47 protein-coding genes and 1 pseudogene (1 of these 48 cut by a window edge) are annotated in these 56,680 nt (G+C 71.3%); 21 read left to right on the forward strand and 27 right to left on the reverse strand.

What is annotated here, in order from left to right; all coding sequences use genetic code 11:
- From ACGFWE_RS32220 to ACGFWE_RS32240, 5 genes and pseudogenes are all read left to right on the forward strand, one after another.
- A pseudogene (locus tag ACGFWE_RS32220) lies at window positions 1–234 on the forward strand (hypothetical protein); the annotation flags it as partial.
- Between the two features lie 221 nt (window positions 235–455).
- Window positions 456–1,559, forward strand: coding sequence for an aliphatic sulfonate ABC transporter substrate-binding protein (locus ACGFWE_RS32225; protein ID WP_393603499.1), 1,104 nt, complete (start codon window positions 456–458; stop codon window positions 1,557–1,559).
- A gap of 36 nt (window positions 1,560–1,595) precedes the next feature.
- Window positions 1,596–2,381: an ABC transporter ATP-binding protein gene (locus ACGFWE_RS32230; protein WP_393603501.1), complete on the forward strand. Its 786-nt coding sequence runs from the start codon at window positions 1,596–1,598 to the stop codon at window positions 2,379–2,381.
- Window positions 2,368–3,246 (forward strand): ABC transporter permease, encoded by an 879-nt coding sequence (locus ACGFWE_RS32235; RefSeq protein ID WP_393603503.1) that lies wholly within the window; start codon window positions 2,368–2,370, stop codon window positions 3,244–3,246. The genes ACGFWE_RS32230 and ACGFWE_RS32235 overlap by 14 nt, the downstream gene beginning before the upstream one ends.
- A 4-nt stretch (window positions 3,247–3,250) precedes the next feature.
- The gene (locus ACGFWE_RS32240) at window positions 3,251–3,991 is read left to right on the forward strand and encodes a sirohydrochlorin chelatase (protein WP_393603505.1); all 741 of its coding nucleotides are present in this window, start codon (window positions 3,251–3,253) and stop codon (window positions 3,989–3,991) included.
- Window positions 3,992–3,994: 3 nt separating this feature from the next.
- Here the strand turns inward: ACGFWE_RS32240 and ACGFWE_RS32245 are convergent, their stop codons facing one another.
- From ACGFWE_RS32245 to ACGFWE_RS32255, 3 genes are read right to left on the reverse strand one after another with little or no spacing between them, the layout of a single operon-like run.
- A complete protein-coding gene (locus ACGFWE_RS32245; protein ID WP_393603507.1) occupies window positions 3,995–5,014 on the reverse strand; it encodes a ketopantoate reductase family protein in 1,020 nt (339 codons plus the stop codon).
- A gap of 46 nt (window positions 5,015–5,060) precedes the next feature.
- Window positions 5,061–5,426 carry a nuclear transport factor 2 family protein gene (locus ACGFWE_RS32250; RefSeq protein ID WP_352381858.1) on the reverse strand — a complete coding sequence of 122 codons (366 nt, stop codon included), beginning with the start codon at window positions 5,424–5,426 and terminating at the stop codon, window positions 5,061–5,063.
- The gene (locus tag ACGFWE_RS32255) at window positions 5,419–5,967 is read right to left on the reverse strand and encodes a DUF1697 domain-containing protein (protein ID WP_393603509.1); all 549 of its coding nucleotides are present in this window, start codon (window positions 5,965–5,967) and stop codon (window positions 5,419–5,421) included. The genes ACGFWE_RS32250 and ACGFWE_RS32255 overlap by 8 nt, the downstream gene beginning before the upstream one ends.
- Before the next feature lie 234 nt (window positions 5,968–6,201).
- On the opposite strand from ACGFWE_RS32255, the gene ACGFWE_RS32260 reads away from it, so the two are divergent.
- Entirely contained in the window at window positions 6,202–8,466 is a 2,265-nt protein-coding gene (locus ACGFWE_RS32260) for an MMPL family transporter (protein WP_393603511.1), read from the forward strand.
- Window positions 8,467–8,538: 72 nt separating this feature from the next.
- Here the strand turns inward: ACGFWE_RS32260 and mgt are convergent, their stop codons facing one another.
- The 4 genes from mgt to ACGFWE_RS32280 all read right to left on the reverse strand — a co-directional run bounded on the left by mgt (window position 8,539) and on the right by ACGFWE_RS32280 (window position 12,864).
- Window positions 8,539–9,732, reverse strand: a complete 1,194-nt coding sequence (gene mgt / locus ACGFWE_RS32265; RefSeq protein WP_393603513.1) for a macrolide-inactivating glycosyltransferase — start codon at window positions 9,730–9,732, stop codon at window positions 8,539–8,541.
- Between the two features lie 86 nt (window positions 9,733–9,818).
- Window positions 9,819–11,099 carry an ABC transporter substrate-binding protein gene (locus ACGFWE_RS32270; protein WP_393603515.1) on the reverse strand — a complete coding sequence of 427 codons (1,281 nt, stop codon included), beginning with the start codon at window positions 11,097–11,099 and terminating at the stop codon, window positions 9,819–9,821.
- Entirely contained in the window at window positions 11,099–11,932 is an 834-nt protein-coding gene (locus ACGFWE_RS32275; RefSeq protein WP_352381866.1) for a carbohydrate ABC transporter permease, read from the reverse strand. Before ACGFWE_RS32275 ends, ACGFWE_RS32270 begins: the two co-directional genes overlap by 1 nt.
- Entirely contained in the window at window positions 11,929–12,864 is a 936-nt protein-coding gene (locus tag ACGFWE_RS32280; protein ID WP_352381868.1) for a sugar ABC transporter permease, read from the reverse strand. The genes ACGFWE_RS32275 and ACGFWE_RS32280 overlap by 4 nt, the downstream gene beginning before the upstream one ends.
- Before the next feature lie 213 nt (window positions 12,865–13,077).
- Here ACGFWE_RS32280 and ACGFWE_RS32285 point away from each other — a divergent pair, with 213 nt between their 5' ends.
- Entirely contained in the window at window positions 13,078–13,932 is an 855-nt protein-coding gene (locus ACGFWE_RS32285) for a phosphotransferase enzyme family protein (RefSeq protein WP_393603518.1), read from the forward strand.
- Here ACGFWE_RS32285 and ACGFWE_RS32290 read toward each other — a convergent pair whose 3' ends face one another.
- Window positions 13,933–14,895, reverse strand: coding sequence for a LysR family transcriptional regulator (locus ACGFWE_RS32290; protein WP_393603520.1), 963 nt, complete (start codon window positions 14,893–14,895; stop codon window positions 13,933–13,935).
- 80 nt (window positions 14,896–14,975) lie between these two features.
- On the opposite strand from ACGFWE_RS32290, the gene ACGFWE_RS32295 reads away from it, so the two are divergent.
- Together ACGFWE_RS32295 and ACGFWE_RS32300 are read left to right on the forward strand one after the other, a co-directional pair.
- A complete protein-coding gene (locus ACGFWE_RS32295; protein WP_393603522.1) occupies window positions 14,976–15,956 on the forward strand; it encodes a DMT family transporter in 981 nt (326 codons plus the stop codon).
- Entirely contained in the window at window positions 15,908–16,423 is a 516-nt protein-coding gene (locus ACGFWE_RS32300; RefSeq protein WP_393603524.1) for a YbaK/EbsC family protein, read from the forward strand. The genes ACGFWE_RS32295 and ACGFWE_RS32300 overlap by 49 nt, the downstream gene beginning before the upstream one ends.
- A gap of 38 nt (window positions 16,424–16,461) precedes the next feature.
- Here the strand turns inward: ACGFWE_RS32300 and ACGFWE_RS32305 are convergent, their stop codons facing one another.
- The 4 genes from ACGFWE_RS32305 to ACGFWE_RS32320 all read right to left on the reverse strand — a co-directional run bounded on the left by ACGFWE_RS32305 (window position 16,462) and on the right by ACGFWE_RS32320 (window position 20,836).
- Window positions 16,462–17,184 carry a 3'-5' exonuclease gene (locus ACGFWE_RS32305; protein WP_352381877.1) on the reverse strand — a complete coding sequence of 241 codons (723 nt, stop codon included), beginning with the start codon at window positions 17,182–17,184 and terminating at the stop codon, window positions 16,462–16,464.
- Between the two features lie 109 nt (window positions 17,185–17,293).
- On the reverse strand, window positions 17,294–18,538 hold the full coding sequence (locus ACGFWE_RS32310; RefSeq protein ID WP_352382540.1) for an SAV2148 family HEPN domain-containing protein: 1,245 nt from the start codon (window positions 18,536–18,538) through the stop codon (window positions 17,294–17,296).
- Between the two features lie 102 nt (window positions 18,539–18,640).
- Window positions 18,641–19,960 carry a copper amine oxidase gene (locus tag ACGFWE_RS32315; RefSeq protein ID WP_352381878.1) on the reverse strand — a complete coding sequence of 440 codons (1,320 nt, stop codon included), beginning with the start codon at window positions 19,958–19,960 and terminating at the stop codon, window positions 18,641–18,643.
- A 57-nt stretch (window positions 19,961–20,017) separates the two neighbouring features.
- Entirely contained in the window at window positions 20,018–20,836 is an 819-nt protein-coding gene (locus tag ACGFWE_RS32320) for a Tat pathway signal sequence domain protein (protein WP_352381880.1), read from the reverse strand.
- Between the two features lie 196 nt (window positions 20,837–21,032).
- Between ACGFWE_RS32320 and glgX the strand changes: the two genes are divergently transcribed.
- The 3 genes from glgX (at window position 21,033) to ACGFWE_RS32335 (ending at window position 27,086) form a co-directional block, all read left to right on the forward strand.
- Window positions 21,033–23,165, forward strand: a complete 2,133-nt coding sequence (gene glgX / locus ACGFWE_RS32325; RefSeq protein ID WP_352381882.1) for a glycogen debranching protein GlgX — start codon at window positions 21,033–21,035, stop codon at window positions 23,163–23,165.
- A 117-nt stretch (window positions 23,166–23,282) separates the two neighbouring features.
- A complete protein-coding gene (treY, locus tag ACGFWE_RS32330; RefSeq protein ID WP_393603527.1) occupies window positions 23,283–25,637 on the forward strand; it encodes a malto-oligosyltrehalose synthase in 2,355 nt (784 codons plus the stop codon).
- Between the two features lie 198 nt (window positions 25,638–25,835).
- Entirely contained in the window at window positions 25,836–27,086 is a 1,251-nt protein-coding gene (locus tag ACGFWE_RS32335) for a M14 family zinc carboxypeptidase (protein ID WP_393603529.1), read from the forward strand.
- 27 nt (window positions 27,087–27,113) lie between these two features.
- Here ACGFWE_RS32335 and ACGFWE_RS32340 read toward each other — a convergent pair whose 3' ends face one another.
- The 3 genes from ACGFWE_RS32340 to ACGFWE_RS32350 all read right to left on the reverse strand — a co-directional run bounded on the left by ACGFWE_RS32340 (window position 27,114) and on the right by ACGFWE_RS32350 (window position 29,587).
- A complete protein-coding gene (locus ACGFWE_RS32340; protein WP_393603531.1) occupies window positions 27,114–27,536 on the reverse strand; it encodes an SSI family serine proteinase inhibitor in 423 nt (140 codons plus the stop codon).
- Entirely contained in the window at window positions 27,533–28,897 is a 1,365-nt protein-coding gene (locus ACGFWE_RS32345; RefSeq protein WP_352381890.1) for a M14 family zinc carboxypeptidase, read from the reverse strand. Before ACGFWE_RS32345 ends, ACGFWE_RS32340 begins: the two co-directional genes overlap by 4 nt.
- 138 nt (window positions 28,898–29,035) lie before the next feature.
- On the reverse strand, window positions 29,036–29,587 hold the full coding sequence (locus ACGFWE_RS32350; protein WP_352381892.1) for a DUF1707 and FHA domain-containing protein: 552 nt from the start codon (window positions 29,585–29,587) through the stop codon (window positions 29,036–29,038).
- 172 nt (window positions 29,588–29,759) lie between these two features.
- Here ACGFWE_RS32350 and treZ point away from each other — a divergent pair, with 172 nt between their 5' ends.
- Complete coding sequence (gene treZ / locus ACGFWE_RS32355) at window positions 29,760–31,505, forward strand: malto-oligosyltrehalose trehalohydrolase (RefSeq protein WP_393603532.1); 1,746 nt, start codon at window positions 29,760–29,762, stop codon at window positions 31,503–31,505.
- 345 nt (window positions 31,506–31,850) lie between these two features.
- On the opposite strand, the gene ACGFWE_RS32360 is transcribed toward treZ, so the two are convergent.
- The 3 genes from ACGFWE_RS32360 to ACGFWE_RS32370 all read right to left on the reverse strand — a co-directional run bounded on the left by ACGFWE_RS32360 (window position 31,851) and on the right by ACGFWE_RS32370 (window position 34,724).
- Window positions 31,851–32,795 (reverse strand): aminoglycoside phosphotransferase family protein, encoded by a 945-nt coding sequence (locus ACGFWE_RS32360; protein ID WP_393603533.1) that lies wholly within the window; start codon window positions 32,793–32,795, stop codon window positions 31,851–31,853.
- A gap of 51 nt (window positions 32,796–32,846) precedes the next feature.
- Complete coding sequence (locus ACGFWE_RS32365; protein ID WP_352381897.1) at window positions 32,847–33,971, reverse strand: aminopeptidase P family protein; 1,125 nt, start codon at window positions 33,969–33,971, stop codon at window positions 32,847–32,849.
- Between the two features lie 129 nt (window positions 33,972–34,100).
- A complete protein-coding gene (locus ACGFWE_RS32370; RefSeq protein ID WP_393603534.1) occupies window positions 34,101–34,724 on the reverse strand; it encodes a LysE family translocator in 624 nt (207 codons plus the stop codon).
- Between the two features lie 134 nt (window positions 34,725–34,858).
- On the opposite strand from ACGFWE_RS32370, the gene ACGFWE_RS32375 reads away from it, so the two are divergent.
- Window positions 34,859–35,614 carry a metallophosphoesterase gene (locus tag ACGFWE_RS32375; protein ID WP_352381901.1) on the forward strand — a complete coding sequence of 252 codons (756 nt, stop codon included), beginning with the start codon at window positions 34,859–34,861 and terminating at the stop codon, window positions 35,612–35,614.
- A gap of 70 nt (window positions 35,615–35,684) precedes the next feature.
- Here ACGFWE_RS32375 and ACGFWE_RS32380 read toward each other — a convergent pair whose 3' ends face one another.
- The 3 genes from ACGFWE_RS32380 to ACGFWE_RS32390 all read right to left on the reverse strand — a co-directional run bounded on the left by ACGFWE_RS32380 (window position 35,685) and on the right by ACGFWE_RS32390 (window position 40,086).
- Window positions 35,685–36,275: a PDZ domain-containing protein gene (locus ACGFWE_RS32380; protein ID WP_393603535.1), complete on the reverse strand. Its 591-nt coding sequence runs from the start codon at window positions 36,273–36,275 to the stop codon at window positions 35,685–35,687.
- A 591-nt stretch (window positions 36,276–36,866) separates the two neighbouring features.
- Entirely contained in the window at window positions 36,867–39,026 is a 2,160-nt protein-coding gene (gene cyc2 / locus ACGFWE_RS32385) for a germacradienol/geosmin synthase Cyc2 (protein ID WP_393603536.1), read from the reverse strand.
- 193 nt (window positions 39,027–39,219) lie between these two features.
- Window positions 39,220–40,086: a TIGR03619 family F420-dependent LLM class oxidoreductase gene (locus tag ACGFWE_RS32390; RefSeq protein WP_393603537.1), complete on the reverse strand. Its 867-nt coding sequence runs from the start codon at window positions 40,084–40,086 to the stop codon at window positions 39,220–39,222.
- Window positions 40,087–40,337: 251 nt separating this feature from the next.
- Between ACGFWE_RS32390 and ACGFWE_RS32395 the strand changes: the two genes are divergently transcribed.
- Complete coding sequence (locus tag ACGFWE_RS32395; RefSeq protein WP_393603538.1) at window positions 40,338–43,604, forward strand: tetratricopeptide repeat protein; 3,267 nt, start codon at window positions 40,338–40,340, stop codon at window positions 43,602–43,604.
- Here the strand turns inward: ACGFWE_RS32395 and ACGFWE_RS32400 are convergent.
- The 4 genes from ACGFWE_RS32400 to ACGFWE_RS32415 all read right to left on the reverse strand — a co-directional run bounded on the left by ACGFWE_RS32400 (window position 43,562) and on the right by ACGFWE_RS32415 (window position 46,466).
- Complete coding sequence (locus tag ACGFWE_RS32400; protein ID WP_393603539.1) at window positions 43,562–44,314, reverse strand: class I SAM-dependent methyltransferase; 753 nt, start codon at window positions 44,312–44,314, stop codon at window positions 43,562–43,564. The genes ACGFWE_RS32395 and ACGFWE_RS32400 overlap by 43 nt on opposite strands.
- A 73-nt stretch (window positions 44,315–44,387) precedes the next feature.
- Window positions 44,388–45,539 (reverse strand): damage-control phosphatase ARMT1 family protein, encoded by a 1,152-nt coding sequence (locus tag ACGFWE_RS32405; RefSeq protein WP_393603541.1) that lies wholly within the window; start codon window positions 45,537–45,539, stop codon window positions 44,388–44,390.
- 50 nt (window positions 45,540–45,589) lie between these two features.
- Window positions 45,590–46,237: a ScbR family autoregulator-binding transcription factor gene (locus tag ACGFWE_RS32410; protein ID WP_352381913.1), complete on the reverse strand. Its 648-nt coding sequence runs from the start codon at window positions 46,235–46,237 to the stop codon at window positions 45,590–45,592.
- Window positions 46,238–46,307: 70 nt separating this feature from the next.
- Entirely contained in the window at window positions 46,308–46,466 is a 159-nt protein-coding gene (locus tag ACGFWE_RS32415) for a hypothetical protein (protein ID WP_393603544.1), read from the reverse strand.
- A gap of 501 nt (window positions 46,467–46,967) precedes the next feature.
- Between ACGFWE_RS32415 and ACGFWE_RS32420 the strand changes: the two genes are divergently transcribed.
- A complete protein-coding gene (locus ACGFWE_RS32420) occupies window positions 46,968–47,630 on the forward strand; it encodes a ScbR family autoregulator-binding transcription factor (RefSeq protein WP_393603546.1) in 663 nt (220 codons plus the stop codon).
- 79 nt (window positions 47,631–47,709) lie between these two features.
- On the opposite strand, the gene ACGFWE_RS32425 is transcribed toward ACGFWE_RS32420, so the two are convergent.
- A complete protein-coding gene (locus tag ACGFWE_RS32425; RefSeq protein ID WP_393603548.1) occupies window positions 47,710–49,494 on the reverse strand; it encodes a S8 family serine peptidase in 1,785 nt (594 codons plus the stop codon).
- A 390-nt stretch (window positions 49,495–49,884) separates the two neighbouring features.
- Here ACGFWE_RS32425 and ACGFWE_RS32430 point away from each other — a divergent pair, with 390 nt between their 5' ends.
- Entirely contained in the window at window positions 49,885–50,835 is a 951-nt protein-coding gene (locus ACGFWE_RS32430; protein ID WP_393603550.1) for a lytic polysaccharide monooxygenase, read from the forward strand.
- Between the two features lie 18 nt (window positions 50,836–50,853).
- Here ACGFWE_RS32430 and ACGFWE_RS32435 read toward each other — a convergent pair whose 3' ends face one another.
- Complete coding sequence (locus ACGFWE_RS32435; RefSeq protein WP_352381923.1) at window positions 50,854–51,516, reverse strand: Tat pathway signal sequence domain protein; 663 nt, start codon at window positions 51,514–51,516, stop codon at window positions 50,854–50,856.
- A gap of 662 nt (window positions 51,517–52,178) precedes the next feature.
- Between ACGFWE_RS32435 and ACGFWE_RS32440 the strand changes: the two genes are divergently transcribed.
- The 4 genes from ACGFWE_RS32440 to ACGFWE_RS32455 form a co-directional block, all read left to right on the forward strand.
- Window positions 52,179–52,844 (forward strand): DUF6230 family protein, encoded by a 666-nt coding sequence (locus ACGFWE_RS32440; protein ID WP_352381925.1) that lies wholly within the window; start codon window positions 52,179–52,181, stop codon window positions 52,842–52,844.
- Window positions 52,844–53,371 (forward strand): DUF6114 domain-containing protein, encoded by a 528-nt coding sequence (locus tag ACGFWE_RS32445; RefSeq protein ID WP_393603553.1) that lies wholly within the window; start codon window positions 52,844–52,846, stop codon window positions 53,369–53,371. Before ACGFWE_RS32440 ends, ACGFWE_RS32445 begins: the two co-directional genes overlap by 1 nt.
- 286 nt (window positions 53,372–53,657) lie before the next feature.
- A complete protein-coding gene (locus tag ACGFWE_RS32450; RefSeq protein ID WP_393603558.1) occupies window positions 53,658–54,668 on the forward strand; it encodes a substrate-binding domain-containing protein in 1,011 nt (336 codons plus the stop codon).
- Between the two features lie 68 nt (window positions 54,669–54,736).
- On the forward strand, window positions 54,737–56,680 hold the 5' portion of the coding sequence (locus tag ACGFWE_RS32455; RefSeq protein ID WP_393603560.1) for a nitrate- and nitrite sensing domain-containing protein. 474 nt of this gene lie beyond the right edge of the window; the window shows 1,944 of its 2,418 coding nt (coding positions 1–1,944); it begins with the start codon at window positions 54,737–54,739; the stop codon falls past the right edge of the window.

Genomic DNA, 56,680 nt, shown 5'->3' on the forward strand with positions numbered 1-56,680 from the left:
CTGTCCCTGCACCCGCACCCGGGACAGCTCGTCGCCAACGACATCGGCCGGGTGAAGATCCGTACCGCCGAGCCGCTGCCCGTCGACTCCTACTCGGACTCGCGGCGCACCGGTTCGTTCATCCTCATCGACCCGAACGACGGCACCACCCTCACCGCGGGCATGGTCGGCGAGTCGTTCGCGTCCCCCGAGCCCGTCAAGGACGAGTCCGAGGACGACGGGTGGGACTTCTGACATGAACTCCACCGACTACTACTCCACGTTCGCGAAGGAGGGCGGCCGCGTAGGCAGCGGCGCGCTCGGCAGCGGGCAGGGCGGAGTGGCGCGATGTGTGCGCTGACGTACGCGCACCGCTTGCGCGCCCCGTCCCCCCACAGCCGTAGACGCAACCTGCCAACCTCCCGGCCACGACCTGAGAGACCGTGACCGCCGGGCCTCCGAGAGGAACACCTCCCGTGCCTGCTACAACCGCTCTTCGCCGCTCCCTCGCGGTCATCGCCGCGCTCCCGCTGCTCACCCTCGCCGCTTGCGGCTACGGCTCGGACTCCAAGGACACCGACACCGCCAAGGTCGCCGCCGGGGCGAAGAAGATCGACGGCCTCGGCTCCGTCAAGATCGGCTACTTCGGCAACCTGACCCACGGCACCGCGCTCGTCGGGGTGAACAAGGGCTTCTTCCAGAAGGAGCTCGGGGCCACCAAGGCCTCGTACGCGACCTTCAACGCCGGCCCGTCCGAGATCGAGGCGCTCAACTCCAAGTCGATCGACATCGGCTGGATCGGCCCCTCCCCGTCGATCAACGGTTACGTCAAGTCGGGCGGCAAGAGCCTGAAGATCATCGGCGGTTCGGCCTCCGGCGGTGTGAAGCTGGTCGTCAACCCGGACAAGATCAAGTCCCTCAAGGACGTCAAGGGCAAGAAGATCGCCACCCCGCAGCTCGGCAACACGCAGGACGTGGCGTTCCTCAACTGGATCGCCGACCAGGGCTGGAAGGTCGACGCTCAGAGCGGCAAGGGTGACGTCACCGTCGTCCGCACCGACAACAAGATCACGCCGGACGCCTACAAGTCCGGTTCCATCGACGGCGCCTGGGTGCCGGAGCCGACCGCGTCGAAGCTGGTCGCCGAGGGCGGCAAGGTCCTGCTCGACGAGGCGTCGCTGTGGCCGGACAAGAAGTTCGTGATCACGAACATCATCGTGCGCCAGGACTTCCTCAAGGAGCACCCGAAGGCGGTCGAGGCCGTCCTGAAGGCGTCGGTGGAAGCCAACAAGTGGATCAACGCCAATCCTGACGCGGCGAAGGCGGCGGCGAACGAGCAGCTGAAGGCGGACTCCGGCAAGGCGCTCAAGCCCGCGGTCCTGGACCCGGCCTGGAAGTCGATCCAGTTCACCAACGACCCGCTGGCCGCCACGCTCAACACCGAGGCGGAGCACGCGGTCAAGGCCGGTCTGCTCAAGAAGCCCGACCTGAACGGGATCTACGACCTCACCATCCTCAACAAGGTCCTCAAGGCCGACGGCGAGTCCACGGTCGACGCCGCCGGTCTCGGCACCAGCTGAGTCCGGTCCCCGAAGAGTTCCCAGGAGGTGACGACCATGGCCACGACCACGACGCTCGCCAAGGCCGACGAGTCCGTCGAGTACGCCGCACGCCTTGAGCACGTCTCGAAGTCCTTCGCGGGACCGGGTGGACAGCAGCTCGTCCTGGACGACGTCAGCATCGATGTCGCGCCGGGCGAGTTCGTCACCCTCCTGGGGGCCTCGGGCTGCGGCAAGTCCACGCTGCTGAACCTGGTGGCCGGGCTCGACGGCCCGACCGCCGGGTCCATCACGACCGACGGCCGCCCCGCCCTGATGTTCCAGGAGCACGCCCTCTTCCCGTGGCTGACCGCGGGCAAGAACATCGAACTCGCTCTGAAACTCAGGGGAGTTCCCAAGCCCGAACGGCGCGACAAGGCCGAGGAGCTGCTCGAACTGGTCCGGCTGAAGGGCGCGTACGGCAAGCGCGTCCACGAACTGTCGGGCGGTATGCGCCAGCGCGTGGCACTGGCCCGCGCGCTGGGGCAGGAGAGCAATCTGCTGCTGATGGACGAGCCGTTCGCGGCCCTCGACGCCATCACGCGGGACGTGCTGCACGACGAGATCACCCGGATCTGGACGGAGACCGGGATCTCCGTCCTGTTCGTCACGCACAACGTGCGCGAGGCGGTGCGGCTCGCGCAGCGCGTGATCCTGCTGTCCTCCCGCCCGGGCCGGATCGCGCGTGAGTGGACGGTCGACATCCCGCAGCCGCGCCGCATCGAGGACGCGCCCGTGGCCGAACTGGCCCGTGAGATCACCGAAGAACTGCGTGGGGAGATCCGCCGTCATGGCCAGCACTGACACGACACCGGCCCAGGACGCCGGGAGCGTAGAGGCGGGCCTCGACGCGCTGGAGACCCAGGCCACCGGCCGCCCGACCCTGCGCCAGACCCTCGTCAACAAGATCCTGCCGCCGGTCATCGCGCTCGCGGTGGTCCTCGTGATCTGGACGCTCCTCTACCCGGTCGTCGACGACCCGTCCAAGCTGCCGTCGCCGGCGGCCGTGGGCGCCACGTTCAAGGAGGCCTGGCTCCAGGGCGATCTGCTCGGCTACATCTGGACCAGCGTCTCGCGCGGTCTGCTGGGCTTCTTCTTCGCCCTGCTCATCGGCACCCCGCTGGGCCTGATCGTGGCCCGGGTGAAGTTCATCCGCGCGGCCATCGGCCCGATCCTGTCGGGTCTGCAGTCGCTGCCCTCGGTGGCGTGGGTGCCGCCGGCCGTGATCTGGCTGGGCCTGAACAACTCCATGATGTACGCCGTGATCCTGCTCGGCGCGGTCCCCTCCATCGCCAACGGCCTGGTGTCCGGCGTCGACCAGGTGCCGCCGCTGTTCCTGCGGGCCGGCCGCACGATGGGGGCGACGGGCGTCAAGGGCATCTGGCACGTCACGCTGCCGGCCGCACTGCCCGGCTATGTGGCGGGTCTCAAGCAGGGCTGGGCGTTCTCCTGGCGCTCGCTGATGGCCGCGGAGATCATCGCCCAGTTCCCCGATCTGGGCGTGGGCCTGGGCCAGTTGCTCGAGAACGGCCGCACCAACAGCGACATGGCCATGGTGTTCGAGGCGATCCTGCTCATCCTGTTCGTCGGCATCGCGATCGACCTGCTGATCTTCAGCCCGCTGGAGCGGTGGGTGCTGCGCAGCCGCGGTCTGCTGGTGAAGAGCTGAGTCCATGAAGCCCGTTCTCCTGGTCATCGCCCACGGCAGCCGCGACCCGCGGCATGCCGCGACGGTGCACGCTCTCGTACGCCGGGTGCGCTCGCTGCGCCCGGACGTACGGGTGGAGACGGGCTTCCTCGACTTCAACATCCCTTCCGTGCAGGGGGTGTTGGAGTCCCTGGCGGCGGAGGGCGTCCGTGATGTCGTAGCGCTGCCGCTGCTGTTGACGCGGGCGTTCCACGCGAAGGCGGACATCCCCGCGGTCCTCAGGGACGCGCCGCCGCAGCTCCGCATCCGGCAGGCGGAGGTGCTGGGTCCGTCCCCGCTGCTCCTGTCGGCGCTCGAACGGCGGCTCTACGAGGCGGGGTTGACGCCCGCCGACAAGTCCTCGACCGGGGTCGTACTGGCCTCGGCGGGGTCCACCGACCCGGAGGCGATCGCAGTGATCGCTGACATCGCGCGGGAGTGGCGGCACACCGGTTGGTGCGCCGTGCGGCCTGCGTTCGCCTCCGCGGCCCTGCCCCGCACCGAGGACGCGGTACGCGAACTGCGGGCTCTCGGCTGCGCGACGGTGGCCGTGGCGCCGTACGTCCTCGCCCCCGGGTTCCTGCCCGACCGCATCGCGCGCGGCGCGGCACAGGCGGACATCCTGGCCGGGGTGCTGGGGCCCGCGCCGGAGGTGGCGCGGGTGCTGTTGCGGCGGTACGACGCGGCGGCGGCGCAGGGGCTGCTGCGGCTGACGGTGAGCGCGTAGGCGTTACTCCTCGGCAGCCGCCACCGCCTCGTCGGCCAGCCGTGCCAACTCCCCCACCGGCAGCGACCCGGCTGCCCTGCGCTCGCGGGCGAAGGTGTTGGCCAGGCCCTGGAGAAGTTCGTTCAGCGGCGTCGGGACGCCGTGCAGGCGGCCCAGGAGGACGATCTCACCGTTGAGGTAGTCGGCCTCGATGGTGCCGGTGGCGCGGGCGAGGGACTGCCAGGAGGAGCCGCCGACCGGGACGCCGTCGAGCGGGACGGCGGTGACCTTGTCGCCGCGGGTCGTCCGCTGTTCCTCGACGCTCGCGTACGGGATCCCGGCCGCGTCGAGCACCGCCTCGCCCTCGGCACGGACCCGATGGCGCAGGGACCTGCTGTCCGCTCCGCCGTCGTCCGGGCCGCTCAGGGCCATCAGGGCGTTGCCGAGGTTGGTCAGCAGCTTGGCGTACTGCCAACGCGTCACGTCCGCCACGACCGGCGCCTCGAACCTGGACTTCTCCAGGTCGGCGGCGATCCGGTGCAGGATCTCGTCGGTGCCGTGCGGGTAACGGCCGAGGTGCAGCATCCCGGTGAGCGGGGCGCAGGCGGCGCTGACGACACCGGGTTCCACGAAGGTAGCCGGCAGCCAGACACAGACGCCGTAGACGTGCCGGAAGCGGCGCAGGGCCATGCGCTGCCCTTCCACGCCGTTCTGCGCGCACAGCAGCGGCAGCCGCTCGGCCGCCGTGCCACCGCCCTCGACCGGGGCCGGGCCCCACACGTCCAGGGCGCTTTGCGTGTCCTGGGTCTTCACGGCGAGGACGAGTACGTCGTCGGCGCGCAGGACACCCAGCGGGGCCGGTCCGTCCACGACCGGGAGCCGGTGGGTGAACTCGCCGTCCGGCACTCTCAGCCGCAGTCCGCCGTCCCTGAGTGCCGCGAGGTGCGCGCCCCGCGCGACCAGCACGACCTCGTGCCCGGCCCCTGCGAGCCGCCCACCGACGGCCCCGCCGACCGCCCCTGCCCCGATGATGATGTAGCGCATGGGAGGAGCCTCGCACAGGGGTGTCGGCCGCTGTGCGTCCAGCCGGTCATTCTGCGAACGGCGTGGCCTGGTGGAAGTACAGCAGCCACCCGCTCGGCGTGCGCCGCCACAGTGAACTGCGGTGCGCCCGGCTGCCGTTGTGCTCCGTTTCGAAGGTGAGGTGAACGATGTCGGGCGCGAGCCGGACCCCCTTCATCCCGAACGCCGCGATCGGTCCGGCCTCCTGATCCGAGGCCCCGGCCAGGGCGGCGATGATCGACGCTCGGTCCCAGTGCCGCCCTGAGGCGCCGAACTCGTGGAACTCGGGGTGCAGCAGCGCGCCCACGAGCTCGGGCGAGGCACGCACCTCGGGGTCGAGGAGCCGCAACTCGCCCTGGACCGCGGCCTCCACGGCGGGATCGCGGTCAGGCACCCGTCATCTCCACCAGCTTGACGACCGTGTTCCAGTTGCGGCTGGTGGCGATCACGCCCTTGTTCAGCCTCGGCCTGGACAGCTGCTCGGCGAGCTTGGAGCGGCCGAGGCCGTTCGGGGCGTAGAGGTACAGGGCGCGGTCGCCGAGGCGGAATTCCTCGGGGAGGTGGGCGGCCTGGTCGATCTCCGCGAAGCGGGCCGCGTCGACGGGGGCGGAGAAGTAGGTGACGTGGAGCTGTCTGCCCTCCAGTTCGGCGGCCGGGAAAGGGCAGTTGTCGGCGATCGCCTTCAGGTAGGTGTGGTCGCGGACGATCACGTCGACCGTGAAGCCGAACCGTTTCTCGATCGCGTCCGTGAGTTCGGCGGCCAGGGTGTCCTCGTCGCCGTGGTCGGCGGTGAACACGGCCTGCCCGCTCTGGAGGTAGCTGCGTACCCCGCCGTGTCCGAGGTCTTCCATCAGCGTGCGCAGGTCGGCCATGGGGACCTTCCTGCTGCCGCCGACGTTGATTCCGCGCAGCAGCGCCGCGTACGTGGTCGTCATGCGCCCACCCTAGGACGGCCCTCGCGCGGACCCTGATCACCGCCCCGCACACGGTTCTTTAGATGTAAGGGTCACGGTCCTCCCCAGTACCGAGGGCGCGCGGTCCCTTGGGAGGAGCCTGCGGCCCCCGCACTTCACCGGACAGCACGACGAGACGGGTTTATCCGGCTCATACCTTCTAAGTGAAAGGTGGCGGCAGGGGGCTGCCACCGCTCACAAGGGGGCAAGCCCGTCATGGGGAACGGAGACACAAGGGTGCGTGGCCTGGCCGCCCGGGCCGGCGGCTGGAGTGCACGGCACCGATGGGCTGCCGTCGGGATCTGGGTGCTGTTCGTCGTTCTGGCGATGGGGCTCGGCTCGGCAGCGGGCCGGGTCGACGTCAAGGAGAGCGATCAGCTCAAGGGGGAGACCCACACCGCCGCGAAGATCATCGAGGACGCCGGGATCGACGAGCCGGCCAGTGAGACGGTGCTGATCCAGGCCAAGAGCGCCGGTGGCAAGGCGACCGACGCCGACTTCAGGGCCGCCGTCGACGCGGTCATGAAGACGGTCGAGGGCACCGGCGAGGCCACGGACGTGACCTCGCCGTACGACACGAAAACGATCTCGAAGGACGGCCGCAGCGCGCTCGTGCAGTTCGACATGCGCGGCGAGGCGGACACCGCGGGCGACCGGGTCGAGCCGGTGCTGAAGGCCGTCGAGGGGGTGCAGAAGGAGCACGGGTCGCTGCGGATCGAGGAGATCGGCGGCGCCAGCATGATGAAGACGTTCTCCGACGCGTTCGGCGACGACTTCGAGAAGGCCGAGCTCTCCGCGGTGCCGGTGGCCCTCGGCATCCTGCTCATCGCCTTCGGCGCCCTGGTCGCGGCCCTGCTGCCGGTGCTTCTGGCCGTCAGCGCCATCATGGCGACCATGGGTCTGATGGGCATCGTCAGCCATGTGATGCCCATGAGCGACACCGCCAACTCCGTGATGCTGCTGGTCGGTCTGGCCGTCGGCGTCGACTACTGCCTGTTCTATCTGCGCCGTGAGCGCGAGGAGCGGCAGGCCGGGCGGGACGCGCAGACGGCGCTGCGGATCGCCGCCGCCACCAGTGGCCGCGCGATCATCGTCTCGGGTGTCACGGTGTGCGTGGCGATGGCGGGCATGCTGTTCACCGGGCTCGCCGAGTTCGAGGCGATGGGGCTGGCCTCGCTGATGGTCGTGGCGGTCGCCATGGTCGGTTCCGTGACCGTGCTGCCCGCGCTGCTCTCGCTGCTGGGCGGGCGGGTCGAGAAGGGCAAGATCCCCTTCCTGCACCCGGAGAGCCGGCTGCGCCGCAAGCGGGGCGTGAACCCGGAGAGCCGGTTCTGGACCGCCGTACTGAAGGGCGTGCTCGCGAAGCCCGGCATCTCGGTCGTGGTCGCTGCCGGCGCGCTGCTCGCGATCGCGGCACCCGCGCTCGGCATGAAGACCCAGAACCTCACCCTGGACCAGGAGTTCGGCGACTCGCTGCCGATCGTGCAGACGTACAACCGGGTCAACGACGCCTTCCCCGGTGGTTCCGACCCGGCCGAGGTGGTCGTGAAGGCCGCCGACATCAACTCCCCCGAAGTCACCGGCGCGCTGGCCGACTTCAAGGAGCGGGCGATCTCCTCGGGCGCCTCGCGCGGCCCGGTCGAGATCAAGCTGCACGACGCGCAGAACCTCGCCTTCGTGTACGTCCCGCTGGTGGGCGGCTCCGACTTCGACAAGGCCGGTCGGAGCCTGGACAAGCTGCGCGACGAGGTACGTCCGGCCACGCTCGGCAAGGTCGACGGTGTCCAGGCACCGATCACCGGACAGGTGGCGGGATCCAAGGACTTCAACGACCAGCTGACCGGAGCGGTCGTCCCGGTCTTCGCGTTCGTGGTGGTCTTCGCCTTCGTGCTGATGCTGCTGTCGTTCCGCTCGCTGACGGTCGCGATCACCTCCATCGTGCTCAACCTGCTGTCGGTGGGCGCCGCCTACGGCATTCTCGTCGCGGTCTTCCAGCACGGCTGGGGCGCCTCGCTGGTGGGCGCGGAGGGCGTCGGCGCCATCATCACCTGGCTGCCGCTGTTCCTCTTCGTGATCCTGTTCGGCCTGTCGATGGACTACCACGTGTTCGTGGTCTCGCGGATCCGCGAGGCGCGCCTGCGGGGCCGCAGCACGAAGGACGCGATCCAGCACGGCGTGGTCACCACGGCCGGCGTCGTCACCAGCGCCGCCGTCATCATGGTCGCCGTCTTCGCGATCTTCGGGACGCTGTCCATGCAGTCCATGAAGCAGATGGGCGTGGGTCTCGCGGCCGCGGTGCTCATCGACGCGACGATCATCCGGGGCGTGCTGCTCCCGGCGGTCATGGCACTGCTCGGCGAGCGCAACTGGTACCTGCCGAAGTGGCTGCACCGGCTGCCCGACCTCACCCACGACGAGGCCGCGGACGCCGTGGCGGTGCCCGCGGCGCGGGACGACGAGGGTGAGCCGCTGAGGGTCTGACCCCTGCGGGACGGGGCTGAATCCCCCTGTACCGAGGGTCCGTTGGCAACCGGGGTGCCAACGGACCCTCACTCATGCGCGCAGTTCCGCCTCGATGAGATCGGCGGCCCTGCGCGTGCCGCCCTCCTGGGCCATCTCCGCCTGGATCTCCTTGAGCCTGCGGGCCACCTCCGGGTCGTCGACGAGCGCGAGGGCGGCCTCCCGCAGAGCCTCGGCGGTCGCCTCCTGCGTGTCGATCCGGCGGGCGACCCCGAGGCCCTGGAGCATGTCGGCGTTGCCGAACTGGTCCACGGCCTGCGGTACGGCGATCATCGGCGTGCCGGTCGCCAGTCCCTCCTGGCTGCCGCCCGCGCCGGCGTGCGTGACGAACAGGTCGGCCTGCCTGAGGACCGCCAACTGCGGTACCCACGAACGCACTTCGACGTTGTCCGGTACGGCGCCCAGCTCGGCCGGGTCCACGTGCCTGCCGATCTGGAGCACGAGGTGCCAGCCGGGGAGGTCGCCGAAGGCGCGGACGCATTCCTTGTAGAAGTCGGGCCGCTTGGTGAAGGAGGAGCCGAGGGAGACCAGTGCGACCTTCTCGGCCCCGGCCGGCCGCTGCCACTCCCCCTGGGAGCCGCGGTCCCCCTGACAGGCGCCGACGAAGGTGTACACGCTCTCGTCGACCCGGTCGGCGTTCGGCTGGAGCGCCCTGGGGATCAGGACGAGGGAGCGGTCGGGGCGGCCTGCGAAGGGGTCGGGGTGCAGGTCGATCCCGTTGTCCCGCAGCCAGTTCTGGAACCGGGCGTAGTAGGCCTGCCCTCGTTCGGTGCTCTTCGGCCCGGCCCACATCGGCTCGGCGACCTCCTCCTCGTAGCCCTCCCAGGCGACGAGGTTCGGCGAGAGGGAGATCGCGGGCACGCCCCAGCGGTGGGCGAGGACGCGGGCCGGGTAGGCGGTGATGTCGTGCAGGACGAGGTCCGGTGCGTCGCCGTCGTACGCCTGGGCGAGCTGCGGCAGGGCCTGCATCGCGTCGGCGAGGAAGAGTTCCACGTGGTCGAGGAGTTCGGTGCCCCAGGCCGACGGGTCGTCGTCCGGACCGGGCAGGGTCGAGTTCCACGGCTTCACCTCGGCCCCGGTCTCGGCGGCCTTCTCGGCGAAGAGGGGCGGAATGGCGTACGTGACCCGGTGCCCGCGGGCCACGAGCTCGCGGATCACTTCCAGGCTGGGGTTCACGTGGCCGTGGACGGCGATGGAGAACATGGCGATGTGCGAGCGAGGGGTCATGGGAGCGAGGCTAAGCGAGACGATACGTATCGTGCAAAGTGATTACCGAGCTGCACGGTGTCCGCCTGGTCGGCGAGCGCGATGCCTCAGCGCTGGTAGCGGGCCAACACCAGGTTGCCGTCGTCCTCCAAACGTTTTCGCAGCTCATCGAGGCCGATGGCACCGCTGTAGTACTCCTGGAAGGCCGGTGTGGCGACCTTGTCCTTCCACTCCGGGTAGCCGCGGACGGACTGCGCGGGAGCCGTGGTGAGGTGGGAGGCGAGGGCCGTGCCGGTGGCCCAGCCGTCCTTCGTGGCGTGCAGGGCCGGATCGGCGAGCGCCCGCGTCCCCGTGGGCAGCATCCAGTCCCCCAGCGCCAGCCGGACCATGTTCTTCGGCCGGAGCAGGAAGGCGATGAATTCGGCGGCCTCCTTCTTGTGCGGGCTGTCCTCGGCGACGGACAGGGTCTGCGGGCTGACGCCCTGGGTGAGCCCGTCGGCGCCGGCCGGGGCGGGCAGCACCTGCCACCGGAAGCCCTTCGGCGCCTGCTGCGCGATCTGCTGACGGTAGGAGAATCCGAGCGGGACCATCGCGTACTTGCCGCCGAAGAAGCCGGGCAGGGTGTCGGAGCCGCCGCTGCCGAGCGTGGTGGGCGAGGCGCTGTGGTCGGTGTTCGCCTGGTCGTGGATGGTGCGGGGCACGGTCTCGTCGGCCTTCTCGAAGCGGACGGTGACCTTTCCGTCACCGCCCCGGTGGAAGAGCTGTCCGCCCGCCGACAGCGACAGGTTGAGGGTCGCGGAGACGGGCTCCTTGAGCGGCCAGGCCACGCCGTACTTGCCGGCACCGCTGAGCTGCCCGGTGATCCGCCGGAACTCCGGCCAGGTCCAGGGGTGTTCGGGTGTGGGGATCCGGACGCCGGACTCCTTCAGCCACTCGGCGTTGGCGACGAGGACGCGGGGCTCCTGGAGGAAGGGCACGCCGTAGACGCCGTCGCCGAAGGTGGCGGTCTGCCAACTCCGTCGCGGGATGTCCGACTTCAGCCGCTCGGGCAGCAATCCCTTGAGATCGGCGAGGTAGCCGCCATAGGCGAAGTCCGCGAGGTCGTCGGAGGCGTCGTGGATGATGTCGGGCGCCTCGCGGCCCTCGAACGAGGTGAGCAACTGATCGTGGACGCTGTCCCAACTCCCCTGCACGTACTCGACCTTGACGCCGGGATGGGTCGCGTTCCACTCCTTCACGAGAGCCTTGTTGGCCTCGACGGACTCCTCCTGCCAGGCGAGGGACTGGAAGCGGAGGGTGATACGGCCCTCCTCGTCCTCGGGCATGCTCGTACCCGTGCATCCAGCCAGGAGCAGGACGAGGACTCCCACGATCCATCGTGCGCGCATCAGCTCTTCACCGCCCCGGCCAACATGCCTCCCGTGATACGGCGTTGGATGATCGCGAAGATGATCAGCGAGGGAAGGGTGGCGAGGAACGCGGCCGCCGCCAGCGGGCCGAGGTCGGCGACTCCCTCCGCTCCGATGAAGTGGGTGAGGACGACCGGCAGGGTCTGTTTGTCCGCGGTCTTCAGGAGCACCAACGCGAAGAAGAACTCGTTCCACGCGGTGATGAACGCGAACAGTGCCGTCGCCACGATCCCCGGCGCGAGCAGCGGCGCCGTCACCGACACCAGGGTCCGCAGGCGCCCGGCCCCGTCGACGGCCGCCGCCTCCTCCAGCTCGGTCGGCACGGCACGGACGTATCCGACGAGCATCCACAGCGCGAACGGCAGCGCCCACACGACGTACACCAGCACCAGCCCCACCAGGGAGTTGATCAGCCGCAGGTTCTTCAGCACCAGGAACAGCGGGATGATCACCAGCACGAGCGGGAACGCCTGACTGACCACCACCCAGCCCGTGGCGGCCTTCGCCAGCCTGGTGCGGTGGCGGGCCATGACATAGGCGAGCGGCGTCGCGATCAGTACGGCGATCACCGCGGCGGCGAGCGCGGCGAGCAGGGAGTTTCCGGCGGCGCGCAGCAGGGGCTGTTCGTCGAAGGCCTGCCGGAAGTTGTCGAGGGTGGGGTCCCGGGGGATCCAGGTGGGGTGCAGACTGCCCAGTTCCCGGGGGGACTTGAAGGCGGTGGAGACCAGCCAGAGGAAGGGGAAGGCGAGGAAGACGAGATAGGCGAGGAGGGCGGCGTACTGGCCGACGCGGCCTGAGGTGCTGGTCCTCACGCGTCGTCACCTCCCTTGAGTCGGCCCATGAGGAACAGGGCGAGCAGGACGGAGATGACGGCCACCATCACGAGCCCCATCGCGGCCGCGTAGCCGAACTGGCCGTAGCGGAAGGCCTCTTCGTAGGCGAAGAGCATGGGCAGGCGGGTGCGTCCGCCGGGTCCGCCGCTGGTCAGCACGTACACCAGGGCGAACGAGTTGAAGTTCCAGATGAAGTTGAGCGCGGTGATCGCGAGCGCGACCGGTCTGAGGGCGGGCCAGGTGACCGTGCGGAAGCGTCGCCAGGCACCCGCGCCGTCCATCGCGGCCGCCTCGTGGAGTTCGCGCGGAGTGTTCTGGAGGCCGGCGAGCAGAGTGACCGTCGTCTGCGGCATCCCGGCCCAGACGCCGACGACGATCACGGCGGGCAGGGCGGTGGACAGGCCGCTGAGCCAGTCCCGGCCGTCGCCGAGACCGAGGGTGCGCAGGGTCTCGTTGAGGACACCGGCGTCCGGGTTGTAGACCAGGCGCCACATGACACCGACGACGACCTCGGGCATGGCCCAGGGGATGATCGCGAGGGCGCGGGCGAGCCAGCGCAGCTTGAGGTCCTGGTCGAGCAGCAGGGCGAGACCGAGCGCCAGCAGGAACTGCGGGACGGTCACCCCGACCGCCCAGACAAGGCCGATCCGGAACGACTCCCAGAACAGCGTGTCGTGCAGCAGGTCCTGGAAGTTGAGGCCGCCGATCCACTGGGTGGCCCGGGTCCGGCCGGACTGGGCGTCGGTGAAGGCCAGCAGGATCCCGTACAGCAGCGGCCCCACGCTCAGCACCAGGATCGGGATCAGCGCGGGCAGCACCAGGAACCAGGCCGCGCGGTCGGTCGGGCGACGGTCCCCCTCGGCGCGCGGTGCGCCCTGCGCCGACCGCTCCTTCGCGGTCACCAAGGTCACGTCATCGGCTCCTTCGCACGGCTCGTGACGATCCGGCCCTCCTGGCCCGGGCCTCCGTCATGGTCGTGAAGGGGGTATGCGCCGTCAAGACAGCGCGCACAGCGGCCCACCTGTGGGAATGCGAGACTGACCGGGGCGATGGCGCGAACTCGGCGCCGTTCGCGGTGGCACTGCACAGGCATGCGGGGCATGTCAGGACCGGGAGGCCGGACGATGGACGAGGCACGGGCACGGGACGTACTGGCCGCGGCGGGGTTGCCTGCGGGGTCGGCGCAGCTGCTCGCCCTGGGCGAGAACGCCGTGTTCGCCGCCGGTGACCTGGTCGTCAAGGTGGGGCGCGACGCCGAGCTCCTCGACCGGGCACGCCGGGAACTGGACATCGCCGTGTGGCTGGCGGAGGCGGAGGTGCCGGCGGTGCGGGCGGCCGAGCCGAAGGCACGATTGGTCGAGGGACATCCGGTGACGTTGTGGCACCGGCTTCCGGACGCCGTACGGCCCGCCGAGGCGCGGGATTTGGCCGAACTGCTGCGGGTGGTGCACGCGCTGCCGGCCCCGCCCTTCGAGTTGCCTCCCCGTGAGTTGCTCGGGGGTGTCGAGCGGTGGCTGCGGCTTGCGGGGGATGCGATTTCCTCCGCCGACGCCGAGTATCTGCGACAGCGCCGGGACGGCTTCGCGGGGGCGGCGGCCGCGGTCACGCCTCGGCTGGAGCCGGGGCCGATCCATGGGGACGCGCTTCCCCGCAATGTGCACGTCGGTCCGTCCGGGCCCGTCCTTGTCGACCTGGAGACCTTCTCCTCGGATCTGCGGGAGCACGATCTGGTGGTCATGGTGCTGTCCCGGGACCGGTACGGGTTGCCTGCGGCGGCGTACGACTCCTTCACCGCCGCGTACGGGTGGGATGTGCGGGAGTGGGAGGGCTGCTCGGTGCTTCGGGGGGCTCGGGAGACGGCCAGTTGTGCGTGGGTGGCGCAGCATGCGCCGTCGAATCCCAAGGCGTTGGCCGAGTTCGAGCGCAGGGTTGCCTCGTTGCGGGACGGCGATGAGGAAGTGCGCTGGTACGCGTTCTGATCAAGGGGCGGCCGCGGGTCCGTAGTGGCTGGTCGCGCCGTTCCCCGCGCCCCTGGGTGGGTCATCTCCGCCCTGGATTGTTCGTGCCGCTCCTCTCAGCTCCGCAAGGACCGTGCGCACCGCTCTCCTCGCCGTCCTCTCCGGGCGGTAGAGGGCGTCGATGTGACGTCTCGCCTGGACGCCGCTCAAGGGTCTGAGGGCCAGGGCCGGATGCCGGCGCATTGTCCAGCGGGGCATCAACGCCAGGCCCCCGCCCGCCGCCACCGCCTCGGCCGCCACCGAGAACTCGTTGATGCGGTGGGCCAGGTGCAGGCGCCGGCCCGCGGCCGCCGCGATCGCCTCGATGGTGGCCACGATCGGGAAACCGTCGTGGGCGGTGATCCAGGGCTCGCCCGCCACGTCCGCCGGGGTCACCCGGCGTCCGGCCGCCAGCGGGTGGTCGGCGGGCATGGCCACGTCCAGTGGTTCCCGCAGGAGCGTGGTGGCCGTCACCGTGGGCGGCCAGGCGGGGGCGTGGTCGAGGCGGTGGGCCAGGACGATGTCGTACGCGCGGGTCAGGCGCGGGAAGTCCTCCTGCGGTACGTCCTCGTCGGCGAGCCTCGGGACGGGCGTGCCGGGGTCGGCGAGGGCGCGCAGCAGCAGGGGGAAGAAGGCCGCCCCCGCGCTGTGGAAGGCGGCCACCGAGACCTCGCCGTCGGGCCGGTCCACGAACTCCTGGACCGTGTGCCGGGCGCGGGCCAGCGCCGTCTCCACCTCGATCGCGGCGCCCGCCAGGGCCTGCCCGGCGTCCGTGAGCACCAGCCGTCTGCCCTCGCGCTCGGTCAGCGGCACCTTGACCGAACGCTGCAACAGCCTCAGCTGCTGCGAGATCGCCGACGGGGTCACCAGCAGCGCGTCGGCGACGGCGGTGACGCTGCCCAGTTCGCCGAGTTCCCGCAGGATCCGCAGCTGTCGTTCATCCATCTCGACAGTGTAGGAGAACTAAAAGATCGTTTAAGGAACTGGCTCTGGGCTTCAGGGACGGCTCGGTGCAGGGTGGGCAGGTGTCCGACGCCCGCCGTACCGACCTGGTACTTCTGCTGGTCGCGATCGTCTGGGGTTCGAGTTATCTCTCCGCCCAGACCGCGACGTCCGCTCTCCCCGTCCTGCTGGTGCTCTTCGCCCGCTACGCCCTGTCCGCGCTCGCCTGCCTGGGAGTCGTCGTCTCCCGCGGGCGAGGCCCGCGCCGGTGGACCCGCGCGGAACTGCGGGCGGGGCTGCCCCTGGGTCTCACTCAGGCCGCGGTCCTGGTCGTCGAGACCTACGGCGTCGCCCACACCAGCGCCGCCAACGCGGGGCTGATCATCAGCCTGACCATCGTCCTCACCCCCCTCCTCGACCGCACCGGACACCGGGGCGGCCTGCCGCCCGTGTTCTACGCCGCCGCCGGTGTCTGCGTGCTGGCCGTCGGGATCCTCATGGCGGGCAACGGCTTCCACGCGCCCCGCCTCGGCGACCTGCTGATGCTGGGTGCCGCGGTCGTACGGGCCGGTCATGTCGCACTCGTCGGCCGGCTCACCGCGGGCCGGGCGATACGGCCGCTGCACCTCACGACCGTGCAGACCGTCGTCGGCACGGTCCTGTTCCTCCCCCTGGCCGCGCGCGACCTTCCGACCCTGGTCCACGCGGACTCGGCGACCTGGACGCAGCTGCTCTATCTCGCCCTGTTCTGCAGTGTGTTCGCCTTCCTCGCCCAGACCTGGGCGGTGCAGCGCACCTCGGCCAGCCGGGCCAGTCTGCTGCTGGGCACGGAGCCGATCTGGGCCGCGGCGGCGGGGGTCGCCCTGGGCGGCGAGCACTTCACCGCGCTGACCGGGCTCGGGGCGGTCATGATGATCACCGGCACCTACTGGGGGCAGTCCGTGGAACGCGCCCACCGCGCAACCGCCTTGCACCGCACCGCAGTTCAGCCCACGCCCACCGAAGAGGACACCCGATGCCCGCCGACGACGCCCACGAGCCGTACGACACCTACGACCGTCTGATCACCCTGCTCGACACCTCCTCCGTCGACTACCGGTTGATCGACCACGTACCCGAGGGCACCACGGACGCCGTGTGCGCGCTGCGCGGGCACCCTGCCTCGGAGGCGGCGAAGTGCATCGTGCTGCGGGTCAAGGTGGACCGCCGGACGACCCGGCATGTCCTCGCGGTCGTCCCGGGGGACCGGCGCGTGGACCTGGACGCGATCCGGACACTGTTCGCCGCGCGCTATGTCGGGTTCAGCGACGCGGAGACCGCCGAACGGCTGGCCCGGGCGATCCCCGGCACGGTCCTGCCGTTCAGTTTCGACCCCGAACTGGAGCTCGTCGCCGACCCGGACGTCGTCAAGCAGCCCCGGCTCTACTTCAACGCCGCCCGACTCGACAGGTCGCTGTGCCTGTCGGGGCCCGACTACGAACGGTTGGCGAACCCGCGGGTGGAGCCCATCGCGGGTCCGGCGCCGGAGTGATGCCGCCGGCCGGAGACCGCCGCCCGCCAACACTCCCGTCACACCGTCTCGTCCGCCGGCTCACGCAATGGCCACGTGCCGTCGATCACCGCTGTCTCGTCGCCCTTGCGGCGCAGGAAGTTCTGGAAGTCCGCCGCCCATTCCGCGTACCACTCGATCTGACGGCGGTGCAGGTCCGCCGGGCCGAGGGCCGCGACCTTGGGGTGGCGCGCGGCTATCGCGCAGGCCAGCCGGGCCGCGGCGAGGGCGTCGGCGCCGGCGTCGTGGGCGGTGTCGAGTGCGATGCCGTACTCCGTGCAGACCGCTTCGAGGTTGCGCTTGCCGCGGCGGTAGCGGTCCACCGAGCGGTCGATGGTGTACGGGTCGATCACCGGTGCGGGGTCGAGGCCGCCCAGGCGCTCACGCAGGGACGGCAGGCCGTAGCGGCGCAGTTCGGCGGAGAGGAGGCTCAGGTCGAAGGCGGCGTTGTAGGCGACGACCGGGACGCCCGTCTTCCAGTAGGTCGCGAGGACGTCCGCGATGGCGTCGGCGACCTGGTCCGCGGGGCGGCCCTCGGCACTCGCCCGTTCGTTGCTGATGCCGTGCACCGCCACCGCTTCCGCCGGGATCTCCATGCCCGGGTCCGCCAGCCACTCCCGGCGCCCCATGGGCTGCCCGTCCCTGACCTCGATCACGGCTGCCGTGACGATGCGCGCCTCGCGCGGATCGGTGCCGGTGGTTTCCAGGTCGAAGCCGATCAGCAGCTCTCGGTGCCAGCCCATGGGCGGTCCCCCTTCTTGGTGGTGCTTTCCCCCAGTGGTCCCCACCTTCCCATGTGCCACTGACAATCGGAGGACCACGTTCCCCTTGGCGCCCTGCCCTACGGGACGTTCAGGACACCGGCCGCGAATCCGCCCAGTTCGTCTCGAACTCCTCGCGGTAGGTCGGGAAGAGGCCGCTGTCGTCCACGTCGCCCGCCTTGACCACCCGGTTGCCGCTGCGCAGCACGAGAACCGGTGCCTCCATGCCCCGCGACCGGCGCAGATAGGACTGCACGACCGCGATGCCGTCCGAGCCGTCGCCGTCCACGAGGTAGGCGGAGAAGCGCGGGGTGTCGTCGTAGACCTGGATCTGGAAGGCGCCCGGGTCGCGCAACTTCGACCGGACCCGGCGCATGTGCAGGATGTTCATCTCGACGGCCCGGCTCAACTCACTGCGCTTCATGCCCAGTTCCCGCTCGCGCCGCTTGACCGCGCTGGAGGCCGGGTTCAGGAACAGCAGCCGCACCCGGCAGCCGGCCTCGGCCAGGCGCACCAGACGGCGCCCGGAGAAGTTCTGCACGAGGAGGTTGAGGCCGATACCGACGGCGTCGAGACGACGGGCGCCGCCGAAGATGTCCTCGGCGGGGAACTGGCGCAGCAGCCGCACCCGGTCGGGGTGTACGGCGACCACGTCGGCGTACCGGTCGCCGACCAGGTCCTCGACCGCGTCGACGGGCAGCCGGCGGGCGGACGGCACGTCACCGCCGGTGCCGAGTATCTCCAGCAGCTTGGCGGCGGCGCGCTCGGCCTGGCCGAGGACCGCCTCGGACAGGGCCCGGTTGCGGGAGACGACGTTTCGGGTCACCTCCAGCTCGTCCAGGGCCAGTTCGACGTCCCGGCGGTCGTCGAAGTAAGGCTCGAAGCACGGCCAGTGCTGCACCATCAGCTCGCGCAGCTGGGGCAGGGTGAGGAAGCTGAGGACGTTGTCGTCGGCGGGGTCGAGCAAGTAACCCTTGCGGCGGCTGACTTCGCGGACCGCGACCGCGCGCTGGACCCACTCCTGTCCGGCGGGTCCGGCGGCCGCGACCACCCAATCGTCGTGGCCGTGGACGGGTTGGTAGATGGGACGCAGAACAGCGGCCACGACGGCCCGCAGCCGCTGTTCGACGAGGTTCAGCCAGATGTAGGCCCGGCCGGCCCGCTGTGCGCGCGTACGTACCTCGCGCCAGGCGTCGGCGTCCCAGTCCAGCTCCGGCCCGATCGTCGCTCCCGCGTCCATCGGCCGTGCCAGGGACACCGTGCCGGGCGGGGCGTCTGCGGAGTTCCCCTCGTGACCCTCGTCACCAGGGGGCAACTCCAGCCCTCCCGAGCCCACCCGCGCACCGCCTTCCGCTCCCCCGAGCACTCCCCTTGCCAACGATCAAGGAAGGGTACTCCGGTAGCGGTCGGCGGTGCAGCCGGATGGACAGGGTCTTTCTCAACTACCGAATTCCCAGTGCCCGTTCTGCCCGGCGAGCTCGGCCGGAGTGAGCGGATTCATAGCCGTGACGTCCCTGGGAGCGATGGAGAATCCCTGCCAGTGGACCGGCATGGGCTGCTGGTCCTCGTCCCGGGCGATGTGGTGGAAGCCCACGTTCATCCAGACCACCGGGTGGGTGAGCGCCTGTCCGTTGACCCACTTGTCGACGGACTTGCCCGCTCCGGCACCGCAGTCGGCGGTGTTGTTGCTGGCGAACTGCTCGCACGGGTTGTACTCGGTGAAGTACACGTCGTGCTTGGTGAAACTGCGGCCCGGGTACCTGGTGGTCGGGCCGGGGACGATCTCGTACGACCGCTGGTGCCAGTCCTTGTTCTTGCCGGCCGCGCTGACCATGCGCCACCAGCGGTAGCTCTTGGAGTCTCCGGCGAGTTCCTTGGTGACCGGGGTGCGGGTGGTCTTGACGGTCGCGGCCTGCTGGCCCTGGGCGGCCGCGGTGACCGTCGAGTCGTACTGCTCGACCCGGTTCTTGGAGGAGCCGTCGAGGGCGAAGTCCAGGCGCCAGAAGGCGTTGTGGCTGTGGCTGGTGGCCTGGGCGCGGGGGCCCTTGCCGATGGGCCAGCCGCGGCCGTCCCCGGCGTCGTAGTCCTCGAAGGAGAGGCTGCCGGTCGCGCCGAGGTTCATGGTGATGGTGCCGTCGTCCTGGAAGCGCCACTCGGTCATGTACTCGTACCAGCCGACCTGGTTGACCGAGTAGACGAGCAGGTCCTTGCCCTGGGCCTGGTAGACCTTGTTGGCGCTGTCGCCCTGCATGCGGTAGGCGTGGCCGCGCGAGCGGGTCGTGGTGCACAGGCCGTTGACGTCGGAGTTGTCCGGGTCCCAGGAGTCGGGGACCTTGACGCTCTTGATGGTGCCGCCGGGGCACTCGCCCGGGTCCAGGTTCATCAGGCCCTGGGCGAAGCCGAAGCCCGTCAGGTCGTCGTACTCGACGCTGCCGTCGTCGTAGGGGACGTGGATCTGGCCGAGCCGGGCGCTGTTGAGGACCTTGATCGGCGCGGCCTCGCCCTTGGGCTGGTAGGAGATGTTCTCCAGGACGAGGCCGGCCTTGCTGTCGTAGCGCCAGCACATCCGCCAGGTCGTGCCGCTGGAGAGCTTCTGCTCGATCTTGTAGGCGGTGCTGCACTCCGCCGCGGCCGCGGCGGCGGCCTTCGGCTGGGCTGCGGCCGGTCCCGCACCAGTGGTGACGCCGGCGGCCAGCGCGGCCACGGACACGCCGAGGGCCGCGTTCCTGCGCACGCGGCTGATTCTGTTGACACGCATGAAGAGATGACTCCCTTGCGGAAGGACAAGGTGGGAAAAGCGGACGAAGAGGGCAGATCAGCTGTCGAGCTTGGCGACCTTGCGGGCGCTCAGATCGATCACGAAGGACCTGGCGTCGATCCAGGGACCGTTCTTCACCTTCGGGAACAGCCGCACACAGCGGTGCTCGCCGCACTTGTCGAGCACGGCCGGCTGCCCGCCCGGGACGGCCCGGTACACGGCGCCGGTCAGCAGCAGCTGATTCGGGTCGGTGAGTTCCTTGTCGGTGGCGTCCTTGTAGTCGGACTTCAGGTCCGCGCCGAGCGGGTCGGCGATCAGAAGGCTCGCGGCCTCCGCGTACTCGGCACTGCTCAGCGGCGGCTGGACGCCGTGCTGGGTGCCGGTCGCGACGACCTTGCCGCTGTCGAGGTCGACGGTCCTGGTGACGAGGGTGTCGTCCCGGTAGTCGTAGAACGTCACGTCCGCGCGTCGGGGCGCGTTCGGGTCGTCCAGTTCGCCGACCTTGGGGTCGGCGAGGTCCACGGTGAGCCGCTCGGGGCCGCGGTCGCCCTCGACGTCCTCACTGGCGTTGAGCAGCTGCGGGTTCACGGCGATCTGCTCGACCCGCTGGATCTCGTCGTCGGTGAGCGGGTCGCGGCCCTTGCCCTTCGCGCCCTCGGCGGCCGGCGCCTTTTCGACCACCCCGGGCGCGACGGCTCCGTCCGCACCCTGTCCCGCCTGCGCCGCGGACTGTCCCGAGGCCGCCTTGCCGCCCCCCGTGTCGTCCGCCCCCGCGGTGCCCGGAAGGGTGATCCCGACCATCACGGCGGTCCCGGCCACCGCGATCGCCGCACCTGCCACCACCTTCCCGAGGTGGCGGTGCACTATCTTGCGCACATCTTCCCCCTACTCCCCGGGCAAGCTCCGGGAGTATGTGTCTGCCCCACTGGTTCGGCACAGGACGATCCTGTGATCGTCCTGTGCACTGGTCGATCGGTAAGAGGGATGTAAGTCATAGGTGGTTCCATCACTTTCGTGGACACTCGGGGCCAAGGGGCCCCATGCGGCGCGGGACAGCTGAAAGAGTCGGTTCATGCAGGTCTGGCCTGGAGAGGCGTATCCACTCGGTGCCACGTACGACGGCGCCGGTACCAACTTCGCGGTCTTCACGGAGGCCGCGAACCGAGTAGAGCTGTGTCTGTTGCACGACGACGGCTCGGAAACGGCGGTGGAACTGCGCGAGAGCGACGCGTTCGTCCGGCACGCGTATCTGCCGGGCGTGATGCCCGGGCAGCGCTACGGCTTCCGCGCGCACGGACCGTACGCACCTGAGCGCGGCCTGCGCTGCAACTCGTCGAAGCTGCTGCTCGACCCGTACGCGCGCGCGATCAGCGGTTCGATCCGCTGGGGCGAGGAGGTGTACGGCTACCACTTCGACTCGCCCGACAAGCGCAACGACCTCGACTCGGCGCCGCACACCATGACGTCGGTCGTGGTCAACCCCTACTTCGACTGGGGCGACGACCGGCGGCCGCGGATCGGGTACCACGAGACGGTGATCTACGAGGCGCACGTCAAGGGCCTCACCATGCAGCACCCGGGGCTGCCCGAGGAGCTGCGCGGCACCTACGCCGCGCTCGCGCACCCGGCGATCATCGAGCACCTGGTGGAGCTCGGCGTCACCACCCTGGAGCTGATGCCGGTCCACCAGTTCGTGAACGACCACCGCCTGGTCGACATGGGCCTGAACAATTACTGGGGCTACAACACGATCGGTTTCTTCGCCCCGCACAACGCGTACGCCTCCTGGGGAGACCGCGGCCAGCAGGTCCTGGAGTTCAAGTCGGCGGTCAGGGCGCTGCACGAGGCCGGCATCGAGGTCATCCTGGATGTCGTCTACAACCACACCGCCGAGGGCAACCACCTGGGCCCGACGCTGTCCTTCAAGGGGCTCGACAACCCGTCGTACTACCGCCTCACCGAGGATCCCCAGTACTACATGGACACCACCGGCACCGGGAACTCCCTGCTGATGCGGTCCCCGCACGTCCTTCAGCTGATCATGGACTCGCTGCGGTACTGGGTCACCGAGATGCATGTCGACGGTTTCCGCTTCGACCTGGCGGCCACTTTGGCCCGGCAGTTCCACGAGGTGGACCGGCTGTCGTCGTTCTTCGACCTGGTGCAGCAGGACCCGGTGGTCTCCCAGGTGAAGCTGATCGCGGAGCCCTGGGACGTCGGCGAGGGCGGCTACCAGGTGGGCAACTTCCCGCCGCTGTGGACGGAGTGGAACGGCAAGTACCGCGACACCGTGCGGGACCTGTGGCGGGGCGAGCCGCGCGCGCTGGCGGAGTTCGCGTCCCGGCTGACCGGTTCCTCGGACCTCTACCAGGACGACGGCCGGCGTCCGCTGGCCTCGATCAACTTCGTCACCTGCCACGACGGGTTCACCCTGCACGACCTGGTCTCGTACAACGACAAGCACAACGACGCCAACGGGGAGGGCAACCGCGACGGCGAGAGCCACAACCGGTCCTGGAACTGCGGTGCGGAGGGCGAGACCAACGATCCGGCGGTGCGGGAGCTCCGCGCCCGTCAGATGCGCAACTTCATCGCCACGCTGATGCTGTCCCAGGGCGTGCCGATGATCAGTCACGGCGACGAGGTCGCGCGCACCCAGCGCGGCAACAACAACGCCTACTGCCAGGACAGCGAGCTGGCCTGGGTCCAGTGGCCGGAGGAGGCCGGGGACGGGGCGGCGGGGCTCGGCGCCGAGCTGCTGGCCTTCACACGCGCGATGGTGTGGCTGCGCAAGGACCATCCGGTCCTGCGGCGCCGCCGCTTCTTCCACGGGCGACCCGTGGAGGGGACCCACGGCGAGCTGTCGGACATCGCCTGGTTCACTCCCGAGGGCAAGGAGATGACCCAGCATGACTGGGACCGGGCGCAGGCTTCGGCGCTGACGGTCTTCCTCAACGGCAACGCGATCTCCGAGCCCGGTGCCCGCGGGGAACGGATCGTGGACGACTCGTTCCTGCTGATGTTCAACGCCTCGCCGAAATCGCTGGACTTCGTGGTGCCGGTCAACCACGGCCGGCAGTGGGAGGTGGTGGTCGACACCGCCCGTCCGGACGGGGTGCCGCCGGGCACGGGACCCAAGGTGCAGGCAGGGGACAAGCTGACGCTGGTGGATCGGAGCATGGTGGTGTTGCAACGGCCTGTCTAGCACGTTGACGTCGGGACGGGACGGGACCGTCCCGACGTCGGGGTCCCGATGTCGATGTTCCGTACACATGGAGCACGCGATGACACGAAAGGCGGCAGGGCGGGTACGTAGGTCTGCATGACATCTGAGCGACCCGACCCGTCGGTGCCGACGGCCACGTACCGGCTGCAGCTGCAGCCCGAGTTCCCGTTCGCGGCCGCGGCGGCGGCCGTGCCGTATCTGGCCTCGCTGGGCGTCTCGCACCTGCACCTGTCCCCCGTCCTGGAGTCCGTCCCGGGTTCGACGCACGGCTATGACGTCGTGGACCACGCGCGCGTGCGTGAGGAACTGGGCGGCGAGGACGGGCTGCGCGCACTGTCGCGCACCGCGCGGGAGCACGGGCTGGGCCTGGTGATGGACATCGTGCCGAACCACATGGCGATGGACCCGCGCCACAACCGCGCCTTGTGGGAGGTGCTGCGGGAGGGCCCGAAGTCGCCGTACGCGCGCTGGTTCGACATCGACTGGGAGGCACAGGGCGGGCAGGTGCTGCTGCCGGTGCTGGGGCAGCCGGTCGGCGCGGAGCTCGGCAACCTCACGGTGGACGGCGACGTCCTGCGCTACTACGACCATGTGTTCCCGCTCCGCGAGGGCACCGGGGACCTCCCGTTGCCGCAGCTCCTGGACGCGCAGTGGTACCGCCCGGTGTGGTGGCGGCTTGCGCGTACGGAGCTCAACTACCGGCGCTTCTTCAGCATCTCGGAGCTGATCGGGGTGCGGGTCGAGGACCCCGAGGTGTTCGAGGCCACCCACGCCAAGATCCTCCAGCTGCTGCACGAGGGCGTGGTGGACGGGCTGCGGGTCGACCACCCCGACGGCCTCGCCGACCCCGGCGCCTACCTCCGGCGGCTGCACGAGGCGACCGGCGGGCGCTGGACGGTCGTGGAGAAGATCCTGGCGGACGGGGAACGGCTCCCGGCGTCCTGGCCCGTGGCGGGCACGACGGGGTACGACGCGCTGCGGCACATCGACGGGCTGTTCACGGACCCGGCGGGGTTCGGGGAACTCCTCGGGCAGTACCGGAGGTTCGCGGCCCCGCAGACCGACCGCGGCGGCGACTGGGCCGCGACGGCTCGGCGGGCGGCGTACAAGGTGATCACGCACGAGCTGGCCGCGGAGACCGACCGGCTGACCCGGGTGGCGGCACGCGTGTGTGCCACGTCCTCGGAGCCCGTGCTGCGCGACCGCGCGCCCTGGGCGCTGCGCACCGCGCTCCAGGAACTGCTGGTGCGGATGGAGGTCTACCGGCCCTACGGCTCCTCGGACGCCGCGTCCGTCGTCACGGAGGAGGCCGCGGCCGAGGCCCGGCTCGCCTTCGTGGTCCCGGAGGAGGCGGGCGCCGTCGACGTCGTACGGGATCTGGTGCTGGGGCGGGCCGGTGACGGGCCGGACCAGGTGGAGTTCCGCACCCGCTTCGCGCAGACGGCGTCGGCGCTGCGGGCCAAGTCCGTGGAGGACACGGCGTTCTATCGGTATGTGCCGCTGCTGTCGGCGACCGAGGTGGGCGGCAACCCCGGAAGCCCGGCCGTCGCGCCCGAGGAGTTCCACGCCTACTGCGCGCGCGTGCAGCGTGACTGGCCGCTGACGGGAACCGTGGTGTCGACGCACGACACCAAGCGCAGTGCCGATGTGCGCGCGGCCCTGGCCGTGCTCACCGAGTGTCCCGAGTGGTGGGCGGACACGCTGGCCGAGGTGACCCGTGCCGGTGACGGCGGTCCGGACGCACAGCTGGCGTGGGCGGCCTGGCAGACGGTGTTCGGGCTCGGCCCCGCGGACCCGGAACGGGTGCGGGAGGCGCTGCTGAAGCATGTGCGCGAGGCGGGCCTGTACACGAGCTGGACGGAACAGGAACCGGCGTACGAGGAGGCGGTGGCGGACTTCGTCGCGGCCGGGCCGGGCGGGCCCCAGGGCGAGCAGGTGACCGCGCTGCGCAGCCGACTCGAACCGCACATCCGGGCGAACGAGCTGGGCACGGCCCTGGTGCAGCTGACGATGCCCGGGGTGCCGGATGTGTACCAGGGCACGGAGGGCAGGTACCTGGCGCTGGTGGACCCGGACAACCGGCGGGCCGTGGGGTTCCCGCCGCAGGAGGCCGGTGACAAGGGCGCGCTCACGGCCGCCGCGCTGCGGCTGCGCCGACGCCGGCCGGACGTCTTCGGCGACGCGGCGACGTACACGCCGCTGGCCGCGGAGGGGCCCGCCGCGGCGCACTGCGTGGCGTTCGCGCGCTCCGGGGAGGTGATCACCGCGGTGACCCGGCTGTCGCTGCGGCTGGCGGAGGCGGGCGGCTGGCGGGAGACGGTGCTGCCGCTGCCGCCGGGCGTCTGGCGTGACGTGCTGGTGCCGGAGCGGGAGTTCTCCGGCCACGCGCACGTGGCGGAGCTGCTGGGCGAGTCGCCGGTGGCGCTGCTGGAACGGGTCGCCACGGATTGACGGAGCGCGGGTGAGTGAGGCCGCGTCCTGTGCGGGAGCCCGGTGGTGGAGCGCGGGCAAGGCCGCTGGCGCCCATGGGCCGTGCCGGTTGCCGGTACGTGCTTCCGGGCGCCCCCGGGAGGCTCCCCGCGGCGTGCTTGACAGCGCAACCAGACCGTGGGGTACTGCGGATTGCGAGGCCGGTCGGACGTGTCGGGGGTGAGTCTGCTGCCGGAGCTGCGCTACCCCACGGTGACGGAACTGGTCCGGACCGCGCGGGCGTTGGCCGCACAGTGGCCCGGCGTCTGCCGGCTGAGGCAGGTGGGTGTCTCGCGCGCGGGCAGGCCCCTGCATGTGCTGTCGATCGGCCGGGCCCGCAGGGCCGTCCTGGTGGTCGCGGGCGCCCACTCCAACGAACCGGCCGGCGGCCCCGCGGCTCTGGCCGTGGCCCGGCGCGTTCTGGCCGAGGAGGAGTTGAGGTCGGACACGTCCTGGCACTTCCTGCTGTGCGCGGATCCCGACGGGGCGAGCCTCCACGCCACCCCGGCACCGCGCAGCCTCTTCGACTACCATCTCGGCTTCTTCCGGCCGGCCGGGCCGGAGCAGCCGGAGTGGGCCCCGGCGATGCTGCCGCCGGACCGGCTGCCGCCGGAGACCCGCGCACTGACCGGGGTGATCGACGAACTGCGGCCCTACGTCCAGGTGACGCTGCACGGCACCGACCTGGGCGGCAGCTGGGTGCAGTTGACGAAGGACGTCCCGGGTGTCGCCGAGCCGTTCGCGAAGTCCGCGGCGGAGCTGCACATCCCGGTGGAGACCGGCGCCTCGGACGCGGCGGGCTGGCCGGCGTCCGGGCCCGGGGTGCATGTGATGCCGGCGCCGGGCGCCGGGGCGGCGTACCCGAGCATGCCGGACGACGCGCGGCGCAGCACCTGGCACCACGCGCACCGATACGGCGGTCTGACCGCGGTGGTCGAGGTACCGATGTGGGCGAGCGACCAGGTGGACGATCCGGCCCCGCATCCGGCGCCGGCGGCGGCGATGCGGCGGCTGGCGGGCCGGCTGCTGTGTGAGTCGCGGGCGGTGGACCATGTGCTGGCGGAGGCGCTGCCGCGTCTGGAGGGCGTCGACGGGCCGCTGCTGCGGGCCGCCGCCTGGGGTCTGGAGCTGGTGCCGGGGCTGGCCGCGGACTGGGTCCACACCCGGCCCGCGGACGACTCGAAGGCGTACATCGGCAGTGTGGACGCGTTCTCCCGCCGGCTGCCCCTGCGGGCCGCGGCCATGCTGCTACGGGTCCTGCGGGAGGCCGACGACCGCGCGGCCCCGCGTCTGGAACGGCTCGTCAAGGCGTGGAGCGATTCCTTCGCGGCACGCTTCGGGGCCCGCTGGGTGCCGTTGGAACACCAGGTGGAGCATCAGGCCCGCACGGTCGTGACGGTGGCACTGCACGCGCGCGTGCGGGCGGACTGAGCCCGCCCCGCACCGCACGCGTGGGCGTCAGCTCTCCAGCGCGAAGACCGCCCCGGTCCGGGCTCTCATCACACAACCGTTCGAGAAGGTCTGGCGGTACTCGACCGGTCGGCCGCTCCACTGTCCGCGGGCCTGGACGGTGACCGGCGCATAGAGCATCGGGCAGTAGACGTCCGCGGGCGGAAGGGCGGCGATGTCACCGCCGACGGAGTCCAGTTGAGCGCAGGCCTCGGCGGCGCGGCCGTGGCCCTGGGGCGGGTCGCACAGCAGGAGGGTGCCGCGGGTGTCGCTGGAGCGGCCGTCGCCCGTGGTCACCATGAGGTAGAGATGGTCGCCGCCGGCGGAGGTTCCTGCCGTCGCGGGGGCCGCGGCGGCCAGGAGCAGGGCGGCTGCCGTCAGGCCCAGGTGTGCCGCTCGCCGTACCGCTGTCGGTGTGCTCGTGTTCGTCATTCCCGATGCATCGGCACGACGGCCTCGGATCCCCAGCCCGGCTCACCCGAACGGGAACACGCGGGCGCGTGCCGTACGGCGAGGTCGAAGGCGGCGAGCACGACCCGGGACTGGTACTCGATCTGGCGCGGGACCGGGATCCAGCGGGCGCCGCAGCCGTCGCGGTAGTCGGCGCACCACAGGTCGATGAGCCCGTCCAGTTCCGGCAGCGCGCCGGCCGGGTCGGCGCCCGCGCGGGTCACGAGCTGGTGCAGGAGCCCGGCCGTGCGCAGGGCGAGGCGCCGTCCGGCGATGCGCAGCGCGGCCAGATGACCGGTGCTGAGCGGGGGCAGCGGGCGGCCGCCGTCGGTGACGTCGGGGTCCCAGGCGTCGGCGAGTCCGGGGCCGACCAGTAAATAGTCCTCGACCGGGGCGAGCAGCCGGGCCGCGTCCGGGGCGGCCGAGACATGAGGGCGGATCCGCGCGAGGACGCCCTCCAGGAGCCGTGCGTCGCGGCGCAGCGTGTGGCTGACGGTGCGCAGTACGGCGGCCGCGTCGGCGGGTGTGCTGCCGTCCTCGACGGCGGCCACGCCCCACATGGGCGCCTCGACGACGGCGGTCACGGTGCCGTGCCGGTGCGGGTGGTACCACGTCGACTCGACGGCGGCCTCGGTGATGGCGGCGGCCAGGTCGCCGCGGCGGGGCGGCGGGATGCGGTAGACGGCGGGTCCCAGACACGGCCAGTAGAGGGTGTCGTACGGTCCCAGCTCGCGCGGGATGCGCAGCCGGGCCGCGGTGTGGGCGACGCGCCGGGCGAGGCCGGGCAGGTCGCGGGTGAGTTCGACGAAGCCGCCGCCGACGTCGACGCCGTGCAGGGAGCACTGCAGGAAGGGTCGCAGTTCGTCCTGGAGGGCGAGGAGAGTGCGGGTCTCCGGCAGTGCGGCGGCGTCCGCGCCGTCGGGCAGCCACTCCGGCTGTTCGCCGAAGCCGGGCCGGAAGAAGTTGCGGAAGTAGCGGCCGAGCGAGTACGGGCCGCGCAGCCAGCCCTCGTTGCGGCGCAGGCCGTCGGGGTCGAGGCAGAGCAGCAGGTTCCAGGTGGCGTCGGCCCCGACGGTGAGCCGGGGGTCGGCCAGCACGCGCTCGGCCAGTCTGAGGACGGTGCCGCCGCCCACGGGCTCGTTGGCGTGCGGGCCGGCGACGACGAGGGCATGGCGGCTGCCGTGGCCGACGGAGAGCAGCCACAGGGGGTTGCCCGCGCGGGAGGTGCCGGCGCGGCGCAGCCGGGCGTCTGCGGGATGACGGGCGACGAACGCTGCTGCCCGTGCGCCGAGATCGTCGACGGTCGGGTAGCGGAGGAGGGGCGGCAGGGCACACCTCCACAATGTGGTGCCGTCGGTTCACCTGGTGTGCACGGTGTACGCACAGTCAGTCACGACTTGAGGGGTACGTCAACACCGTGCGGCGGAAAGGGCATTGGGCCGCGACCGCAGGTAAAGTCCAGGCCAGAGGTGAGGTTGGGCTCAGTTGATCGCGAGCCGGAAGGCCATCCGGCCGAACCCGACCTGATCGCCCTCGCGGACGACGGCGGCGCCGATGACCCGTCGGCCGTTGACCGTGGTGCCGTTCGTGGAGCCGAGGTCGCGCAGGACCCACATGCCGCCCTGACGGCTGAGTTCGGCGTGGACGCGGGAGACCGTCTCGTGGGTCAGCCGCAGTCCGTTGGCCGGGTCGCGGCCTATGCGCAGCGCGTGGCCGCTGCCGGGGTGGGGCAGCAGCAGCTTGGGCAGGCGCTCGGCCTGCCACGCCCTGCGCAGCCGCACGGTGAAGCCGGAGACGGCCTCGACGGTGCCGAACACCAGCCGGGAGACGCGGCTCTCCTGGGGCAGGTCCGCGGTGAGCACCGCGAGCTCGTCGGACCGGCGCGCGATGAGGGCCAGTTCCATGCGGCGCACGAACGTGTCGTGCGACAGGCGGCCCATGGCGACGCCGTCACGGAGCACCTTCAGCACCTTGTCGCGCTCCGCGTCGGACAGGCGCGCGGGGTACGTGTTGAACTCGAAGGACGACGTCACGTTGGTGATTGTCGGGCAGCGAACCCCGGGTGTCCAGAAAACGAGACGACGGCCGCCACCGGTGCGTACCTGACGACACCCGCCGCAAGGGGGAAGATTTCACGGCGGATTGATCGCGTTTGAAGCACCATGGACGGGCTACATCACGGGGAGCAGACGAAGGGGACCGTCCGTGCAGTTCGAGGTGTGGGCACCGCAGGCCGACCGTGTGACGCTCCATTGCGAGGGCGCCACGCGCGCGTTGGAGCGCGATCCGGAGCGCTCGGGATGGTGGTGGGGCGAGGCGGACGCCGGGGACGGCAGCCGGTACGGCTTCGCGCTGGACGACGGCCCGGTGCTGCCCGACCCGCGCTCGCGCCGTCAGCCGGACGGGCCGGACGGACTCAGTGCGGTCGTCGAGCACGAGCGGTACGCCTGGCGTACCCGGTGGGCGGGCCGTCCCCTGCCGGGAGCGGTCCTCTACGAGCTGCACGTGGGCACCTACACGCCCGAGGGCACCCTGGACGCGGCCGCCGCCCGGCTCGGCCATCTCGTCGAACTCGGCGTCACGCACGTCGAGCTGATGCCGCTGTGTCCTTTCCCGGGACGGCACGGCTGGGGCTACGAGGGCGTCTCCCTGTGGGCGGTGCACGAACCCTACGGCGGGCCCGAGGCCCTGAAGCGTTTCGTCGACCGGGCGCACGAGGTGGGCCTCGGGGTCGTCCTGGACGTGGTGCACAACCACCTGGGCCCGTCGGGCAACTATCTGCCCGCCTTCGGACCGTACTTCACGGACACGCACCACACACCCTGGGGCTCCGCGGTCAACCTGGACGCCCCGGGCTCCGACGAGGTGCGCGCCTATCTGCTGGGCAGCGCGCTGTCCTGGCTGCGGGACTACCGGATCGACGGACTGCGCCTGGACGCGGTGCACGCGCTCGCCGACACGCGCGCGTGCCACTTCCTGGAGGAACTGTCGACGGCTGTCGACAACCTGGGTGCCGAACTGGGACGGCCACTGTTCCTCGTCGCCGAGTCCGACCTCAACGACCCGCGGCTCATCACACCCCGCGCCCAGGGCGGTCTCGGGCTGCACGCGCAGTGGAACGACGACTTCCATCACGCCCTGCACACCGCGCTGACGGGCGAGTCCCAGGGCTACTACGCCGACTTCGCCCGCGCGCCCCTGGCCTCGCTCGCCAAGACCCTCACCGGCGGCTACTTCCATGACGGCACCTACTCCAGCTTCCGCGGCCGCAGCCACGGGCGTCCGCTGGACCGTACCCGCGCGGCGGCGCACCGGCTGCTCGGCTACTCCCAGACCCACGACCAGGTCGGCAACCGCGCCCAGGGCGACCGGCTGGCGGCGTCCCTCTCCCCCGGTCTGGTGGCCTGTGCGGCGGCGCTCGTGCTGACCGCGCCCTTCACGCCCATGCTGTTCATGGGTGAGGAATGGGCGGCGAGCACGCCCTGGCAGTTCTTCACCGACCACACCGATCCCGAGCTCGCCGAGGCGGTACGGCGGGGCAGGAGGCGGGAGTTCGCGGAGCACGGCTGGGCCGAGGAGGACGTACCCGACCCGCAGGACCCGGCGACCCGCGACCGCTCCTGCCTCGACTGGTCCGAGCTCGACCGCGAGCCCCACGCGCGCGTGCTCGCCTGGTACCGCCGGCTCCTCGCCCTGCGGCACGAGCAGCCGGACCTCACCGACCCCGACCTCGCCGACACCAAGGTCGCCTACGAAACGGACCAGCGCTGGCTCGCCTTCCGCCGCGGGGACGTCCGGGTGGCCGTGAACCTCGCGAAGTCCCCGGCGGCCATCCCCCTGGGTCCCCGCGAGGCCCGCGTCCTGGCCGCCTGGGAGCCGGTGGACGCTCCGGGTGCGGACGGGGTGCTGCACGTGCCCGGTGAATCGTGCGTGGTGCTGCTGCAGGCGTGACCTCATGGGGCTCCTTCGGTTCATGAGGCGACCGGCAGGGCGTGTCGCGCCTGCAGGCCGACGCGGGTCCGGAGGGTGCGGCCGCGGACGACGATGACCGCGAGACGGGCGACGAGCTCGCCGAAGACCATGAATGACCCTGACCCGTATCTGCCCGTCCGCGTGCCGGACCCGGGTGATCAGGCCTCCGGCCAGACCGAAGCCCGGTCCCGGTGAAGGCGCCGATCAGCGCCAGGGGCAGCAGGATCGTGCGCAGCGTCGGCCTCTCCTCGCGCACCTGCCGGAAGACCACCAGGAGAAGCGCCCCGTGGGTGGAACGAGGGTGGAAAAGACCAGGTGGAGCCGCTACAACTCCGCGTCGTCCGTCTCCTCGTCCCGTAGCTCGGTGACGCGTTCCAGCAGGATCGCCTCCCAGGCCCGCCGCAGCCGGGTGCGCAGCAGGGGCAGGGGCTCGGTGGTGCGCCCGTCCAGGCCGGCGGCGAGGCGGATCACGGTGTCGCAGCGGGCGAGCCACAGACCGCGCAGGCAGGGTCGGGCACCGTATCCGGCGAGGGTGGCGGCGCGGACGGCGGCGGGCGAGCCGACGGCGAGGGCGAGACCCGCGATGTCCTCCGCGGGGTCGCCGACGACCGTACCGGTCCAGTCCAGGACGCCGCGCACCCGGCCTTCGGCGCTGATCACGAGGTGTTCGCCGGTCAGCGCGTGATGCACGATGACCGCACTGCCCGGCTGCGCGGCGAGCTGGACCGCGGCCGGCGAGGTGAGCTGCTGGAGCCGGGCCGGATCGAACTCGTCGGCCGCGCGGAGGCGTTCGGCGGCCCGGCCGGCCTCCCGGCGCAGCGCCTCCAGGGAGCGCGGGGCGCCGCGCGGGACGCCGAGCGCCTCGGCCTGTCGTACCGGCACCTCGCGCAGCCCGGTGAGCAGGCCGGCCAGGTCGGCCTCGCCGACGGCGGACACGTCGTGCTCCTCCGCCGAACCGCCGGGCACCTTGGTGTCGAGCGTGTAGGCCAGCCCGGGCGCCCACTCGCCCTGCGCCACGCTGGTCGGCACCGCGACCGGCACGTGCGGGCGGACCAGGTCGCGCAGCCGCAGTTCACGGCGGCTGCGGGTGGAGGCCTCGCGGTCGCCGGCGAGACGCAGGACATGCCGGGTGCCGACCCACCAGGTGGACGGCCCGCCCTCGGCGACCGGCCGGATCTCGGGTCCGCCCGTGTCGGGCGTGCTGTCCTTGAGCAGGGAACGGACCAGCCGGCGGACCGTGTCCGCGGTGGGTGTCGGTGCCTGGGTCATGGTCGCGCCGTAGTCGCTCGAGGGGTGGAGGGGCTCCTGGGGGGGGCTCGGTCAGTCCACTATGACCATCTCGCGGGTGGTGTCGTTGAGCCTGCGGCCGCCGTCCTCGGTGACCGTGACGATGTCCTCGATGCGTACCCCGAAACGGCCCGGCAGATAGACGCCGGGCTCCACGGAGAAGCACATGCCCGCCACGAGGGGCTGCTCCTCGCCCTCGATCATGTACGGCGGTTCGTGCGTGGTGACGCCGATGCCGTGCCCGGTGCGGTGGATGAAGTACTCGCCGTACCCGGCGTCGGCGATGACCGCGCGGGCGGCCCGGTCGACCTCCTGACAGGGCACGCCGGGCCGTACCGCCCGGAAGCCCGCCTCCTGTGCCGCGCGCACGAGGTCGTGCACCCGGCGCTCCTCGTCGGTCGGTTCGCCGACGTGGACCGTGCGGGAGGTGTCGGAGCCGTAGCCGTCCTTGAGGCCGCCGAAGTCGAGGACGACCATGTCGCCGCGTTCGATGACCCGGTCCCCCACCTCGTGGTGCGGGTTGGCGCCGTTCGGCCCCGAGGCGACGATGGTGAAGTCGACCTGGGAGTGACCGAAGCGGCGCAGCAGATCGGCGAGGTCGGCGGCCACCTCCGACTCCCTGCGGCCACCGAAGGGAACCTTCCGGATCTCCTCGAACGTCGCGTCGGCGGCCGCGCCCGCGGCAGCCAGCAGCTCCAGTTCCGCCGCGTCCTTGACGGCGCGGAGCATCGGCAGGGCCTCGGTGAGGGAGGCGTACGACGTGCCGGGCAGGGCCTTCTGCAGACCCAGCAGGTGCATGGCCCAGGCGTTGTCACTGATGCCGAACCGGCCACCGGCGTCCAGGAGGGCGGCGGTGGCGGCGTAGGGGTCCTTGCCGTCGGTCCAGTCCCGCAGGGTCAGGGCGCTCGCGCCGACGGCCTTGGCGGCGTCCGGTGCCTCCAGGGTCGGCACGACGAGGAAGGGGTCCTGTCCGGGGGCGAGGACCAGCAGGGTGAGCCGCTCGGTGACGGCGGGGGGCGCGTAGCCGGTGAGCCACACCATGTCCGGTCCCGGGGCCACGAGGAGTCCGGCGAGCCCGGCCTCGGCGGCCGACCGTGCCGCGCGCTCCATACGGGCCCTGTAGTCGTCGGCGGCGAAGGGCGCTGCGGTGCCGGTCATCCGGGCCTCCTGGGGCGGGTGAGGGTCGTTGGGCAGCATCCTGCCCGGACGGCGAGGGGCGCGCGAGCCGGTCGGCACGTCTTTCGGTCGCCGTGTCTTCGGTCGGACCGGACGGGCGCCGGGCTTACGTCAGCTCTCCAGGGCCATGCGGACGCCGAGGAGCAGCAGGACGCCTCCGGAGACCTGTTCCAGTCGCCGGCGCACGCCCGCGCGGGACAGCACGGCCCGCAACCGGCCGACGAACCACACGTAGAGGCCGTAGTAGCCGATCTCGTAGACCGCCCAGAGCGCGGCGAGCCCGACCATGGTGGGCAGGTGCGGGGCGCCCTCGGGCACGAACTGCGGCAGGAAGGACATCGCGAAGACGGCCGCCTTGGGGTTGGCGAGGTTGAGGAGCAGTCCCGCGCGGTAGGCGGCCCAGCCGGTCCTGCCGGTGCTCTCCCAGCCGCCGGCGTCGGCCGCCCCCTTGGCGCGGCGCGCCTGCCGCAGCGCCTGGACGCCGAAGGCGACGAGCGTGACGGCACCGACGATCCGCATCACGTCGTAGGCGATCTCGGAGGCCGTCAGCAGCGCGGTCAGGCCGAGGGCGGCGACGACGCCCCAGATGAACACCCCGGTCTCGTTGCCGAGGACGGTCAGGAAGCCGGCGCGTCGGCTGTGCAGCGACTGCTTGATGATCAGCACGGTGCTCGGGCCGGGTGACGCGGCGATGAGGGTGCAGGCCCCCAGGAAGGCGAGGAGCGTGGTCGGCATGGGCCCATCGTGACGTCGGCGACCGGATCCGGACCAGTGGATTTCCGTCCCGGCTGACGGAAGGGACTCGAGAGACTTGATCAGGCATCGCTTCTAATGTTTGTATCAATCCCAACCATTAGAGGGGGTACGTCGTGCTCGTGCTCGCACACATCAGCGATCTGCATCTCGACGGGACCGCACGGGCGACGGAGCGCGCCGAGCGGGTGCGCGACCGGCTGTGGCAGCTGCCGGGGCAGGTGGACGCCCTGCTGGTGACCGGTGACATCGCGGATCACGGCGCCGAGGCGGAGTACGAGGAGGCCGCGCGGATCCTGGGACTGCACGAGGGTGACGCGCCGTTCCCGGTGCTCACCTGTCCCGGCAACCACGACAGCCGCGCCCCGTACCGCAAGGCCCTCCTGCGGGAGCCCGTGGCCGACGGGCCGGTGAACAGCGTGCGGGTCTTCACCGGCGGTGCGGTACTGATGTGCGATTCCAGCATCCCGGGGAGCGACGAAGGGGCCCTGGACGAGGAGACGTACGACTGGATCGAGGCGACGCTCGACGCACTGGACGGGAGTCTTCCGGCACTGCTGGCCTTCCATCATCCGCCGGTGGCCCTGCACCACCCGCTGCCCGACTCCTACCAGCTGACCGGGCCCGGCCGACTGGCCGCGCTGCTGGAGCGGCGGCCCGAGATCGCCGGCCTGATCACCGGTCACGCGCACACGCCCGCGGCGACGGTGTTCGCCGGGCGGCCGCTGGTCGTCGGGCCGGGGGTGACCTGGACGCTACGGCTGCCCTGGGAGGGCGAACAGATCGCGGACCGGGACGCGCCGGTGGGTCTGGCCTTCCATGTACTGGACGACGAGGGACGACTGACAACGCACTTCCGGGTGGTGACGTGACGCCGGGAGCGGGGGACGACAGGTCACGGGCGTCCGCGCCGCGCCTGGCGCCGGGGCGTGGGACGGCCGTTCACGTGACGACTCCCGGTACGGCCGTCAGTTGCTGGTAGGCGCCGCCGCGGTGGCGGATCGTCAGTACGATCTCGCGGCCGGCTCGGGCGTCCGCGACGGCGCGCGCGAGGTCGTCGGCCGTGTCGATGCGGGTCCGGCCGAAGGCGAGGAGGACGTCGCCGCGGACCAGGCCGGCCGCGTAGCCCGGGCCGGGGACGTGGACGCCGACCACCAGCGCGCCCGCCTTCTCGGCGTCCACGGCCTCCACGCCGAGGGTCGCCACGGCGGGTGCGGGCGAGGGGGCGGTCGACTGAGCCGCGGACGACGCGGAGGGGCCCGGGTGCGCCCAGGCGGGCGGGCCGCCCTGGTGAGGCGCTGTCTGCCGTTGGAGTTCGGCCAGTCTGCTCATACCGATCACCGTGGCTGCGACCGTCCCGAGTCCCACCCCCGACAACACCAGGACGACCGCGACGAACACGCCGAACAGCAGGGTCGTGAGCCGGCGTCCGCGCCGGCGCGCAGCGTGCGGGCGCCGGGCGGGCTCGGGCTTCCCGCCCCCGCCGGGCTCCCGACCGGGCATCGGCTTGGGGCGCAACGCAGTCTGTTCCATGGATCGCCTCCGGCTGGATCACCACCGGCTGGTGTCTACCCGGCGTACGGGCCCGCGACGAGCCACGAAAGAGTGAGACTGACGGGTGGTCAGGAACGGGAAGCCGCCGGAACCTGCAGGTCGACAAGGACTGCTGCCGCCCCGCTCGGCGCACCCACGTACACCTGTGGCCGCCGACCCGAGCAGCAGGACCAGGCCGTGTCCGGCGGCGGTCAGGCCCCCTGCCATCGTCTCGCCGGGCGGACGGACAGAGGGGCAGCCGCCGGACGGCGGGTACGCGGGCGGTCGGAGAGCCCCAGCGCAGGGACGGCCTACGCGGTCGAGCAGCCCCGGGTGCCGGCCCGCCAAGGGAGCGCTGGCGGCCGATTCGGACGGGCGGGCGCCGGACTGCGGGCACGCGGGCGGGCGAAGAGCCCCAGCGCAGGGACGGCCTACGCGGTCGAGCAGCCCCGGGTGCCGGCCCGCCAAGGGAGCGCTGGCGGCCGATTCGGACGGGCGGCCGCCGGACTGTGGGCACGCGGGCGGGCGAAGAGCCCCAGCGGGCAGGACGTCCCAGGTGGTGGGACGTCCCAGGGGTCGGGGCCCCGCTTGTCAGCCTGCCAAAGGGAGGGCCGGGGGCCGGTCCGGGAGGAAGCCGTGGGTGCGGGCGGCCAGGTGTTCCGGCTTGTAGCGGTCGACCGTGCGGTGCCAGTTCAGGATGCCGGCCATCCAGTGCTGGAGGTCGGTCACATAGCCCCGCATGACCTCGCGTGCCTCCGCCGAGAGCCCGAAGTCGTCGTAGACGACAGGCAGTTCGTGCGCGGCGACATGTTCGAACTGCTGCATGCGCTGGGTCATCAGGTCGTGGACGACGCGCAGCGCGGTCGGGTAGTCGATGCCGAAGAAGTTCTGCACGACGAGGATCGAGTTGTGGACCTCGCCCTCGTACTCGATCTCCTTCTGGTAGGAGAAGACGTCGTTGACCAGGCACGCGTAGTCGACGGCGGCGTTCTCCAGGGAGCGCACGGGGCCGCTGCGGTAGATCTCCGGCGGGACGGCGGGACCGTGGCCCATGCGGCACAGGCTCATGGTGAGGTCGGCGCCGAAGGTGGCGCGCCGCATCTCCAGATAGTCGACCGGGTCGGGGACGCGGTGCTGGATCTGGTTGGCCAGCTCCCAGACCCAGCTCTCGGTCATCACGTTCACGGAGTCCTTGAGGGAGCGCCGCTGGTCGGGGGTCATCTCGGCCGTGGTGCGGGCCCACAGGTCGATCAGGCCGCGCTCCATGGCGTTGGCGGGGACGAGGACCTGCTCGCCGTCGAGGGGCATGCAGTCCGACAGCCGCTGGGTGGTCAGGCGGGCGGCGGCGAGGTCGCGGCGGCCGCCGTAGACGAGCGGGTAGTAGTCGTCGCCGTAGGTTCCCCAGGCCAGCCAGTCCGAGCTGAGGTCGAGGGCCTCCGGGCTCGCGTCCGGGTCGATGCCCGCGGAGCACAGCGGGAGGTCGGCCGCGGCGAGCTTGTCCTCGTCCCAGACGCCCTCCTGGAGCATGCCCATGCGGTGCGCCCACTCGGCGAGGCGGGGGCGGGCGCCGGGCAGGTGGGGGCTGAGTTCGGTCGGGAACGGCATGTAGAAGTCGGGCAGCAGGGACGGGCCGACCTTCTGGAACGGCACGTGCCGGTGGGCGCGCAGCCGCTCGGCGCCGGCCGCGGCGAGCAGGGCGCCGACGTCGGCGGCCGAGGTGCCGGGGCCGGTCAGGGCCTGCCAGGGCGAGGCGGTGTCGGCACGGGCGTTCATGTAGCGGCTGGAGCGCATGTGCCATTCGTGGCCGCCGGACTGCCAGTCCTGGAGGCCCTGCGTGTACCGGGCGACCGCGGTCACCTCGCCCGGCGACAGACCGTTCTCCAGGGCGACCGCGGGGACCTCGGTGAGGGCGGTGTGCTCGAACTGGTGGAGGCGGGAGGTGAGGACGTCGTTGACGGTGTCGGCGGCCTCCTGGGTGGTGCAGCCGAAGAAGGTCTCCAGGACGAGCACGCCGTTGCTGAGCTCGCCCTCGTCCTCGACCTCGCGCTGGTAGGAGAACAGGTCGTTGCGCAGGTGGACGCCGTCGGAGAAGGTCTCCATCAGCACCCGCAGGGGTCGTGTTCCGGCGACGGACGCCGGCACCTCGGCCGTCGCGTACTCCACGAGACCGGCCGACCAGGGGGCGCCGCCGACCTTGCGGCGCATCTCGATGTACTCGACGGGGTTGGCGATCCGCCCCTCGTTGATGTTGGACAGCTCCCACAGCGACTCGTTGAGCAGGTGCTCGGTGGCTACGGCGAAGCGGCGGCGCCAGCCGGCGGACATCGACGGCACGGTCCGCGTCCACAGGTCGGCGAGGCCGGCCTCGACCGGGTTCTCGGGCTCGGGCATCGGGGTCGACAGGTCCATCGGCATGAACAGCGGCAACCGGTCGAGGTAGGCCTTGCCGCCGGCGCGGTCCTGGGTGCGCTTGAAGGTCTCCAGGAAGTGGTCGTCGAAGAAGAACACCCACACGTACCAGTCGGTGATGAGCGAGAGGGCGGGGCCGTCGCAGTCGGGGTGTGTGTAGGCGCAGAGCAGGCCGTAGTCGTGCGCGTCGAGGTCGGACTGCTCCCAGATCCCGGACCCCTCCAGCATGCCCATCTCGCGCGCCCACACGGTCGAATGGGCGCGGGCCTCGTCGAGGTGCGGGTTCAACCGCGCGGGATACGGCATGTAGAAGTGCGGGAGTTCGAAGGGCTGCTGCGTCATGGGCCGGGCCCTACCCATGGCTCTTCGCGGGCATCCGTCGCGGCACACATGATCACACCATTGCGTGAATCCGGGCGGAACTCGGGAGTTCTCGGCGGAACGTGTGGCGTTCGGACGGTCGGCGAGACGTTCAGGTGCCCTGAACTCCCTGGCCGCTCTCCTGAACGCTCCGGTTGAGGACGACGCCGCGTCGTCACTCCTCGGCGACGTGCGAAAGGACCTCCTCGGCGACCCAGCCGAGCGCGTCCGGCAGTGCCTCGCCGGCGACCGGCAGCCACAGCGAGCAGGCGGTGAGCCCGGCGTCGGCCAGCTGCCGGAGTTCCTCGCGCACCCGCTCGGCGGACGGATCCGCCCCGCCCAACGGGCGCCGACCCGGCGGTCGTACGGCCGCCTCGAAGCCCGGGGGTACGAGGATCTGGCCCGCCGTCAGCTCCAACGGCGTGGCCGGATCCCGCCCCGCCTCCTGCCCGAGTTCGGCCAACCGGCCCCGTACCTCGGCGAGTCCGGACGCGTCGATCCCGGAACCGTGCCACGCGTCGCCGTACCGCAGGGCCCTGCGCAGGGCCGCGTCGCTGTGGCCGCCGACCCACACCGGCGGCCCACCGGGTGTGCGCGGCCGCACCCCGAGCCGTACCTCGGTCTCCTCGCGCCACAACTTACGTACGGTGTCCAGCTGTTCGTCGGCGCGGCGGCCCCGCCCGGCGAAGGGGACCCCGGCGGCGTCGAACTCAGCGGCGTCCCAGCCGGTGCCGACTCCGAGCGTGAAGCGGCCGCCGGACAGCCGGTCGAGCGTGGCGGACTGGTGGGCGACGACGACCGGGTTGTACAGGGGAAGGATCAGGACGCTGGTCACCAGCCCGATCCGGGTGGTCGCCCCGGCCACGGCGGACAGCAGGACCACCGGGTCCGGGGTCACGCCCACCGCGCCCGCCAGCAGATGGCTGCTCGCGATGAGGTGGTCGAAGCCCAACTCCTCGGCGGTTCGGGCGGTTTCGAGAACGCCGTCGAGCTCGTCCTCGTGAGCGGGCCACAGACGGTGCGGTGCGACTCCCAGACGCATGCGGTGCGACTCCCTTGGGGTGGGGTGACAGGGGGTGGTGCTCCTGGGCCAACAAGGCGACGGCCGCCGCTCATCCCTCGCCGCGCCACAGAAACGGCCACCGAGACGGCCGGCCAGACACCCGGACGGCTCGTTTTTCGCACTTCATCGGCGGGATCAAGTCCCCTCGGAGGCACGTGACATGAGAACCTGAAGACGGGAGAGGGGTTCGGACGTAACCGTCGAGGTGTGTGCCGACAGGGGGGTCCTCGATGTTCGGCGGAGAGTTGTTCACCCAGACCGCTGCAGCCGCCGCGGGCACGATGGTCGGACTGATGACCACGGACGCCTGGCATGCGGCCCGGCAGCGGATGGCGCGGTTCCTGCGGCGGGAGGACGTCGAGCGGCTGGACCGGGCGCGAGCGGCACTCGACGCGGCGCCGCCGGACCGGCAGGAGATCATGCTGCGCGAGCAGCGGCAGGAGTGGGACACCACCCTGCGCGATCTGCTGGCCCGGGATCCCGCGCTGTCCCGTCGGCTGGCCGAGTTCGTCCAGGAGTTCTCCGGTTTCGCGCGCCCGGTCTTCATCCAGTTCCAGCAGGCGCAGCCCTCGCTGGAGCCCGTCCGGGCCCCGGGGGCGCTGACCGTCGCGCCTCCGCTGGGCCGGCTCGACCGCCGGGTGCGCGGCCGTGAGCCACTGCTGGACACCCTCAAACAGCTGGTGGGCAAGCCGACTTCGGGTGTGCGGGTGCTGCACGGCATGGGCGGGAGCGGGAAGACGACGGTCGCCCTGGAGATCGCCGCCTACGCCGCCGCGCTGAACGTCGACGTGTGGTGGGTGACGGCGAAGAACCCCGCCACGCTGAGCGCCGGGATGCGCGAAGTGGTGGCCGCGCTCGGCACCCCGGCGGATCTCATCGACCGTGCCTGGTCGGGGCGTTCCAGCGCGACCGACCTGCTGTGGCGGCGGCTGTGCGACACCCCGAACCCCTGGCTGCTGGTGGTGGACAACGCCGACGAGCCCGAACACCTGGCGCCCTACGGCCGGTTGGCCGAGGGCAGAGGCTGGATCCGGCCCGCCGCGGAACTGCCCGGCCTGGTGCTGATCACCAGCCGGGACAGCAGCCCGACGACCTGGGGACCCTGGGCCACGCTGCACTCGGTCGACGCCCTGGAGGAGGCCGACGCCACCGAGGTGCTCTGGGACCTCGCCGGGGAGCGGGCCGGTTCACGTGAGGACGCCCGGCTGCTGACCCGGCGGCTCGGCGGGCTGCCGCTGGCGCTGCGCATCGCGGGCTCGCATCTCGCCGCGGCCTCGGCGTTCCCCGCCTGGCCGGGCACCACGACCGTGCGGACGTACGCCGACTACCGCGTGGCCCTCGACGAGCGCTTCGCCGAACTCCTCGACGAGCGTCCGCCCGGCCGGCAGGGCAGCAACTACTCCGTCCCCGTGACCGGTACCTGGGAGCTGTCGCTGGACCTGCTGGAGCGGCGGGGCATCGTCCAGGCCCGGCCCCTGATGCGGCTGTTGTGCTGTCTGGGCGAGGCGCCGGTGCCGCTGGTCGGTCTGTTGCGCCCCGATCGGCTGGCGGACTCCACGCTGCTGCCCGGTGTCACACCCCAGGAGCTGTTCACCGCGCTCACCTCGCTCGCCGACTTCGGTCTGGTCGAGCTGCACACCCCGCGGGGCGGCGACGACCACACGCGGACCCTGCTGATGCACCCCCTCGTCCGGGACGCCGGCCGGCTCCAGCGGGACCTCGCCGAGCACATGAGGGAGTACGCGGACGTTGTCGCCGACCTGGTCGTCTGCGCCACCGCCGAGCTCAGCGAGGACGACCCGCGCGACTGGCCGCGCTGGCGGCTGCTGCTCCCGCACTGCGACGCCCCGCTGGCCCTCATCGGTGACCCCTACGAGGCGGAGGACGACCTGGTCTCCAAGGCCCTGCGGGCGGCGGCGGCCGGGGCCCGGCATCTGATCCGGCGGGGCTGGCTGGACCGGGCCGAGGAGGTGCTGGGGGCGTGCGAGCCGGTGGTGCTCGCGTGCGGTCCGCGGGATCCCGACGCGCTCGAAGTAAGGTCGGCGGCCGCCCACTTGCTCCAGTTGCGGGGCCGGCTCGCCGCCGCCGAGACACTGGTGCGTTCGGTCCTGGAGGACACGCGTGCCCTGTTCGGCGACGGCTCCGGTGAGACCGCCGACGCCCGGTACGCCCTCGCGGAGCTGCTCTGCGACCGGGGCCGGCCGGCGGAGGCCGAGGTCGAGTACCGCTCGGTGTACGCGACGCGTCGCACCCTGCTCGGCGACCGTGACCCGCAGACCCTGGCCGCCCGCAAGGGCGTGGCCCGCATGTCGCAGCAGCGCGGGCTGCTCGCGGAGGCCGAGGAGGAGCACCGCCTGCTGCTCGACGCCTACCGCGACGCGCTCGGCGACCGCCACCCCGACACGCTGTCCGCCCGGCACGACACCGCCCAAGTGCTGCATGAGCGGGGCATGTTCCGCCAGGCCGAGCAGGAGCTGCGGGAGACGCTCCAGGTGTGCGCGGACGTACTGGGCGAGCGCCACCCGGGCACTCTCGCCGTCCGCCACGACCTCGCCGACGTGCTGCGGGACCGCGGTCTGCTGGCCGAGGCCGAGCACGAGTTCCGTACCGTGCTCGGGCTGCGCGCCGACACCTACGGCGAGGACCATCCCGAGACCGTGGCCGCCCGGCACGGCCTGGCCACGGTGCTGCGCGACCGGGGCTGGCCCGGTGACGCGGAGACCGAGTTCCGGGAGGTCTTCGAGGTCCGGCGCAGACTGCTCGGCGACATGCACCCGCACACCCTGGTGGTCCGGCACAACCTGGCCGACCTGCTGATGGAGCGGGGCCAACTGGAGGCGGCCGAGGCGGAGTTCAGGGAGGTGTACGCGGCACGCCGGGAGGTGCTCGGCGAACACCACCTGCTCACCCTGTCGGTACGGCACGGTGCCGCACACGTCCTGCACCTGCGGGGCCGTACCGACCGGGCCGAGACCGAGTACCGCACGGTGCTCGCGGACTGCGTGCAGACCCTGGGCCCCCGCCACCCGGGCACGCTCGCGGTCCGCCACAACCTCGCCGACCTGCTCAAGGACCAGGGCCGGCTCGCCGCGGCGGAACAGGAGTTCAGGGAGGTCTACGAGGCCCGGCGGACCGTCCTGGGCGAACAGCATCTGCTCACCCTGTCCGTGCGGCACGGCGCCGCGCACGTCCTGCATCTGCGCGGGCATGTCGAGCAGGCGGAGGCGGAGTACCGGACGGTGCTCGCGGACTGCGTGGAGACGCTGGGGCCCCGGCACCCGGGCACCCTGTCGGTGCGGCACAACCTCGCAGGACTGCTCTGCCTCAAGGGGGAACTCACTGCTGCGGAGGCGGAGTTCACGGAGGTGCGGGATGCCTGCCAGGAGGTCCTGGGGTTACGGCATCCACGGACACTGGCCGCTCAGGAGGCCCTCGCCCGACTGCGGTCCGAGGATCAGGCGCCCAGGGATCCCGACTCGGCGGCCACCGGCTCGTAACCCGGGAAGCGTGCCGGGATCTGCGCCAGGTCCCACAGGGAGAGGGTCTTGTCGTCGTAGAAGTCGTCGGACTCGTCGTCGCCGATGACCTGGAGCGGTTCGGGCAGCCGGAAGGGGGCGAGCCGGAGGTTGATCGGCCGCCACCAGCCCGTGACGATGTCGGTGTTGGCGGCCGTCCGGGAGAAGGTCGTGGTGAGCAGATAGCGCGAGCCGCTCTCCCGGAACCGGGTCAGCGCCTCCACCACATGCTGGTAGGAGAAGTGCACGAGGGCGTCCCGGCACACGATGAGATCGACGCGCGGCACGGGCTGGGCGGTGAAGTCGAGCAGCTGGAACTCCCGCTCCTGGCCGGGGTGTTCGGCACGGTTGGCCGCGACGAGTTCCGCGACGACGTCCCCGCCGAGGTAGGAGGCGCCGTGCAGTTCGACGTGCCGCATCCAGTTCAGGTCCCCGCACGGCGCGTCCAGCACCGAACGGACACCCAAGTCCTTGATGAGGGCGCCGAGTCGGGCGATCACCCGCTTCATGCGCTGCAGCTCGGAGCCCGGTCCCGAGCGGGTCTCGTCGGAGCCCCAGCGGTTGGTGCGGTAGATGTCCGTGAACACGTCGTGCAGGTCGGCCTCGTCGGGGGCGTCCGTGACGTCGAGATAGCGCCGCGCGTCCACGTCGTAGACGGGCTCCCCAGGATTGCTCAGGTACCGCGGGGTCAATGACGTCCTCTTTCGCTGCCCGTCGGCGGGACGTGAGGCAGCCCACCGGTACAGGTCGGCAGCATAACGCTCCTCAGGGACGGACCTGGATGAGCGCATGGGTGCCGCTCGTCCGCCAGCGCCGCCCCTCCGCCTCGACCAGCGCGCTCTCCGTGCGCCCGTCGAGCCCGGTGATCACATCGGACTTCAGCGTGCGCAGGGCGGCGACCGGTCCCGGGAAGTACGCGGTCACGTCGGCGAACGGTGTGGTCGGCGCCCACCACCGGTCGCCCACCAGGCGCCGGTAGTTGAGGTCTCCCTTGAGGATGGTGAGCGCGGCCCCGGCGATCTCCGCACGCAGGTCGTCGGGCATCTCCGCGTAGGGCAGCGGAGCACAGGAGTACGGGTGCGCGCGGACTTCGAGCCGCCCGTCGGCCATGGCGTTCCACAGCCGCCGCCCGTACACCGCGGCCTCCCCCGGCGCCCGTACGAGCCGGCGCAGCGCGTCGACCACGTCGGCGGTGGTCGCGTCGGAGACGTAGTAGGGGTACGGCTTCACGTGCAGTACGGCCCGTTCGATACGGCCGTGTTCGAGGAGGTGCGCCACGAACAGGAGGTCGGGGATCAGCTCTCGTCCGGCGTTGTCGGCGATCAGGCAGAGGGTGCCGGCACCGTCGAGCAGCGACCGGAGCCGGTCGCTGTCGTCGGCGACCAGATCGGGCACGGCGTCCCGTCCCTCGGCCTCCCCGTCGGAGAGCCGGAACCCGAGGTCGGCCCGGTTCCCCCACAGCGACCCGTGCAACAGGGCCGCCCCCCGCTCCTCGACGGGCAGGGCGGCGAGTTCGTCCAGTGCCGCCAGCTCCTCGTCGGTCTCGCGGGAGCCGAGCTCGGCGAGCTTGGAGGGCCGGAAGGGATCGATGCCGTGCCAGGGCCCGCCCCCGAAGTACCCGACGGCATCGAGAAGTCGCCGGTAGAAGTAGCTCTCGGACCAGAGCCACGGCACGTCGAACCAGGACTTGCCGACGTGGTCGTCGATTCCCCACTCGGCCCACGCCCCGGCGGGGAGCGGTTCGATCACGCCTTTGGTGCAGTTGTCGAGCAGCGCGTCCAGCGCTCGGTGCTGCTCGGGCCCGTAGGGAAACGCCTCCCGCACCTGCCCGATGATCGCGGGATGCCGCTCGGCCAGCACGCCGTGCGGAAAGGAGCCGGGTTCGTTGCTGAGGATGACGGCCGCGGAAGGAGACATGCGGGTGACTGTAGCCACCTCGATCGGGCGGGGCCGCGTCGAAGTGCGGCTCAGCCGCCCCTGCTCTCCTGCTCCAGCTGACTGACCAGAGCCAGGTACCGCGCCCGCCGTGGAACCGGCACCAGCCCCCGGATCATCACGTGCCACATCTGCGCGAGCCGCCGCGGCTGCCGTCCCACCGGCTCCAGGTGCCGCCCCACCACCCGGGTGCCGACGAAGGAGCACACGAGCGAGTGCGCGACCGCGTCCACATCGATGTCGGGGTGGAGGTCGGACTCCTTGACCGCCCCCAGCAGCTTGCCCGTCGCCAGGTCCAGCCACTCCGTGAACGGATGCCGCAGTGGCGGCCGCACCTCGACTCCCCCGGTGGCCAGTCGAAGTCCGGCCCGGAGCAACGGCCCCTCCACCGACAATCGGGCTATCCCGAAGGTGATCCGGACCAGCGCCTCCAGCGAGGTGTACCCCCGGGCGTCCACGTCCCCCGCCAACTGCCGTGACGCCCGCGACTGGATCTCCATGATCGCGTGCGCGAGATCGTCCTTCGCCGCGAAGTGGAAGTACAGCGCGCCTTTGGTGACGTGGGCGTGCGCGACGATGTCGCTGAGACTGGTCGATTCATAGCCGCGACGGTCGAACAGATCGGCGGCAGCGGTGATGATCGCCGCTCGAGTCTGTTCAGCGCGTAACTGCCTCACCATCGACTGCACCCTCCTGGTACGGAAAAGAACGGGCCATGCCGTTTGCTTCTTACTCCTTGTAGACGATATCTCACCCTTTGACGGCACCCACCCTGCACTCGAAGACCACCGACTCCCCTTGCGGCGCGATGACTTGTACGTCGTTGCCGGCCTCGTCGCTCACTTGTGTCCAGACCGGCTTGTCGAGCTCCGCGTACTGGTGGAACGCGGAATGGAACGCCCCCGGCACGCGACGCTCCCCCCTCCGTCTGCCCGTACGGCCTGGCGGGCTGCCTTCAGGAGGAGCATGCCGGGGGTGCGGTTCAGAGAGGTGTCGAAGAAAACAGGGTATGCGGTATTGATCCACAGCGGCCGGGCAGTCACAGGACACCCCGTTCACCGCCGAGGCGTACGACAATGCTGTAGCGGGGCGCCTCGTGGGCGAGTAGCGCCCCGCACCGGCGGACTGCATCGGCAACCAACAGGAACTCATGCGCCGAGCGATCTGGGGACACGTGTAACTGGCGGGCGCACGGCCGCCTGGCGGTGACGGCGAGCCGGCCGGACCAGGGCCCGGCCGGGGCCTGCGCGAACTGCCGTAACTCTGGCATGTTCCCCTCGTTCCTCCGATGTGATGACGGACGGTGAGGTGTCCGCACGGTGAGCGATAGAGTACGAGGGATTCCGGTCTGTTTTCAATGTGACCTCAAGACCGGACGAGATCCGAACTCGGCGCATGGGAGGGGTTCTTATGGCGAAACAGGAGCGCGCCATCAGGACACGCAGGACGATCGTGGAGGCCGCAGGCGCCGTCTTCGACGAACACGGGTACGCCGCGAGCACCATCGCGATGGTCCTGGAGCGGGCCGACGTCACCAAAGGTGCCCTGTATTTTCACTTCCCCTCCAAGGAGTCCCTGGCCCAGGCGGTGCTTGACGAGCAGTTGTCGCTGGGCGCCGTTCCGCCGCGTCCGTGCAAGGTGCAGGAGATCGTCGACATGACGTTCGTCTTCGGGCAGCGGCTGCGGACCAACTCCCTTCTGAAGGGGAGCGTGCGGCTGACCGTGGACCAGTGCGCGCCGCCCGGTGTCGATCACACGGGGCCGTTCCGGCAGTGGAGCGAGCATCTGGTGGCGGTGCTGCAAGCGGCCCGGGAGCAGGGCGAGTTGCTGCCGACGGTGGAGCCGCGGGACACGGCGGATCTGCTGGTGGGGGCGTTCGCCGGGGTGCAGTTGATGTCACGGGCGCTGAGCGGGCGGGATGATCTCGGGCACCGGATCTCCGTGATGTGGGCCCATCTGCTGCCGAGCATCGCGGTGCCGGGGCTGCTGGTCGGCATCGACAGCCGGCCCGACCGCGGGGCACGGGTGCTGGCGTCCCTCGCGAAGGGTGAACTGGTGGGCGCGGAGGTGTGATCGGGCGCGGGCGCAACGCGAGAGGGGCCGGCCGGTGCCCCATCCGCACCGGCCGGCCCGCTCGTTCGGGGGAGTTCGCTCAGAACGTCAGCTTCCAGCCGTTGAGCGTGCCCGTGTCCTGCGCCGCCGTGTCCTGGACGCGGAGCTTCCAGGTGCCGTTGGCTGTCTCGGAGGAGGCGTTCACGGTGTAGGTGGTGTTGACGTTGTCCGCGGAGTCCGAGGAACTCGCCGCCTTCAGGCTGTACACCGTGCCGTCCGGGGCGACCAGGCCGATCACCAGGTCACCGCGGTAGGTGTGGGTGATGTCGACGCCGACCTGGAGGGTCGAGGGCGCGTTGCCGCTGCGGCCGCTGACGGTGAGGGGGGACTCGATCGCGGAGCCGTTGTCCGGGACGGCGACGGCGGTGGTGCTGGAGAAGGTCGTCCCCGTCGTCGTACCGCCGCCGCTGACGGCCGCGACCGTCTTCGCCGCGTCGGCCAGGCCCGCGCCGCAACCGCCCGAGCAGGCGCCCGGCAGCGGACGGGCGTTGTTCTTGATGGCGGTCTCGATCTGCGCCGGGGTCAGAGAGGGGTTCGCCGACTTCACGAGGGCGACCAGGCCCGCGATGTGCGGGGTGGCCATGCTGGTGCCCTGGTAGTAGGCGTACGACTCCGAAGAGGGCGTCGAGGCACCCGAGTTGAGCGTGGAGAGGATGCCGTTGGCGGTGCCGGTGCTGGTCTGGCCGCCGGGCGCCGAGATGTCCACCAGGGAGCCGTAGTTGGAGTAGGAGGCCTTGGCGCCGGCGCGGTTGGTGGCGGCGACCGAGATGATGTTGTTGCAGTTGCCGGGCGAGTGGCCGGAGACGTTCTCGTTGTCGTTGCCGGCGGCCACGACGACGGTCGTACCGCGGCCGACGGCGTTGTTGATGGCGGTCTGGGTCGCCGAGGTGCAGGCGCCGTCGCCGCCGAGGCTCATGTTGATGACCTTGGCGACATTGGTGTTGGCGGGCACGCCGGAGACGGTGCCGCCGGACGCCCAGGTGATGGCGTCGATGATGTCGGAGTCGTAGCCGCCGCACTTGCCGAGGACGCGCACCGGGGAGATCTTCGCGCCGTACGCGATGCCCGCGACGCCCTTGCCGTTGTTCGTGACCGCGGCGATGGTGCCGGCGACGTGCGTACCGTGCCAGGAGGAGCTGGAGGCCGGGATGCCCGCGCCGCACGCGTTGGCCGCGTAGTAGTCGCCCGGGTCGGCCGGGTTGCTGTCGCGGCCGTCGCCGTCGACGGAGACCGCGGTGTCCGAGATGAAGTCGTAGCCGCCGACGATGTTCGCGGCGAGGTCGGAGTGGGTGACGTAGCCCGTGTCGATGACGGCGACGGTGACGCCGCTGCCGGTCGACGTCGGCCAGGCACCAGGCACGTTCATGCCGGCCGTGGACTCGAACAGGTCCCACTGCTTGGCGTACTCGGTGTCGTTCGGGTCGGCCTGCGGCTTGTTGAGGCGGTCCGGTACGACGTAGGCGACCTGCGGGTCGGCCTTGAACTCGGCGACGGCGTCGGCCACTTCGGCCTTGCTCGGGTCCGCGCCCAGGTCGACCAGGGCGGCGCCGGTGCCGAGTCTGCGCTGAAAGTCGGCGTCCTTGGCGGCGGCGTCGGCCTCGGCCGCCTTGTTCGAGGTGGCCTCGGCGGCGCCGGACTTGTAGCCGACGATGAGGCGCTCGGCCTGGATGCCGGGGGCGGCTTCGGTGAGCGCGGCCGGGACGGTGGCCTCCTGGACGCGGGTGTCCTGGGCGACGGCGACGGAGGCCGTACCGACCGAGACCAGGGCGGCGGACACGGCGGCGGCGGATATCAGCTTCCGCCGGAGGGAGGGGGAGGTACGCAAGGGCTTGCCTTTCGGGGCCGTGCTCCGGGCAGCGCGGAGCGGCGGTCGAATCGCTTCGTCGGTGAAGCGGCGGGGGGTGAAGCGGCAGGGTGAAGCCAGGAGCGCGGCGGCCGGCCAGCTGGAGGCGCATGACCCGTTCGGGGTTACCTGTGGGTCAGCTGTGGTCGAACGATAGGCAAAGAGCAGGTCATGCGGATACAGGGGAAACCCTTGACCCGGCCGGAAACTCACCCTGCGCGGTGGCCGGTTGACCATGGATGGCCGCTTTGCCGGGTCTGCATCACGTCAGCTGGAGGGCGGACAGTCCGGTGCGCCGGTGAACGCGTGAGGGTCGCGTTCCGTACTGCACGGAAGCCCGTAGTTCCCGCGCCGCCCGAGGAGGCGTTCCGGATGGCCCGGATGCCCTGGACAACCGCCCGCCGTACGAGTGCGGCGTTCGCCGCCCTGTCCCCGTTCCTGCTGGCCGTGTTCGCGGCGGCGCCCGCGCAGGCCCACGGCGCTCCCACGGATCCGGTCAGCCGGGTCTTCGCCTGCTCCCCCGACGGCGCCTCCTCGGGCACGGCCGCGTGCCGGGCCGCCGTGGCGGCGAACGGCTCGCCCTTCACGGCGTGGGACAACCTGAGGGTCGCGAACGTGAACGGCCGTGACCGTCGGACGATCCCCGACGGCAAGCTGTGCAGCGGCGGCCTGCCCGCCTACAAAGGTCTCGACCTGGCCCGCTCCGACTGGCCGGCCACCCGCCTGTCCCCCGGCGCGACGCTGACCATGAAGTACGTCTCGACGATCCCGCACACCGGCACGTTCCGCATGTACCTCACCGAGCCCGGCTACGACCCGTCGAAGCCGCTGACATGGTCCGATCTTCCGGAGCAGCCGTTCGCCCAGGTGAAGGACCCGGCGCTGACGGACGGCGCGTACCGGATCAGGATGACCTTGCCGAAGAACCGGACGGGCCGGCAGGTGCTGTACACGATCTGGCAGAACAGCAGTACGGCGGACACGTACTACTCGTGCTCGGACGTGGTGTTCCCGGCGGCGGCCGACAAGGGCGGGGCCGGGGCGGGCGCCGCCGCGTCGCCCTCGCCGTCGAAGGCGGTGCAGAAGGAGAAGGCGAAGGAGCCCGAGAAGAGTCCGGTGCCGTCCACGTCGGCCCCGGCGCCGACGCCGAGTCCTTCGGTGGTCCGTTCGGCGGGCGGTGCCGCCGTCCCCGACTCCACTCCGGTGGCCGCCGACGCCGATCCCGGCTCCGGACCGTCCGCGCCCATGATGGCGGGCGGCGCCGCCGCGGTGCTGGTGCTCACCGGGGGCGCCGCCCTGGCGCTTCGTCTGCGCCGACGCTGAACTACGCGGTTACGGAGTTCAGTTGACGTAGACCGGCTCGCCGCCCGCGGTCACCGGGCTGTACTTCGCGGTCCAGAAACCGTTGGCGGGGCACAGCGAGGAACCGGACGTCCGGGTGAACTGCTGGTTGGCGAACTTGATGCTGTTGTCGGTGTTGTCTGCCGTGCCGGCCAGGCCGGACGCCGCCTGGTAGACACAGCTGACGCTGCCCAGCAGGGTGCGCAGCACGACGGTGGTCTGGATGGCGGAACCGCTCGCGGGGGTGACGGAGACGGTGCCGTCGGAGGACACGTCGGTGGTGTACGGCAGGTTGTTCACCGTGATGCTGGTGACGCCGAGGACACCGACCACGTTCGAGGTGCAGTTGCTGAAGGTCTGCCCGGTCAGGGACTCGACGGCGGTGCCAGGCGCGGCAGGGTTGCTGCCGACCGTGGCGGTGAAGGTGGAGGCCGTGCAGCTGATGCCGCTGGTGCCCGTCGAGCTGGAGTAGAGGGTCGCGTTGGTGCCGGCGGCCAGGGACGCGCTGATGGTCGTACCCTCGGCGACGCCGGGGCCGCCGACCGAGCCGGTGGTGAGGACCGCGACGTCGTCCGCGGCGGCGGGGGCGGACGCGGCCACGGCCACGGGAAGCGCGAAGGCGGCGGCAGCGGCGGTGAGGGAGAGCAGAGAACGCATACGCATGGGGGATTGCCTCTTTCATGAGGTGAGGGTGGGTGTGTGGGGGGCGCGGACGCGCGTCGGCGTCCGCCGTTGCCGACCGTCACGCCTTCTCCGTACGTGACGGACCGGCAACGGCATCGGGCCGGCGACCGGCCGGTGGCCCTATGGGGGAGGGCTCCGGCCGGGCCGGGCGAGAAAGGGCGATCCCGGTACGGCCCAGGGGGAAACGGCCGGTGCGGGTGCCGTGGAGGGTCGGACTCGGGCAGTGAAGAGCCCGTGAGGGACAGCTGGTCCGGGAATGCGGTCAGGTGCCGCCCGACGGCTTGGATCCGGCGCCACGGATCCGGGGAAGCCAGGGAGAGTTGTAGACCTGATCATCCGTCAACGTCAAGGTGTGGCACGGGAGTTGATCTTCGATCGACGGGTTTTGCCGTCGTCAGGGGCCTTGTTGATCACGGCTGGCACATAATCAACACCCTTTACTCACAACTTGCTTGACCCACGGGCGTAACCGCCGGTAACTTCCGTGGCGTTACTGCGGAGTACGGGAAAGCCCTTGCAGCCGCCGGGGGCCGGGAGGAGACGTGCACCGCAGCCACCGTCCGCGCCAGGACAGCAAGCCCTGAAGCCGCACATCCGCACGTGAGCCCCACTTGCGTTGACTATGTCCCTGGGAGCAGCACATGGCCTCGTCCGTCGGCACCACCTCCGAGACCCCCGAAAGCGGTTCCGCACCCCAAGCCCCCGACAGCCCCGCGAGACGCGGGCGGGTCCGCGGACGTCGGGCCGCGATCATGGCCGTGCCGGCCGTCGCGATCACCGCGGGTCTCGCGATCATGACCGCCCAGGGCGCGCTGGGCGTCCAGTTCGCCATCTCCGGCATGCCCTTCACGGTCACCGCGGAGAGCCTCGACGGCACCGGGTTCGAGCAGTTCGGCGGCCTCGACAACATGGCGGACAACAGCCCGAACGCCGGTGACACCGGTGGCCAGGTGCTGGTCGTGACCTCCGCCATCAAGAGCGCGACCCTCTCCAAGCTGTGCCAGAGCGTCGACCTGGGCGGCACCAACCTGAAGATCGAGGCGGGCAACGGGAAGGACAAGGTCCAGGCGACCGACCTGACCACGGACTCGACCGAGATGTCCGGTAACGCCAAATTCGACAACATCGAGATCGGCAACGACGCCAGCACCCTCACCAAGGCGGGCGTGAAGGGTCCCCTCGGTGTCTTCAGCCAGCAGGCCGACCACGTGTACATCGACACCCTGCGGCAGACCAACTACGCCACCACGGCGGGTGTCTTCAAGCTGCCGGGCCTCAAGCTGAGCTTCAGCAGCAAGGCCTGCTGATGGAGGGGCAGGAGCCGGAGGGCGTTCAGCAGCAGCCCGCGGCCGGCCAGGACGCGTTCACCCGCTGGGTGTACGGACGGCCCTTCTTCGGCGGGCTGTGGCTCACCCTGGGCGGGGCATGGATCCTGCTCACCATGAAGGCCTCGGTGAAGGTCGTCCTGCACGTCGGGATGCAGGGGGCGGCGGGCTACCTCCTGCCGACGCTGATGGTGCTGCTGGGGCTCCTGATCCTCTTCAGCCCCGACCAGCGCCTCTTCTACTCGATCACCGGCGTGCTGGTCTCCATGGGCACCTGGGTGACCTCGAACATGGGCGGCTTCATGGTCGGCCTCCTGCTGGGGGTCGTGGGCAGCGTCCTGACCTTCGGCTGGCTGCCCGACCAGGACGCGCGGGTGAGCCGCCGCGACCGCCGCGGTCCTGCCCAGCAGGCGACACAGGACGGTCCGACCGAGACGGGCCCGGCCGGCACCGACCCCCACACGGCTCAGTCGGGAACGGTGGTCGTCACACCGAGGACCGCGCAGTAGCCCCGGACGCGGAGCCCCCTTCCTTTTCCACAGCCGCGACCGCGCAGGCACGCCCTCACGCACCGGGCAGCCTGCGCGGTCCGACGCGTTCCCCGAGCATTCACGTCGACGTGAAGATCATTACGATGCGGAACCGAGAAGTCATTACAAGGGGCTGATCACTTGACTACCGGCGGTCACACGCGGTTGGCTCCTGGCCAGTGAAAGTTCAACCGGCCGACGCGCCCGCGTCCGGCCGCACTTTCGCGTTCCGCCTGCGAGGCCGCACAGCGAGGTGCCGCACCCCATGAACACTCCTCCCCCACCTCGGACTTCCGTGAGATCCCTGCGCTTGGCCGCCCTCACCTCCGTCGCCCTCCTGCTGCTCGTCGGCTGCTCCGGCGGCGACTCGCGGCTCGACACGGGTACGAGCGCCGCGAAAGGGGCGGACTCCGCGGGGCTGCGGGTCGCCCTGATCACCCACGGCGGCGAAGGAGACGCCTTCTGGGAGCTCGTGCAGAAGGGGGCCGAGGCCGCCGCCGCGAAGGACGGCATCGAGCTGACGTACGCCAACGACTCCGATCCGGCGGGGCAGGCCCGGCTGGTGCGCGACGCGATCGGTGACCGGGTCGACGGCATCGCGGTGACGCTGGCCAAGCCGGCCGCGATGAAGGCCCCGGTGGCCGCGGCGCGGGCGGCCGGCATCCCGGTGGTCGGCCTCAACTCCGGTATCGACGCCTGGAAGTCGCAGGGGCTGCTGGAGTACTTCGGCCAGGACGAGATCGAGGCCGGCGCGGCCGTCGGCGGCAAGCTGAACGGCCTGAAGGTCAAGCACGCGCTGTGCGTCATCCACGAGCGGGGCAACGTCGCCCTGGAGGCGCGCTGCGCCGGTGTGAAGAAGACGTTCGGCGGCGAGACCGAGAACCTGTACGTGGAGGGCACCGACCCCGAGGCCGTGGACACCGTGCTCACCGCCAGGCTGCGGCAGGACCCCGGCATCGACGAGGTCGTCACGCTCGGCGCGCAGTTCGCGCTGGACGCCGTGGACTCGGTGAAGGCCGCCGGCAGCAAGGCCCAGGTCGCCACCTTCGACCTCAACAGCGACCTGACCAGGGCGATCCGCGCCGGCAGCGTGCAGTTCGCGGTGGACCAACAGCCCTACCTGCAGGGCTACCTCGCCGTGGACTCGCTGTGGCTGTACAAGACCAACGGCAACGTCAGCGGGGGCGGTGTGGCTCCCGTGCTCACCGGGCCCGCGTTCGTCACCCGCACGAACGTCGCCGCGGTCGCGAGGTTCGCCGCCGCCGGCACCCGGTGACCTCCCTGACCTCCCCGTCCCGACAACCGCTCCCCCTCCCCGGAACACCCCACCGCCCAAGGACGACCATGCCCGACCGGAAAGGCGCCCGGCGCCGCCTCGGCTCCATACGTCTCTCCCTCATCATGCTGGCGCTGGTGCCGAGCGTCACGCTTGCGGCGATGTGGGGTGTGACGACCACGCAGTTGTTCTCCGAGGGCCTACGGCTGCGCTCGCAGACCGACCTGAGCAGGTCGACCGGTGCGATGGGCACCGAGGCCACCCTCGCGCTGCAGGGGGAACGCGCGATGTCCGCCGCCCGGCTGGCCAGGGTGCCCGGTTCCCGGGCCGCCCTGGACGAGAAGCGGGCGGCCACGGACGCGGCGGTCGCCAAGCTGGTGGGGCGGTCCGAGGAGATCCAGCGGGCGCCGGCGCGCATCGCCGACCAGCTGTACTCCGTCCTCGGCTCGGTGGGCAGCCTGGAGTACTACCGCGACCAGGTGGACCACCCCACCGACATCACCGCCGAGCAGGCCCTGGACCAGTACACGTCGATCATCGACGCCCAGATACACGCCTTCCAGCAGCTCTCGCAGGTCGACGACGGTGACCTCACCTCGCAGGCCGGGCCGCTCGTCGCCCTCGAGCACGCGGCGGAGCTGACCTCGCAGGAGGACGTGGCGCTCACCCTGGCCTGGCCGTCCGGGCATCTCGACGAGAAGGCCTGGGAGAACTTCGTCCAGCTGGTGAACACGCGCCGGTGGCTGGTCCAGGACCAGATCGTGCCCGCGCTGAACGGCAGTGCGAAGACGCAGACCGAGCGGATCCTGGCGAGCGCGGACTGGCGGACCCTGACGGCGGTCGAGGACCAGGTCCTCGCCGCGCGGCCGGCCGCCGGCACCGGGCGGGTGGCCCTGCCGGACGCGGGCAAGCGGTGGACGGCCGCGATGGAGAAGGTCTCCGTCCGCTACACCGGCCTGATCCGGCAGCAGACCTCCGCTCTGCTGACCCGGAGCGCGGACAAGGCGCACGAGCAGCTGCTGACGGCGGCGTCGCTGAGCGCGGGCGGTCTGATCGCGCTGCTGATCTGCCTCGTCATGTCCTGGCGGATCACCCGCTCGCTGTCCCGGCGGCTGCGGGGCCTGCGGGAGGCCACACTGGGCCTCGCCCAGGACCGGCTGCCGGACGTGGTCGCGCGGCTGGAGCGGGGTGAGAAGGTCGATGTGGACCGGGCCGCACCGGAGTTGGACTACGGCTCGGACGAACTGGGCCAGGTGGCCAAGGCGTTCAACGCGGCACAGCGCACGGCCGTGGTGACCGCCGTCGAACTCGCCGACACCCGGCGGGGTTTCCAGAAGGTGATCCTCGGGATCGCCCGGCAGAGCCAGAACCTGGTCAACCTGCAGCTCAGCCGCCTGGACACGCTGGAACGCGAGCACCAGGACCCGGACGTGCTGTCGGGGCTGTACGAACTCGACTCCACGGCCAGCCAGTTGCGGCGGTACGAGGAGAACCTGGTCATCATCAGCGGCGGGCAGCCGCGGCGCAGCTGGACCGAGCCGGTCGCGCTGATCGACATCCTGCGCAGTGCGGTGGGTGAGGTCGCCGAGTACCAGCGGGTGGAGGTGCACACCGAGGAGGAGGTCTGCCTGGCCCCGCCCGCGGTCGCGGACGTGATCCATCTGCTGGCCGAGCTGATAGAGAACGCCACGCTGTACTCCCCCGCGCCGAGTCCGGTCGGGGTACGGGCCGGGCTGGTCGCCAAGGGGCTGGCCGTCGAGGTCGAGGACCGGGGCCTCGGCATGTCGGAGGACGAGTACGCCGCCTTCAACGCCCACTTGGCCCAGGCCCCCAAGTTCGACGTGGTCGCCCTCGCCGACGACCTTCGCCTCGGCATGTTCGTCGTCGCCCGCCTCGCCAACCGCCACGGCATCCAGGTGACCCTGCGCTCCTCGCCGTACGGCGGAACGACGGCGATCGTCCTGATCCCGCACGAGATCGTCGTACGGGAGGAGGACCAACCGGAGCCGGAG

The organism is Streptomyces sp. NPDC048523 (genome assembly GCF_043199815.1).
Taxonomy (GTDB): Bacteria; Actinomycetota; Actinomycetes; order Streptomycetales; family Streptomycetaceae; genus Streptomyces.

Bases quoted from the DNA above. Each gene is read 5' to 3' on its own strand.
- ACGFWE_RS32405 (WP_393603541.1), bottom strand. From the start codon at position 45,539: ATGTCTCCTTCCGCGGCCGTCATCCTCAGCAACGAACCCGGCTCCTTT.
- ACGFWE_RS32285 (WP_393603518.1), top strand. From the start codon at position 13,078: ATGGACGAGGCACGGGCACGGGACGTACTGGCCGCGGCGGGGTTGCCT.
- ACGFWE_RS32245 (WP_393603507.1), bottom strand. From the start codon at position 5,014: ATGCGCTACATCATCATCGGGGCAGGGGCGGTCGGCGGGGCCGTCGGT.
- ACGFWE_RS32260 (WP_393603511.1), top strand. From the start codon at position 6,202: ATGGGGAACGGAGACACAAGGGTGCGTGGCCTGGCCGCCCGGGCCGGC.
- ACGFWE_RS32360 (WP_393603533.1), bottom strand. From the start codon at position 32,795: ATGACCCAGGCACCGACACCCACCGCGGACACGGTCCGCCGGCTGGTC.
- ACGFWE_RS32255 (WP_393603509.1), bottom strand. From the start codon at position 5,967: ATGACGACCACGTACGCGGCGCTGCTGCGCGGAATCAACGTCGGCGGC.
- ACGFWE_RS32230 (WP_393603501.1), top strand. From the start codon at position 1,596: ATGGCCACGACCACGACGCTCGCCAAGGCCGACGAGTCCGTCGAGTAC.
- ACGFWE_RS32305 (WP_352381877.1), bottom strand. From the start codon at position 17,184: ATGGGCTGGCACCGAGAGCTGCTGATCGGCTTCGACCTGGAAACCACC.
- ACGFWE_RS32435 (WP_352381923.1), bottom strand. From the start codon at position 51,516: ATGCGTATGCGTTCTCTGCTCTCCCTCACCGCCGCTGCCGCCGCCTTC.
- ACGFWE_RS32445 (WP_393603553.1), top strand. From the start codon at position 52,844: ATGGAGGGGCAGGAGCCGGAGGGCGTTCAGCAGCAGCCCGCGGCCGGC.
- ACGFWE_RS32300 (WP_393603524.1), top strand. From the start codon at position 15,908: ATGCCCGCCGACGACGCCCACGAGCCGTACGACACCTACGACCGTCTG.
- treY (WP_393603527.1), top strand. From the start codon at position 23,283: ATGACATCTGAGCGACCCGACCCGTCGGTGCCGACGGCCACGTACCGG.
- ACGFWE_RS32370 (WP_393603534.1), bottom strand. From the start codon at position 34,724: ATGCCGACCACGCTCCTCGCCTTCCTGGGGGCCTGCACCCTCATCGCC.
- ACGFWE_RS32270 (WP_393603515.1), bottom strand. From the start codon at position 11,099: ATGCGCGCACGATGGATCGTGGGAGTCCTCGTCCTGCTCCTGGCTGGA.
- ACGFWE_RS32290 (WP_393603520.1), bottom strand. From the start codon at position 14,895: ATGGATGAACGACAGCTGCGGATCCTGCGGGAACTCGGCGAACTGGGC.
- ACGFWE_RS32315 (WP_352381878.1), bottom strand. From the start codon at position 19,960: ATGCGTGTCAACAGAATCAGCCGCGTGCGCAGGAACGCGGCCCTCGGC.
- mgt (WP_393603513.1), bottom strand. From the start codon at position 9,732: ATGACCCCTCGCTCGCACATCGCCATGTTCTCCATCGCCGTCCACGGC.
- ACGFWE_RS32340 (WP_393603531.1), bottom strand. From the start codon at position 27,536: ATGACGAACACGAGCACACCGACAGCGGTACGGCGAGCGGCACACCTG.
- cyc2 (WP_393603536.1), bottom strand. From the start codon at position 39,026: ATGACGCAGCAGCCCTTCGAACTCCCGCACTTCTACATGCCGTATCCC.
- ACGFWE_RS32235 (WP_393603503.1), top strand. From the start codon at position 2,368: ATGGCCAGCACTGACACGACACCGGCCCAGGACGCCGGGAGCGTAGAG.
- ACGFWE_RS32390 (WP_393603537.1), bottom strand. From the start codon at position 40,086: ATGCGTCTGGGAGTCGCACCGCACCGTCTGTGGCCCGCTCACGAGGAC.
- ACGFWE_RS32410 (WP_352381913.1), bottom strand. From the start codon at position 46,237: ATGGTGAGGCAGTTACGCGCTGAACAGACTCGAGCGGCGATCATCACC.
- glgX (WP_352381882.1), top strand. From the start codon at position 21,033: ATGCAGGTCTGGCCTGGAGAGGCGTATCCACTCGGTGCCACGTACGAC.
- ACGFWE_RS32450 (WP_393603558.1), top strand. From the start codon at position 53,658: ATGAACACTCCTCCCCCACCTCGGACTTCCGTGAGATCCCTGCGCTTG.
- ACGFWE_RS32420 (WP_393603546.1), top strand. From the start codon at position 46,968: ATGGCGAAACAGGAGCGCGCCATCAGGACACGCAGGACGATCGTGGAG.
- ACGFWE_RS32440 (WP_352381925.1), top strand. From the start codon at position 52,179: ATGGCCTCGTCCGTCGGCACCACCTCCGAGACCCCCGAAAGCGGTTCC.
- ACGFWE_RS32380 (WP_393603535.1), bottom strand. From the start codon at position 36,275: ATGGAACAGACTGCGTTGCGCCCCAAGCCGATGCCCGGTCGGGAGCCC.
- ACGFWE_RS32365 (WP_352381897.1), bottom strand. From the start codon at position 33,971: ATGACCGGCACCGCAGCGCCCTTCGCCGCCGACGACTACAGGGCCCGT.
- ACGFWE_RS32240 (WP_393603505.1), top strand. From the start codon at position 3,251: ATGAAGCCCGTTCTCCTGGTCATCGCCCACGGCAGCCGCGACCCGCGG.
- ACGFWE_RS32395 (WP_393603538.1), top strand. From the start codon at position 40,338: ATGTTCGGCGGAGAGTTGTTCACCCAGACCGCTGCAGCCGCCGCGGGC.
- ACGFWE_RS32430 (WP_393603550.1), top strand. From the start codon at position 49,885: ATGGCCCGGATGCCCTGGACAACCGCCCGCCGTACGAGTGCGGCGTTC.